Annotated in this window: 40 protein-coding genes and 2 pseudogenes (1 of these 42 running past the window's edge); 20 read left to right on the top strand and 22 right to left on the bottom strand. The window is 72.6% G+C overall.

The window, feature by feature from the left end; genetic code table 11:
- From ACPXCB_RS06985 to ACPXCB_RS07010, 6 genes are all read left to right on the top strand, one after another.
- A protein-coding gene (locus ACPXCB_RS06985) for an MFS transporter (RefSeq protein ID WP_425873245.1) crosses the window boundary here: on the top strand, positions 1-421 show its 3' end. 857 nt of this gene lie to the left of the window's left edge; the window shows 421 of its 1,278 coding nt (coding positions 858-1,278); its start codon lies beyond the left edge, outside the window; the stop codon is at positions 419-421.
- A 2-nt stretch (positions 422-423) separates the two neighbouring features.
- Positions 424-879, top strand: coding sequence for an aspartate 1-decarboxylase (gene panD, locus ACPXCB_RS06990; protein ID WP_132240573.1), 456 nt, complete (start codon positions 424-426; stop codon positions 877-879).
- Positions 866-1,882: a 2,3-diaminopropionate biosynthesis protein SbnA gene (sbnA, locus tag ACPXCB_RS06995; RefSeq protein ID WP_425873247.1), complete on the top strand. Its 1,017-nt coding sequence runs from the start codon at positions 866-868 to the stop codon at positions 1,880-1,882. The genes panD and sbnA overlap by 14 nt, the downstream gene beginning before the upstream one ends.
- Positions 1,876-2,877 carry a 2,3-diaminopropionate biosynthesis protein SbnB gene (gene sbnB, locus ACPXCB_RS07000; RefSeq protein ID WP_425873249.1) on the top strand — a complete coding sequence of 334 codons (1,002 nt, stop codon included), beginning with the start codon at positions 1,876-1,878 and terminating at the stop codon, positions 2,875-2,877. The genes sbnA and sbnB overlap by 7 nt, the downstream gene beginning before the upstream one ends.
- Positions 2,867-6,034 (top strand): amino acid adenylation domain-containing protein, encoded by a 3,168-nt coding sequence (locus tag ACPXCB_RS07005; protein WP_425873251.1) that lies wholly within the window; start codon positions 2,867-2,869, stop codon positions 6,032-6,034. Before sbnB ends, ACPXCB_RS07005 begins: the two co-directional genes overlap by 11 nt.
- 64 nt (positions 6,035-6,098) lie before the next feature.
- Positions 6,099-6,308, top strand: a complete 210-nt coding sequence (locus ACPXCB_RS07010) for a response regulator transcription factor (protein WP_121401277.1) — start codon at positions 6,099-6,101, stop codon at positions 6,306-6,308.
- Between the two features lie 17 nt (positions 6,309-6,325).
- Here the strand turns inward: ACPXCB_RS07010 and ACPXCB_RS07015 are convergent, their stop codons facing one another.
- The 4 genes from ACPXCB_RS07015 to ACPXCB_RS07030 all read right to left on the bottom strand — a co-directional run bounded on the left by ACPXCB_RS07015 (position 6,326) and on the right by ACPXCB_RS07030 (position 17,878).
- A complete protein-coding gene (locus ACPXCB_RS07015) occupies positions 6,326-6,922 on the bottom strand; it encodes a LuxR C-terminal-related transcriptional regulator (protein ID WP_425873253.1) in 597 nt (198 codons plus the stop codon).
- A 185-nt stretch (positions 6,923-7,107) separates the two neighbouring features.
- Entirely contained in the window at positions 7,108-8,772 is a 1,665-nt protein-coding gene (locus ACPXCB_RS07020; RefSeq protein WP_425873255.1) for an amino acid adenylation domain-containing protein, read from the bottom strand.
- Complete coding sequence (locus ACPXCB_RS07025) at positions 8,769-16,124, bottom strand: amino acid adenylation domain-containing protein (protein ID WP_425873257.1); 7,356 nt, start codon at positions 16,122-16,124, stop codon at positions 8,769-8,771. Before ACPXCB_RS07025 ends, ACPXCB_RS07020 begins: the two co-directional genes overlap by 4 nt.
- The gene (locus ACPXCB_RS07030; RefSeq protein ID WP_425873259.1) at positions 16,121-17,878 is read right to left on the bottom strand and encodes a condensation domain-containing protein; all 1,758 of its coding nucleotides are present in this window, start codon (positions 17,876-17,878) and stop codon (positions 16,121-16,123) included. Before ACPXCB_RS07030 ends, ACPXCB_RS07025 begins: the two co-directional genes overlap by 4 nt.
- A gap of 233 nt (positions 17,879-18,111) precedes the next feature.
- Between ACPXCB_RS07030 and ACPXCB_RS07035 the strand changes: the two genes are divergently transcribed.
- From ACPXCB_RS07035 to ACPXCB_RS07055, 5 genes are read left to right on the top strand one after another with little or no spacing between them, the layout of a single operon-like run.
- A complete protein-coding gene (locus ACPXCB_RS07035) occupies positions 18,112-19,122 on the top strand; it encodes a ketoacyl-ACP synthase III family protein (RefSeq protein ID WP_425873261.1) in 1,011 nt (336 codons plus the stop codon).
- A 13-nt stretch (positions 19,123-19,135) separates the two neighbouring features.
- Entirely contained in the window at positions 19,136-19,405 is a 270-nt protein-coding gene (locus ACPXCB_RS07040) for an acyl carrier protein (protein WP_151452852.1), read from the top strand.
- Complete coding sequence (locus ACPXCB_RS07045) at positions 19,402-20,565, top strand: acyl-CoA dehydrogenase family protein (protein ID WP_425873263.1); 1,164 nt, start codon at positions 19,402-19,404, stop codon at positions 20,563-20,565. Before ACPXCB_RS07040 ends, ACPXCB_RS07045 begins: the two co-directional genes overlap by 4 nt.
- A gap of 5 nt (positions 20,566-20,570) precedes the next feature.
- Positions 20,571-21,590 carry an HAD-IIIC family phosphatase gene (locus ACPXCB_RS07050; RefSeq protein WP_425873425.1) on the top strand — a complete coding sequence of 340 codons (1,020 nt, stop codon included), beginning with the start codon at positions 20,571-20,573 and terminating at the stop codon, positions 21,588-21,590.
- Between the two features lie 43 nt (positions 21,591-21,633).
- Positions 21,634-22,518, top strand: a complete 885-nt coding sequence (locus ACPXCB_RS07055) for a 3-hydroxyacyl-CoA dehydrogenase family protein (protein WP_425873265.1) — start codon at positions 21,634-21,636, stop codon at positions 22,516-22,518.
- 43 nt (positions 22,519-22,561) lie between these two features.
- Here the strand turns inward: ACPXCB_RS07055 and ACPXCB_RS07060 are convergent, their stop codons facing one another.
- The 12 genes from ACPXCB_RS07060 to araB form a co-directional block, all read right to left on the bottom strand.
- Positions 22,562-23,296 (bottom strand): VOC family protein, encoded by a 735-nt coding sequence (locus tag ACPXCB_RS07060; RefSeq protein ID WP_425873267.1) that lies wholly within the window; start codon positions 23,294-23,296, stop codon positions 22,562-22,564.
- 117 nt (positions 23,297-23,413) lie between these two features.
- Positions 23,414-24,559, bottom strand: a complete 1,146-nt coding sequence (locus ACPXCB_RS07065) for an RNA polymerase sigma factor (RefSeq protein ID WP_425873269.1) — start codon at positions 24,557-24,559, stop codon at positions 23,414-23,416.
- A 4-nt stretch (positions 24,560-24,563) separates the two neighbouring features.
- Positions 24,564-24,971 carry a YciI family protein gene (locus ACPXCB_RS07070; RefSeq protein WP_132236607.1) on the bottom strand — a complete coding sequence of 136 codons (408 nt, stop codon included), beginning with the start codon at positions 24,969-24,971 and terminating at the stop codon, positions 24,564-24,566.
- 337 nt (positions 24,972-25,308) lie between these two features.
- The gene (locus ACPXCB_RS07075; protein WP_425873272.1) at positions 25,309-26,301 is read right to left on the bottom strand and encodes a LacI family DNA-binding transcriptional regulator; all 993 of its coding nucleotides are present in this window, start codon (positions 26,299-26,301) and stop codon (positions 25,309-25,311) included.
- Between the two features lie 309 nt (positions 26,302-26,610).
- Positions 26,611-28,695, bottom strand: a complete 2,085-nt coding sequence (locus tag ACPXCB_RS07080; protein WP_425873274.1) for an RICIN domain-containing protein — start codon at positions 28,693-28,695, stop codon at positions 26,611-26,613.
- Positions 28,696-29,061: 366 nt separating this feature from the next.
- Positions 29,062-30,564 (bottom strand): L-arabinose isomerase, encoded by a 1,503-nt coding sequence (gene araA / locus ACPXCB_RS07085; RefSeq protein ID WP_425873276.1) that lies wholly within the window; start codon positions 30,562-30,564, stop codon positions 29,062-29,064.
- A gap of 26 nt (positions 30,565-30,590) precedes the next feature.
- Positions 30,591-31,583: a galactofuranose ABC transporter, permease protein YjfF gene (gene yjfF / locus ACPXCB_RS07090; RefSeq protein WP_425873278.1), complete on the bottom strand. Its 993-nt coding sequence runs from the start codon at positions 31,581-31,583 to the stop codon at positions 30,591-30,593.
- Complete coding sequence (locus ACPXCB_RS07095) at positions 31,580-32,650, bottom strand: ABC transporter permease (protein ID WP_425873280.1); 1,071 nt, start codon at positions 32,648-32,650, stop codon at positions 31,580-31,582. The genes yjfF and ACPXCB_RS07095 overlap by 4 nt, the downstream gene beginning before the upstream one ends.
- Entirely contained in the window at positions 32,647-34,188 is a 1,542-nt protein-coding gene (locus ACPXCB_RS07100; RefSeq protein ID WP_425873282.1) for a sugar ABC transporter ATP-binding protein, read from the bottom strand. The genes ACPXCB_RS07095 and ACPXCB_RS07100 overlap by 4 nt, the downstream gene beginning before the upstream one ends.
- Before the next feature lie 88 nt (positions 34,189-34,276).
- Positions 34,277-35,269: an ABC transporter substrate-binding protein gene (locus ACPXCB_RS07105; protein ID WP_425873284.1), complete on the bottom strand. Its 993-nt coding sequence runs from the start codon at positions 35,267-35,269 to the stop codon at positions 34,277-34,279.
- 89 nt (positions 35,270-35,358) lie between these two features.
- Positions 35,359-36,042, bottom strand: a complete 684-nt coding sequence (locus tag ACPXCB_RS07110; protein ID WP_425873286.1) for an L-ribulose-5-phosphate 4-epimerase — start codon at positions 36,040-36,042, stop codon at positions 35,359-35,361.
- Positions 36,039-37,724, bottom strand: coding sequence for a ribulokinase (araB, locus tag ACPXCB_RS07115; RefSeq protein ID WP_425873288.1), 1,686 nt, complete (start codon positions 37,722-37,724; stop codon positions 36,039-36,041). Before araB ends, ACPXCB_RS07110 begins: the two co-directional genes overlap by 4 nt.
- A gap of 842 nt (positions 37,725-38,566) precedes the next feature.
- On the opposite strand from araB, the gene ACPXCB_RS07120 reads away from it, so the two are divergent.
- On the top strand, positions 38,567-40,084 hold the full coding sequence (locus ACPXCB_RS07120) for a glycoside hydrolase family 27 protein (protein ID WP_425873427.1): 1,518 nt from the start codon (positions 38,567-38,569) through the stop codon (positions 40,082-40,084).
- A gap of 82 nt (positions 40,085-40,166) precedes the next feature.
- On the opposite strand, the pseudogene ACPXCB_RS07125 reads toward ACPXCB_RS07120, so the two are convergent.
- Positions 40,167-40,489: pseudogene (locus ACPXCB_RS07125) on the bottom strand (cellulose binding domain-containing protein); the annotation flags it as partial.
- A 394-nt stretch (positions 40,490-40,883) separates the two neighbouring features.
- Between ACPXCB_RS07125 and ACPXCB_RS07130 the strand changes: the two are divergent.
- From ACPXCB_RS07130 to ACPXCB_RS07150, 5 genes and pseudogenes are all read left to right on the top strand, one after another.
- Complete coding sequence (locus ACPXCB_RS07130; RefSeq protein WP_425873290.1) at positions 40,884-41,843, top strand: family 43 glycosylhydrolase; 960 nt, start codon at positions 40,884-40,886, stop codon at positions 41,841-41,843.
- Positions 41,792-42,691: a carbohydrate-binding protein gene (locus ACPXCB_RS07135; protein WP_425873292.1), complete on the top strand. Its 900-nt coding sequence runs from the start codon at positions 41,792-41,794 to the stop codon at positions 42,689-42,691. The genes ACPXCB_RS07130 and ACPXCB_RS07135 overlap by 52 nt, the downstream gene beginning before the upstream one ends.
- A 314-nt stretch (positions 42,692-43,005) precedes the next feature.
- On the top strand, positions 43,006-44,691 hold the full coding sequence (locus tag ACPXCB_RS07140) for a cellulose binding domain-containing protein (protein WP_425873294.1): 1,686 nt from the start codon (positions 43,006-43,008) through the stop codon (positions 44,689-44,691).
- Positions 44,692-44,947: 256 nt separating this feature from the next.
- A pseudogene (locus ACPXCB_RS07145) lies at positions 44,948-45,067 on the top strand (transposase); the annotation flags it as partial.
- 221 nt (positions 45,068-45,288) lie between these two features.
- The gene (locus ACPXCB_RS07150; RefSeq protein WP_425873296.1) at positions 45,289-46,266 is read left to right on the top strand and encodes a hypothetical protein; all 978 of its coding nucleotides are present in this window, start codon (positions 45,289-45,291) and stop codon (positions 46,264-46,266) included.
- Between the two features lie 264 nt (positions 46,267-46,530).
- Here the strand turns inward: ACPXCB_RS07150 and ACPXCB_RS07155 are convergent, their stop codons facing one another.
- Complete coding sequence (locus ACPXCB_RS07155) at positions 46,531-48,054, bottom strand: non-reducing end alpha-L-arabinofuranosidase family hydrolase (RefSeq protein ID WP_425873298.1); 1,524 nt, start codon at positions 48,052-48,054, stop codon at positions 46,531-46,533.
- A 337-nt stretch (positions 48,055-48,391) separates the two neighbouring features.
- On the opposite strand from ACPXCB_RS07155, the gene ACPXCB_RS07160 reads away from it, so the two are divergent.
- Positions 48,392-49,243 carry a DUF4328 domain-containing protein gene (locus ACPXCB_RS07160; RefSeq protein WP_425873300.1) on the top strand — a complete coding sequence of 284 codons (852 nt, stop codon included), beginning with the start codon at positions 48,392-48,394 and terminating at the stop codon, positions 49,241-49,243.
- A 105-nt stretch (positions 49,244-49,348) separates the two neighbouring features.
- Here the strand turns inward: ACPXCB_RS07160 and ACPXCB_RS07165 are convergent, their stop codons facing one another.
- On the bottom strand, positions 49,349-51,328 hold the full coding sequence (locus ACPXCB_RS07165) for an acyl-CoA dehydrogenase (RefSeq protein WP_425873302.1): 1,980 nt from the start codon (positions 51,326-51,328) through the stop codon (positions 49,349-49,351).
- Between the two features lie 271 nt (positions 51,329-51,599).
- On the opposite strand from ACPXCB_RS07165, the gene ACPXCB_RS07170 reads away from it, so the two are divergent.
- On the top strand, positions 51,600-52,427 hold the full coding sequence (locus ACPXCB_RS07170; RefSeq protein WP_425873304.1) for an SDR family oxidoreductase: 828 nt from the start codon (positions 51,600-51,602) through the stop codon (positions 52,425-52,427).
- Positions 52,428-52,588: 161 nt separating this feature from the next.
- Here the strand turns inward: ACPXCB_RS07170 and ACPXCB_RS07175 are convergent, their stop codons facing one another.
- Both ACPXCB_RS07175 and ACPXCB_RS07180 read right to left on the bottom strand, forming a co-directional pair.
- Complete coding sequence (locus ACPXCB_RS07175) at positions 52,589-53,539, bottom strand: hypothetical protein (protein WP_425873306.1); 951 nt, start codon at positions 53,537-53,539, stop codon at positions 52,589-52,591.
- A complete protein-coding gene (locus tag ACPXCB_RS07180) occupies positions 53,530-53,943 on the bottom strand; it encodes a peptidase inhibitor family I36 protein (protein ID WP_425873308.1) in 414 nt (137 codons plus the stop codon). The genes ACPXCB_RS07175 and ACPXCB_RS07180 overlap by 10 nt, the downstream gene beginning before the upstream one ends.
- Before the next feature lie 158 nt (positions 53,944-54,101).
- On the opposite strand from ACPXCB_RS07180, the gene ACPXCB_RS07185 reads away from it, so the two are divergent.
- Complete coding sequence (locus tag ACPXCB_RS07185; protein ID WP_425873310.1) at positions 54,102-56,972, top strand: BTAD domain-containing putative transcriptional regulator; 2,871 nt, start codon at positions 54,102-54,104, stop codon at positions 56,970-56,972.
- Positions 56,973-57,139: 167 nt separating this feature from the next.
- Here ACPXCB_RS07185 and ACPXCB_RS07190 read toward each other — a convergent pair whose 3' ends face one another.
- Entirely contained in the window at positions 57,140-57,643 is a 504-nt protein-coding gene (locus tag ACPXCB_RS07190) for a hypothetical protein (protein WP_425873312.1), read from the bottom strand.
- Between the last annotated feature and the right edge of the window lie 28 nt (positions 57,644-57,671).

The following is a 57,671-nucleotide window of genomic DNA, read 5'->3' on the forward strand; positions in this document are numbered from 1 at the left end:
GCTGGTGGCGACGTGGTGCGCCGGGCGGTTCCCGATGCGCGCGATCGTCATCGCCGCGAACTGGGTGTGGGCGCTGATGACCTGCGTCATCGCCCTCACCGACGACCGCTACCTGATCGGCGCCGCGTACGCCCTGATGTGGTTCGTGGGGCCGATCTGGAACGTGGCGGTCGCCGGGTACCAGATGGCCATCACCCCCGACCGCATCCAGGGCCGGGTGCTCAGCGCGGTCAGCCTGCTGGCCAACGGCGCGGTCGCGCTCGGTTCCCTGGTCGGCGGCTTCCTGCTGGAGTCGCTCGGGCCGGCACCCGCCGCGTGGTCGATGGCCGTCTGGATGGTCCTGCTCGCCGCCCTGGCGACGCTCAGCCGCTCGATACGTCGAGCGGGCTTTCTGCCGATCGAGCCCTCAAGGAGGAGCTGAAGGTGTTGCGCACCATACTAAAGTCGAAGATCCACCGCGCGGTGGTCACCCAGGCAGACCTGCACTACGTCGGCTCGCTGACCATCGACGAGGATCTGATGGACGCCGCCGACCTGCTCGCCGGCGAGCAGGTGCACGTGGTGGACATCAACAACGGCGCCCGCCTGGAGACGTACGTCATCGCCGGCAGGCGCGGCAGCGGGGTCATCGGGATCAACGGGGCCGCCGCCCGGCTGATCCACCCCGGCGACCTGGTCATCATCATCAGCTACGCGGCGATGGCCGACCCGGACGCCAAGGGGTACTCGCCCCGGGTGGTGATGGTGGACGAGGCCAACCGGATGCTCGGCACCACCGACGACCCGGCCGAGGCGATCCCCGGCACCGCGACCGTTCCCGGTAACACCCTGCGGGCCGCTACGGATCCCCGTAGCGGGAGTGAACATGCGGGCCGATGAGACCGACGTCGGTGGGGTGCTGACCACGATCGGCGGCTCCCCGCTGGTCCGGCTCGACAAGCTCATGCCGGACGCCGCGTTCACCCTCTGGGCGAAGCTGGAGGGGCACAACCCGGGCGGCAGCATCAAGGACCGCTCGGCGTTGGGCATGCTCATCGACCGGCTGCGGGCCGGGCAGCTGCAACCCGGCCGGTCGGTGGTGGTCGAGTCCAGTTCGGGCAACCTCGGCATCGGGCTGGCCCAGGTGTGCCGCTACTTCGGCATCCGGTTCATCTGCGTGGTGGACCCCCGCACGAACGCGCAGAACATCGCGGTCATGCGCGCGTTCGACGCCGAGGTGGAGGTGGTGACCCGCACCGACCCGGCCACGGGCGAGTACCTGCCGCAGCGCATCCGCCGCGTCCAGGAGCTGGTCGCGACCATCCCGAACGCCTGGTGGCCGGACCAGTACGGCAACCCGTTGAACCCCCGCGCCCACGAGACCACCATGCGGGAGATCGTCGAGGGGGTGCCCACCCCGCTGGACTTCCTGTTCTGCGCGACCAGTTCCTGCGGCACGTTGCGCGGCTGCGCCGACTACGCGCGCCGGCACGAGCTGGCGCTGACCATCGTCGCGGTGGACGCGGCGGGCAGCGCGATCTTCGGTGACCACCCCCCACGCAAGCGGCTCATCCCCGGCCACGGCGCGGGGGTCCGACCGAAGCTCTACCGGGACGGGCTGGCCGACAAGGTGATGCACGTCGACGACCTGGACTGTGTGGTCGGCTGCCGCCGGCTGGCCCGCCGGGAGGCCATCCTCGCCGGTGGTTCGTCCGGCGCGGTGGTGGCCGCCCTGGAGCAGTTGCGCGACCTGATCCCGGCCGGCGCGACCTGCGCGCTGATCTTTCCCGACCGGGGTGAGCGCTACCTGAACACGATCTACGACGACGACTGGGTGACCGGGCACTTCGGCGACGTCACCCACCTGTGGAGGGACCGGACCATGGACGTGCCGTCATGCTGATCGTGTCCGCCGGCGAGGTCCGGCAGATCCTGGCCGGCCGGGAGGACGCCGTCCTGGACGCGGTCCGCCGCGCCTACGTCCTGCACGCGCGGGGGCGTACCGTGCTGCCGCACTCGGTGTTCCTGCGGTTTCCGGAGGACGCCCGCAACCGGATCATCGGACTGCCCGCGTACCTGGGCGACGATTTCCCGGTCGCCGGCATGAAGTGGATCTCGTCGTTCCCCGGCAACGTCGACCGCGGGCTGGCCCGCGCCTCCGCCGCGATCGTCGTGAACTCGATGACCGACGGCCACCCGGTCGCGCTGATCGAGGGCTCCACCATCTCCGCCCGGCGGACGGCCGCCAGCGCCGCCCTGGCCGCCGGCGTCCTCGCCCCGCCGGCCGGCGGCGTCTCCCTGATCGGCTGCGGCGTGATCAACTTCGAGGTGCTGCGGTTCCTCCGCGCGGCGCTGCCCGGCCTGACGGAGGTGACCGTCTTCGACCTGGACGCCGGGCGGGCCGCCGCGTTCGCCCGGCGCTGCGCGCGGTGGGACCTGAAGGTGCGCGTCGCGGGGGGCGTCGAGGAGGCGCTCGGCGCCCACCCGCTGGTCTGCCTGGCCACGACGGCGGGCGTACCGCACCTGGGGCTGGCGCACTGCCGGCCGGGGGCACTCGTGCTGCACCTGTCGCTGCGGGACATCTTCCCCGCGGACGTCCGCACCGCGGTCAACGTCGTCGACGACGCCGACCACGTCTGCCGGGCGGCCACCTCGCTGCACCTGGCGGAGCAGGAGACCGGCAACCGCGACTTCATCACCGCCGGCATCGGCGAGATCCTCGACGGGGCCGGCTGGCGGCACGACCCGGAACGGGTCACCGTCTACTCGCCGTTCGGCCTGGGCGTGCTCGACCTCGCCGTGGCCGAGCTGGTGCGGCGGGCCGCGGAACGCGACGGCGTCGGCACCCGGCTGCCCGACTTCCTGACCACCGCGCCGGAGGACCCGGATGCCGACTGAGCCGGGCGTCGCACCGTGGAACGACACGGCCAGGAGCTACCCGGGACAGCCGGCCCTGCACGAGCTGGTGCACGGGCAGGCGGCGCGCACCCCGGACGCCGTCGCGGTGGTCACCGAACGGGACCAGCTCAGCTACGCCGAACTGGTGCGGCGGGCCGACCAGCTCGCCGACCTGCTGGTCGCGCGGGGCGTCGGCCCCGAGTCCCGGGTCGGGGTGTGCCTGCACCGGGGCGGCGACCTGGTGGTGGCCCTGCTCGGCGTCCTCACCGCCGGAGCCGCCTACGTGCCGCTGGACCCGGAGCACCCGGCCCGGCGGATCGCCCTCCTGGTGGCCGACGCGGGGCTGGACACCGTGGTGGCCGACCCGGGCCTGCCGGCCCTCGCCGAGGCGGGCCGGAGCGTCGCCACCGTGCCGGTGGGCCGGGAGCCCCCCGGCCGGCCCGCCCGGGCACCGCGGGTCACCGTCGACCCGGATCATCCGGCGTACGTCATCTACACCTCCGGGTCCACCGGCCGACCCAAGGGCGTGGTGATCCCGCACCGCGCCATCGTCAACCGGGTCCGCTGGGGGCTGGACGCGCATCCGCTGGGCCCCGACGACCGGGTGCTCCAGAAGACCCCGTACAGCTTCGACGTCTCGGTGCCGGAGTTCTTCGGCACCCTGGCCGCCGGCGCGCGGCTGGTGATGGCCCGCCCCGGCGGACACCGCGACCCGGCCTACCTGATCGACACGATCCGCCGGCACGGGATCACCGCCATCCACTTCGTACCGTCGATGCTGCGGGCGTTCCTCGCCGAGGTCCGCGACACCGGCGCCCGCCTGCCCACCCTGCGCCGGATCGTCTGCAGCGGCGAGGAGCTCACCGGTGACCTGGTCACCGAGGCCGACGAGCTGATCGGCTGCGAGCTGCTCAACCTCTACGGCCCGACAGAGGCGGCGGTGGAGGTGACCGGGTCGCGCTGCCGGGCGGGTGAGCCGGTCAGCATCGGCCACGCGGTGGCGAACACCCGCACCCACATCCTGGACGAGCGCGGCGAACCGGCGGACGTCGGCGAACTCTGCCTGGCCGGGGTCCAGCTCGCCCGGGGCTACCTCGGCCGGCCCGGGCTGACGGCCGAGAGGTTCGTCCCCGACCCGTTCGGCCCGCCCGGCTCCCGGCTGTACCGCACCGGGGACCTGGCCCGGCGGCTGCCCGACGGGGCCGTGGACTACCTGGGCCGGATCGACCACCAGGTCAAGATCCGGGGCCACCGGGTCGAACTGGGTGAGATCGACGCCGCGCTGCGTACCGTGCCGGGGGTGCGGGCCGCCGCCACCGCCGTGCACGCCGGGCAGCTCGTCGGGTACGTGGTGGCCAACGCCGTCCCCGGCGTCCGGGTGCTCCGGGCCCACCTCGCCGAGCGGCTGCCCGGGCACATGGTCCCGTCGGCGTTCGTGGCCGTGCCGGCGTTGCCTGTCGGGCCGAGCGGCAAACTGGACCGGGCGGCCCTGCCCGCGCCCGACGGGCACCGGCTCGCCGACGGCGAGCGGGTCGATCCGCGTACCGACGACGAGCGCCGGCTCGCCGGCATCTGGGCCGAGGTGCTCGGCGCCGGACCGGTCGGGGTGCACGACACCTTCGTGGAGCTGGGCGGCGACTCGCTGGCGGCCGCCCGGGTCTGCTCCCGCCTCCGCCACCTGTGGGGCCGGTCGCTCTCCCCCGCCGACGTGCTCACCGCCACCGTGGCCGACCTCGTCGCGTGGGGCACCAGGGGCGGCCCGGCGACCGGCGAGGACGGGGAGAGCCTGCCGCCGGGCGCACCGGACGTCGACGCCGACCGGCCGGCCGCCGGGCCGCTCAGCGCCGCCCAGCACCGGATCTGGTTCGCCGACCAACTCGATCCGGGATCGACCACGTACACGATCGCCGAGTCCTACCGGCTGCGCGGACCGGTCGACGTCGACGCGCTGCGCGCCGCCCTGGCGGACACGGTGCGCCGGCACCCGGCCCTGCGGACCACCTTCCGGTCCCGGCGCGGCGTGCCGTACGCGAACATCGGGCCGGACGCCCTGGTGCCGATCGAGGTGCGCACCGTCGCCGACCTCACCGAGGCGCGGGTGGCCGTCGAACAGCTCGCCGCCGTGCCGTTCGCGCTCGCCGAGGGGCCGCTGCTGCGCGTCACCCTGCTGCGGCTGGCCCCCGAGGAGCACGTCCTGGCCGCCACCGTCCACCACGTCGTCGCCGACGACTGGTCGATGGACGTGCTGTGGCGCGACCTCTGCCAGGCGTACGCGCGGCGCCGCCGGGGCGACACGGTGGCCGTCGACCCGCTGCCGCCGGCCCCGCTGCCGGCGACCGACCCGGCCGACCTCGACTACTGGCGTCGGCACCTCACCGGCGCGCCGCCCACCCTGGGCCTCCCGACCGACCTGCCCCGACCGGCGCGGCTGCGGCAGAGCGGGGCCACCGTCCGGTTCGGCCTGTCGGCGGAGACCACCGCCGCGGTGCGGACGCTGGCCCGGGCCACCGGCTCGACCCCGTTCATGGTGCTGCTCACCGCGTTCACCGTGCTGATCGGACAGCTCGCCGGCCGCGACGACCTGGTGGTCGGCACGTTCGCCGCGAACCGCGACACGGAGGCGGCCGAGAACGGGATCGGGATGTTCGCCAACACCCTCGCCCTGCGGGTGCCCTGCCCGCCCGAGGCGGCCTTCACCGACCTGCTGCTCCGGGTACGTGACGTGGCGCTGGCCGGGTACCGGCACCAGGGGTTCCCCTTCGACCGGCTGGTGACGGCGCTGCGTCCGAAGCGCGACCTGGGCCACAACCCGCTGGTCCAGGTCGCCTTCCAGACTCTCGGTGACCTGACCGGTCGGCTCCGGCTGCCCGGGGTGACCGCCGAGCCGTTCCGGCACGGTCAGGGCGGTTCCCCCTTCGACCTGCTGCTCACCGTACGGGGGGAAGGACCGCGGCTGATCGGGTGCCTGCAATACCACGACGACCTGTTCACCGCCGACCGGGCCGCTTCGTTCGCCGTCGGCTTCAGCGGGATCCTCGCCGCGGCGGTGCGTCGTCCCGAGGAGGCGGTCGGGCGGTTGGCCCGGCAGTGGGTCGTGGGCGCCGGTGCGGAGAATGCGGGGGCGGCGGCCGGCAATCTGGGTGCGGCGGCCCGATGAGCGAGCGACGAGCCGTTCCTAGCCTGGGTCGGTAGGTCACCACCACACCGCCCAGGAGACGATCATGAGGAACGCGTCGAAGCCCGTACTCACCGCCCAGCAGCTCCGGGTGCTCGAACTCGTCGCCGAGGGTTACGACAACGCGGGGATCGCGCGGGAACTGCGCTGCTCACCACACAGCGTGAAGAACATGATCTACGACCTCATGGCCCGGTTGCAGGTCTCCAACCGGGTCCACGCGACCGCGTACGCCATCCGGCACGGGCTGATCTGACTGTGAGGCTGGCCGACTCAGATGAGCCCCTCGCGCAGGGCGCACGCCACGGCGTGCGCCCTGTTGCGCACCTGCCACCGGTGGGTGATCGCGTGCACGATGCCGGTCACGGTCCGGACCGAGTAGGCCAGCGAGCGGGCGATCTCCTCGGTCTCGTGCCCGTCGGCGAGCATGAGCAGCACCGCCCGCTCCCGCGTGGTGAGCCGCCGGGTCGCCGGCCGCTCCGGCGCCCGCTCGTCGGCCCGGGTCAGCAGGTCCCCCAGCAGGTCCGAGGGCACGGTGAAGCTGCCGTCGGCCGTCGCCCGGATCGCCGGACGCAGCCGGTCCGGGCGGACCTCGCAACGGCGCAGCAGCCCGCCGGCACCCGCCGCCACGGCCTCGACCACGTCCGACTCCCGCAACCTGTCGGCCACCAGCAGCACCCGCCGGCCGGCGCGGGACAGCGAGCGCAACAGGACCAGCACCGCGTCGCCGACCTCGTCGGTCACCACCAGCACCACGTCCGGCCGGTCGACCACCACGGTCAACTCCGGGCACCCCTGCACCATCTCGTCGACACCGACCCGTACCGCCGGGTCGGCGGCGATGACCTGCACCCGTACCTGCTCGTCCATGCGCACCACTCCAGGAAACTCGTCGCTGACGGACGGCAACGAGAATGTCACCGCGCCTGCGGCGACCGGTACGGGGAACGGCCCCCATATTCCTCACCGGCCGGCGACCCGACCGACCCGAGATCCATCGAGCCGCGTCGACCGGACGGAACACCCACCCGGTAGCCCGCAGGCCGGCGCGCGACTCACGGCGGCACCCCGAGCACGTGCGTGCTGCCGGTGCGCGCCGGCCACGGCAGCGCCCCGCGGTCGAGCTTGCCGTTGGCGGTGGCGGGGAAGCCGTCCACGAACACCACCGCGGCCGGCACCATGTAGTCCGGCAGCGCGGCGGCCACGTGCCGGCGCAGCTCCCGTACGGTCGGGCGGCAGGCGGGGGCCGGCACGACGTAGACCACCAGGGCGCGCTCGCCGTCGCGGTCCGGCCGGGCCAGCGCCACCACGTCCTTCACGCCGGCGTGCCCGCGCAGCCGGTGCTCGACCTCGGCCAGCTCCACCCGGGCGCCCCGGATCTTGACCTGCCCGTCGACCCGGCCGAGGAAGGTCAGCACCCCGTCGGGGCCGAAGCTCGCCCGGTCGCCGGTGCGGTAGAGCCGGCCGCGCGGGTCGGGCCCGAGCGTGTCCGGGACGAACCGCTGCCGGGTCAGCTCCGGCTGACGGTGGTAGCCGAGGGCGAGGACGTCGCCGCCGATGAGCAGGTCGCCCGGCACCCCTACCGGGCACGGCCGCAGGTCCTCGTCGACCACCCAGTACTGCGCGTTGTCGATCGGCCGCCCGTACGGGATGCTCCGCCAGGCCGGGTCGATCGCGCCGACCTCGAACCAGTTCGACCAGACGGTCGCCTCGGTCGCGCCGCCGAGGCTGACGATCGTCGCCCCGGTGAAGACCGACCGCACCTCGTCCGGCAACGTCAACGGCGTGTAGTCGCCGCTGAGGTAGACCAGCCGCAGGTCGCCGGTCCCGGCGGCGCCCCGGTGCGCGCCGAGCAGCGGCGCGAGGTGGGCCAGCGTGGTCGGCGCCGAGTTCCAGTACGTCACCGGCTCCCGCAGCAGCACGTCGAGCAGCAGCTCCGGGTCGCACCGCTGCGCGTCGTCGGCGACGTAGACGCCCGCCCCGTACGCGGGCAGGCCGAGCAGGTCGAAGACGGACAGGTCGAAGCCGAGCGAGGTGACCGACAGGCCCAGGTCGTGCGGGCCGAAGCCGTGCGTGCGGCGGCACCAGGCGAAGAGGTTGTGCAGCGACCGGTGCGCCACGGCCACGCCGTTGGGCCGGCCGGTGCTGCCGGAGGTGAAGACCACGTAGGCGGTGGAGTCCGCGCCGGTGCCGGGCTCCGGGCTCCGCAGCTCGCGGCGGTCCGGGACCGGGGCGTCGGCGGGTACCGTGCGCACCCCCGGCGGCACCGGCCAGCCGTCCTCGCCCGCCGTGCCGACCAGCAGCCGCACACCGGCCTCGGTCAGTAGGGTGTGCGCGCGTTCGGCCGGGAGCGCCGGTTCGACCGGCACGTAGCAGCCGCCCGCCTTCAGCACCCCGTACACGGCGACCGGCAGCAGCGGGCCGCGCGGCACCCGGATGCCCACCGGCGTCTCGGGTCCCACTCCCTGGTCGCGCAGCGCCCACGCCAGCCGGTTGGCGAGCCGGTCCAGCTCGCCGAAGGTGAGCGCGCCGCCGGCCCAGCGCACCGCCACGGCGTGCGGGCGGAGCCGGGCCTGTGCCTCGAACAGCCGGTGCACCGGGCCGTCCGCGGCGTACGCGCGGGCGGTGGCGTTCCACGCCCGCTGCTGCGCGGCCGGGTCGGGCACGGCCGGCCCGGGTCCGGCCGGGTGGGCCGACGGGCGGGCCGGCGTGGTGGTCATCGGCTGCCGGCCAGCACGGCGCTGATCACGTCGGTCAGGTGCACCAGGAGCGGCGGCTTCATGATTCCGATGTGGTCCCCCGGCACCCGGTGCAGCTCGATCCCGCCGCCGATCAGCTCCTCCCAGCGTTCGAGGTAGTCGGCGAACGTCTGACCGGACGACACCACGTGCTGGCCGTTGGCGAGCGCGTCGCTGGCGATGAGGTGCAGGCTGCCGGCGTAGCGGGGGTTCGGGTACTCGATGAGCGCCTGCAACGACTCCCGCCAGACCCGGACCATCCGCGGCCAGGCGGCGCCGACGCCGCGCTCGGGCAGCGCCATGCCCTCCTTCTCGTCGATGTCGTTGGCCACCCGCTCGTAGAGGTCCATGATCTCGGCGCGCCGCTCGGGCGTGTCCGCCTCCGGCCCGCCCCGGTCGATCTCCAGCACCAGCTTCTCCAGCCGGCGCACGAAGCCCATCTGCTCGTAGAACTTCGGCCGGGTCTGCGCGTCCAGCACCGGGTCGAGGAGCATGAAGGTCACCTCCTCACCGGCGTCCAGCAGCAGGGTGGCGAGCTCTGCCGCGATCGTGCTGCCGCCGCACCAGCTGAACAGCCGGTACGGCCCGTGCGGCTGGGCGGCCCGCAGCTCGTCGAAGTGCCGGCGGGCCATCTCGGCGGCGGTGGGGATCGTGGCGTGGTCGCCGTGCGGCTTCGGCCACTCGAACGCGGCCAGCGGTAGCTGCGGGTCCAGGTACGGCAGGAAGCGCTGGAACCAGTGGGCGCTGCCGCCGCCGGGGTGGATGCAGAACAGCGGCGTGGCGCTGCCGCGCCGCAGCCACAGCAGCGCCCGGTTGCGGCTGCCGGGGGCGGCCGGCGCCTCGGGGCCGCCGACCGCGCCGTCGGTGATCGCGGCGGCCAGCCGCGCGACGGTCTGGTGCTCCAGGAAGGCCCGGAACGTCAGCTCCACGCCGTGCGACTCCCGCAGCAGCGAGATGACCCGCATCATCGCCATCGAGTGCCCGCCGAGGTCGAAGAAGTCGTCGTCGATGCCGACCCGGTCCAGCCGCAGCACCTGCGCCCAGGCGTCGGCGATGGTCTGCTCCAGCGGTGTCCGGGGCGCCACCGGCGCGATCTGCGCGGCGGCGGGCCCCGGCTCGGCCGCGACCAGCGCGGCGCGGTCGACCTTGCCCGAGGCGGTGACCGGGAACTCCCCGACGACGTGGCAACGGGTCGGCACCATGTGCGCCGGCAGCCGGCGGCGTACGTGCTCGCGCAGCTCGGCCGGGGACGGGGCGGCGCCGCAACTGCCGGCGGTGAGCCGGACGAACGCCACGAGCGTCGCCTCCTCGGTGCCCGCCGCGGCGACGGCGACGGCCGCAGCCGCGACGCTCGGGTGCGCCTCCAGCGCGTGCTCGACCTCGCCCAGCTCGATGCGGAAGCCGCGGACGCTGACCTGCTGGTCGCCGCGCCCGTGGAAGCGCAGCGAGCCGTCGGCGGCGCGGGAGACCACGTCGCCGGTGCGGTACATCCGGCTGCCAGGCGGTCCGAACGGGTCCGGAACGAAACGGTCGGCGGTCAGCGCCGGACGGCCGAGGTAGCCGCGGGCCAGGCCCGCGCCGGCGACGTGCAGCTCGCCGCGCACCCCGGCGGGCAGCGGTCGGCCGTCGACGTCCAGGACGTGGCACCGCACGTTCGCCAGCGGGGTGCCGATCGACGGCATCCGCTCCGGCGAGCCGGGGGCGACCGGCGCGTACGTGGCGGCGACGCACGCCTCGGTGGGGCCGTAGAGGTTGACGAACGCGGCGTGCCGCGCCCACCGGTCGGCCTGCCCGGCGGGGCACGCCTCGCCGCCGACCAGGGTGACCCGCAGCCGCGGGAAGTCCGCCGGGTCCAGTCGGCTCAGCATCGACGGCGGCAGGAAGAGGTGGGTCAGCGTGGCCGCCTCGCCGCGCAGGTCGCCCGGGTCACGGTCGGGCTCGGGCAGCACCAGCTCGGCGCCGGCGGTGAGCGCGGCGACCAGCTCGGACACCGACGCGTCGAAGCCCACCGAGAAGAACTGGAGCATCCGGTCGCCCGGCCGGACGTCGAAGACCTCCTGCTGGGCGTGCCGGAGGTTGAGCAGCGCCCGGTGCGGTACGCCGACCCCCTTGGGCCGCCCGGTCGAGCCGGACGTGTAGGTGACGTACGCCAGGTCGTCCGGCGCCACCGTCACCTCCGGCGCGGTGACTGGCATGTCGAGCTGGGCGGACTCGTCGGTCACGTCGACCGTCGGCACACCGGCCGGACCGGCCTGGACGAGGCCGGCCGGCAGCCGCCCGGCGGCGAGCAGCACCGCGGCGGCCGTGTCGTCGAGCATGAACCGCAGCCGTTCGACCGGGTACGCCGGATCCAGCGGCAGGAACGCGCCGCCCGCCTTCAGCACGGCCAGTACGCAGACGGCGAGGTCGGGCGTCCGCGGCAGGCAGATGCCGACGACCGTGCCCGGGCCGACGCCGTGCGTACGCAGCCGGTGCGCCAGCCGGTTCGCGCGTAGCTCCAGCTCGGCGTAGTAGACCTTGACGACGCCCTGCCGCAGCGCGACGGCGGTGGGCGCGGACCGGGCCTGCCGCTCGATGAGCCGGTGCACCGGCTCATCGGTGGGGAACGCCCGGTCGGTGCGGTTCGGGTCGACGAGCACCCGCTCGCGGTCGGCCGGCGCCAGCGTCACGGTCCGCGGCGACAGCGACGGCGACAGCGACGGCGACGCGGCCGGGGTGGTGTCGGGACCGGCGCCGGGGTCGCGGGCGACACCGGCCCCGGCCGCGCTGGCGGCCATCGACGCCAGCACCTGCCGGTAGGTCCGGCCGACCAGCTCCAGGTACGGCCGACCGATCCTGCTCGGCCGGCCCAGCAGGCGCAGGTGGCCGGGGAACGACACCGCGGAGAACGGCTGCTCGCTCGGGCTGAAGTCGGCCTCCAGGTCGATGCCGGAGCTCCAGTCGAGCATGTGGAAGTCCAGGTACGTGAAGCTGACGTCGACCAGCGCCGAGGCGTGCCGGCCGTCGCGCCGCATCGCGGCCATCGGGTAGCGCCGGTGCGGCCACGTCCGCGCCTCGCGGGCGAAGACCGCCCGCACCAGCTCCGGCCAGGTCGCGGCGGTCAGGTCGGCGGGGAACGGCACCGTGTTGAGGTACATGCCGATCACCTCGTCGCCGCGCAGCCGCTCCGGCCGGCCGTTGCCGACCAGGCCGGTGAAGAAGCGCTGCCGCCCGGTGACCACGCCCCAGGCCGCGAGGTGGGCGGCGTGCAGCACGCTCTTCAGCGACGCCCCCGCGTCGGCCGCGAGCTGGCGCAGCGCCGGCTCCAGGTCGGCGTACTCGACGACGACCTGCTCCGGCGCGTCGTCGGCGCCGTCCGGCCCCTCGGCCCCGTCCGCCTGGCCGCCCCACTCGGCCGGAATCTCCAGCTTGTCGGCGGCCGTGATCGTGGCCGTCCAGAAGTCCCGGTCGGCCGCCGAACGCAGCGACTCCTGCTCGGCGGCGACGAAGTCGGCGAACCGGACGGCGGGCAGCGGCGCCGGCCGGGGCACGCCGCCCCGGCGCAGCGTCCGGTAGTACCCGAGCAGCTCGGCGATCACCGACGTGTGGCTCCAGCCGTCGAGGATCGCATGACACTCGACGTGGGTGAGCCACCACTCGCGTTCGCCGGTCTGATGCACCGTGTAGCGCAGCAGCGGCGGCACGGCCAGGTCGAACGGCGCGGCACGCTGGGCGAGCAGGAAGTCGTCGAGGACCTGGCGCCGCGCGGCCGGCGGCAGGTCCCGCAGGTCGTCCAGGTCCACCGGCAGCTCGGCGGTGGGGTGCACCAGTTGCAGCGGCCGCGTGTAGCCGGCGAGCGCGAACGAGGTACGCAGGATCTCGTGCCGCCGCACCAGCAGTGCCGCGGCAGCGCGCAGGTCCGCCAGGTCGAACGGTGTCTCGTCCTCGATCCGGTAGCAGCTGACGTTCACGTAGACCGGCCGCTGCGCGGCCAGCATCTCGTACACCATTCCGGCCTGGATCTCGCCCATCGGGTACGCGTCGACCAGGCCCGGCGGCAGCAGCGCGCGGTCGGCCTCGGACAGCAGCGCGAACGGCGCCACGACCGGCTGCTCGGTCACCTCGGCCGGCTGCTCCGGCGCCCGGGCGCCGACCAGTTCGGCCAGCTCGGCCACCGTGGCGTGACTGAACAGGTCGTGCACCGACACCGGCAGGCCGGCCGCCCGCAGCGCCCCGACGGCGCGGATCGCCCGGATCGAGTCGCCGCCGTGCGCGAAGAACGCGTCGTGCCGGCCCACCGCGTCGACGCCGAGCGCGTCGGCCACGGCGCGCGCGATCGTCCGCTCCAGCGGGGTGCGTGGCGCTTCCGCCGCCGGCGGAGCGCCGCTGGGCGGTGCGGGCAGCGCGCGATGATCGACCTTGCCGGCGGCGGTCAGCGGCAGCGCGTCGAGCACCACCCACCGCGCGGGCACCAACTGTCGGGGCAGCCGGGCCCGGGCGTACGCGGCGACGCCGTCCCGGTCGACGGCCGGCCCGCCCTGCCCGGCGCCGGCCCCGGCGGCCGGGCCGACGAGGTACGCGACGAGCCGGTCGTCGTGCACGGTGACCACGGCGGCGACGACGTCCGGGTGCGCGGTGAGCACCGCCTCGACCTCGCCCGGCTCGATCCGGTGGCCGTGCAGCTTCACCTGCCGGTCCAGCCGGCCCCGGTACTCGATCGTCCCGTCGGCGCGGTGTCGGGCCAGGTCGCCGGTGCGGTAGAGCCGGCCCCCCGGCTGTTTGCCGAACGGGTCCGGCACGAACCGGTCGGCCGTGTGCGCGGGGCGGCCCAGGTAGCCGCGGGCGAGCTGGACGCCGGCCACCACCAGCTCGCCGGGCACGCCGACGGGCAGCAGCCGCAGGTCCGGGTCGACGACGTGGGCGCGGGTGTTGGCGACCGGCCGGCCGATCGTGACCGGCTCCCCGGGCAGGCACCGCGCCGCGGTCACGTCGATCGTCGCCTCGGTCGGGCCGTAGAGGTTGTGCAGCTCGCAGCCGATCCGCTCGGGCACGGCCGCCGCCAGCTCGGCCGGGAGCGGCTCGCCGCTGGCGAAGATCCGGCGTACCGAGGGCAGCTCGCCGACCGGCGTGTCGAGGAAGGCGCGCAGCATCGACGGCACGAAGTGCAGCGTGGTGACGCCGTGCTCGGCGATGGCCGCGGCCAGGTACGCCGGGTCCCGGTGCCCGCCGGGGCGGGCGACGACGAGTGTCGCGCCGGTGATCAGCGGCCAGAACAGCTCCCAGACCGAGACGTCGAAGCCGTACGGGGTCTTGTGCAGCACCCGGTCGGTGGCGTCGAGCGGGTACTCGCGCTGCATCCAGGCCAGCCGGTTCACGAGCGCGCGGTGGGTGATCACGACGCCCTTGGGCGGGCCGGTCGAGCCGGAGGTGTGCAGCACGTACGCCGGGTGGTCCGGGTCGGGGTCGCCGGGCAGCGTCCCGTGCGGGGCGGTGGCGTCCGCGTCCGGCCGGAGCACCGTGCGCGTGGCGGTGCCGACGGTGTCCCGGTCGGTCACCACGACCCGTACCGCGGCGTCGGTGAGCAGCTGCTCCAGCCGCTGCGGCGGGCTCTCGGTGTCCAGCGGCAGGTAGGCGCCGCCGGCGGTGAGCACGGCCAGCAGCGCGGTCACCAGGTCCGGGCCCCGCTCCAGGCACACCCCGACCACCGACTCGGGGCCGACGCCGGCCGCGCGCAGCCGCAGCGCCAGCGCGGTGACGCGGGCGTCGAGTTCGGCGTACGACAGGCTCCGCTGCGCCGTCCGCACGGCCACCGCGTCCCCGGTGGCGGCCACCTGGGCCCGGAACAGCGCGGGCAGCGTGGTGGCCGGCACGTCGGTCGCGGTGTCGTTCCAGCCGTCGAGCAGCTGCGCGCGCTCGGCCGGCGGGAGGATGTCGACGTCGGCCAGCGGGATGTCCGGGGTTGCCGCCACGCCGGCCAGCAGCCGACCGACGTGTGCGACGAAGCGCTCGATCGTGGCGCGGTCGAACAGGCTGGTGGCGTACACCGCGGCGCCGGCGAGCGAGCCGTCCGGGCCCGGGCCCACCGACAGGGTCAGGTCGAACTTGGCGTCGGCGAACGGGATCGGCACCGACAGGACGTCCAGTCCGGGCGCCTGGAAGCCGTCCGGTCCGGCCTCCTGCCAGACGAACATCGTCGAGAAGAGCGCCGTCCGCGCGGGGTCGCGGACCGGCGCCAGCTCCTCGACGAGCTGCTCGAACGGCAGCTCCTGGTGGGCGAAGGCGTCCAGCGACGTACGGCGGACCCGCTCGACCAGCTCGCCGAACGTCGGTTCGCCAGCCAGGTCGGCCCGCACCACGACGGTGTCCACGAAGAGCCCGATGAGGTCCTGCACGTCGTCGTGCCCACGGCCGGCGACCGGGGTGCCGACCGTGACGTCGGTCCGGCCGCTCCACCGCCCGAGCACGACGGCGTACGCGGCCAGCAGGACCATGAACGGCGTGGCCCGGTGGCGGCGGGCCAGCTCACCGAGGGCCGCCGCCACCTCGGCGGGCACGGTGAACGGCACGACGTCACCGGCGGAGTCCCGTACCGCCGGCCGTGGCCGGTCGGCCGGCAGGTCCACCGGCGTGGCGCCGGCGAGCTGGCGGCGCCAGTAGGGCAGCTGGGTCTCGCGCAGCTCAGCGGTCCGCTGCCGCTGCCAGGCGGCCACGTCGGCGTACTGCGCGGGCAGCGGGGGGAGGTCGGCCGGGTGACCGTCGAGCGCGGCGGTGTAGCGGTGGTGCAGCTCGTCGAGCAGCAGGCCCTCCGACCAGAGGTCCATGGCGATGTGGTGGGTCGTGAGCAGCAGCAGGTGCTGGTCGGGTTCCCGCCGGACGAGCAGCGCACGGAGGACCGGCCCGGCGGCCAGGTCGATCGGCTCGCGGTCGACGGAGACGAGCCGGTTCAGCAACTCGCACTGGGTGTCGCCGTCCAGGTGGGTGAGGTCGCGGATCGGCAGCGGGACCGGGGCGGGCGGATCGATCAGCTGCACCGGCTCGCCGTCGGGGCCGGCCGGGTAGCGGGTGCGCAGCACCTCGTGCCGGGCCACCAGCCCGTCCAGCGCGGCCCGCAGCGCGTCGAGGTCCAGCCGGCTGCCCGGCCGATCGGTCATGTGCAGCGCGATCTGCACCAGGTACTCGACGCCGCCGGGGCGCAGCCGGTCGAGGATCCACAGCCGGCGCTGAGCGTACGACAGCGGTGGCGGGTCCGCCCGCGACGCCCGGGGGATGCCCGGCTCGGGGAGTGGCTCGAGGCCGAGCAGCCGGCGCTCCAGCAGCTTCTCGTGCGGGGTGGGCGACTCCAGCATCTCGGTCATCGGGTTCCTTCCCGGGCGGCTCGGGACAGCAGGTCCTGCACCTGGCTGTCGGAGAGTCGGCTGACGTCGGCGCGGACCGCGGCGGTGACCACGGCCGCGAGTCCGGCCACCGAGGTGGCCTCGAACAGGACCTGCAGGGGGAGATCGACGGCGAACGTCTGCCGCAGCGCGGTACGCACCCGGGCGACCAGCAGCGAGTGGCCGCCGAGGTCGAAGAAGTCGTCGTCGGTGGCGATGTCGTCGACGCCGAGCAGCCGCGACCAGATCCCGGCGACGACCTGCTCGACCGGGCCGGCCGGCGCCGCCGGGGCGGGTGCCGGCGGAACTGCCGCAGTCGCCGGCACGGCCGCAGTAGCCGGCACGGCCGGCACGGCGGGCGCCGGAGCCAGCCGGACCGCCCGGGCCTCCGGTTCGCGGGTCGACCGCTCCAGCAGCGCCACGTAGTCCTCGGCGAGCCGGAGCATCGTCGTCCGGTCGAACAGGCCGCCGGCGTACTCGAGAACGCACCGCAGGTCGCCGGCCGCGGTGCGGCAGACCGTGAACACCAGGTCGAACTTGGCGTCGGTGGCGTTCATGGGCAGCGGCCACACGGTGGCGCCGCCGAGCGTGCCGGGCGTCTCCGCCGTGTGCAGGACCTGGAACATGATCTCGAACAGCGGGTTGCGGGCGGGGTCGCGGCGGGGCCGGACCGCCGCCACGACGTCCTCGAACGGCACGTCGTTGTGCACGAGCGCGGCCAGCACCGTCGTGCGCACCCGGTCCAGCACCTCGGTGAACGACGGTTCGCCCGCCAGGTCGGTCCGCAGCACCAGGGTGTTGACGAAGAAGCCGATCAGGTCCTCGGTCTCCGGCACGTCCCGCCCGGCGGCGGGCATCCCGACGGCGATGTCGGTGCGGCCGGTCCGGTGCGCCAGCAGCACCTGGAAGGCGGCCAGCAGCGTCATGAACGCGGTCGTGCCGTACCGCTCGCCCGCGGCGGCGACCAGCCGGGCGACGTGCCGCGGCACGTCCACGGCGAGCAGGTCGCCGCGGGGGTCGCGGCGGGTGCCGCGCGGACGGTCGGTGGGCAGCAGGACCGGTTCGAGCCCGGCGAGCTGGTCCCGCCAGTAGCCGATGCCGGCCGCGCCGGCGGCCTCGCGCCGGGCCTGCTGCCAGGCCGCGACGTCGGCGTACTGCACCGACGGCGGCGCCGGCACGGGCCGGCCGGCCGCCAACGCGCGGTACGCGTGGTCCAGGTCGCGCAGCAGCACGTCGCACGACCAGGCGTCGGCGGCGATGTGGTGCAGGGTGAGGCCGACCAGGTGCTCCGTCGGCGCGAGCCGTACCACCATGACCCGCAGCGGGTGCTCCCGGCGCAGGTCGAACGGCCGGCCCGCCGCCGTGTCGAGCAGCGCCGCCGCCCGGGTCCCGGCGTCCGGTCCCCCGGTCAGGTCCACGACCGTCACGTCGGCCGGGCCGGGCGGGTCGACGACCTGCACCGGCTCGCCGTCGCTGTCCCGGTACCGGGTGCGCAGCACCTCGTGCCGGCCGACGACCTCGGTCACGGCGCGGGCGAACACCGCGGGATCCCACGGTCCGCGCAGGCGCATCCGCAGCCAGACGAGGTATTCGGTGCCGTCGCCGTGCAGCCCGTCGAGGAACCACAGTCGCTCCTGCCCGGGCGACAGCCGCAGCGCGCCGGTGCGCGGCACCGGCCGGATCCGGGTGCCGCCCGGCGGCGGGGCGTTCGTCTGGTCGGGCATCCGGCTCGGCATCGGCGGTCTCCCCCTTCACCGGCGGTCGGCGTCGGATCGAGACTGGTGGACGCGAGCAGGCCGGAACCAGAGAAGGAGCGGCAGAGGCGTTGCCGGTCCTTCTCTGTCCCGGCACGAGCCGCGATCGGCAGAGTGGCATCGAGTCGGCGCACGGCACACCGGACGCAAGAGCGGGTCCGGACGCCCGGAACGGAACACCGACGACGGCCCCTGCTACCGAAAGGCGCGGCGACATGCCCGGAACGATCGCGGTACGGACGATGGCGTCGTTCCTGCCGCAACGGTCGGTCGCGGTGGCGGAGCTGCCGGAGCTGGCGTACCTGGGGCCGGCCGAGCGGGAACTCTGCGCCGGCCTCGGGATCGACCGGGTGCGTACCGACCCGGAGCTGGACGCGTTCGACCTGGCGGCGGGCGCCGCCACCCGGGCGCTGGGCGCCGCCGGGCTGGACCCGGCACGGATCGGGGCGCTGGTCGTGGTGGAGTCCCGCGCGCCGGCCACCCTGATGAGCTCCGCCGAGACCCGGCTCCAGGCGTACCTCGGCGCCGACCGGGCCCTGACCTTCGCCGTCGGCGGGCTGGGCTGCGTGTCGACCACGCCGGCGCTGCTGGTGGCGCGTGGCCTGCTGGCCGCCGACCCGGACCTGACCGACGTCCTCGTCGTGCACGGCAGTACGCCGGCCACGCCCCGGCGCTACCGGCACCCCGTCACCGTCAGCGGCGACGGGGGCATGGCCGTGGTCGTCTCGCGGGACGGGCCGCTGCGGGTGCGCGACGTGCTCCAGGAGACCGACGGCCGCTACTGGGACCTGTTCCGGGTGGACTACCGGGACCGCCCGTCGGCCCGCTGGACCGAGCAGTGCCGCGACCCCCGGGAGTACTCCTTCCAGCTGGCGCTGGAGAGCCGCAATCGGCTGCGCGCGATGTACCGGAGCCTGCTCGACCGCAACGGGCTGACCCCTGCGGACGTCGCCCGGCACGTCAGCCACAACCTGTCGGCGGGCGCGTTCCGGTTCGTCGAGGAGACGCTCGAGGTGGCGATCGCCCCGACCTGCCGCGACAACCTGCGCGACCTGGGCCACCTCGGCGCGAACGACGTCCTGCTCAACCTGGCGACCGAGATCGGCACCGGGCGGCTGCGGGGCGGCGAGCGGGCCGTACTGATCAGCTCCAGCCCCGTGGCCGCCTGGAGCATGGTGCTGGTCGAGTTCGACGGCGATCCCGCTGCGGCCGTCGCGGGAGACTGAGATGGGAGTGGGGATGGGAGCACCGGACCGGCCCGCGGTGGCGCGGGAGCTGCACGACTTCATCGCCCCTGCGGTGTCCGGACCGATCGGCCCGGACGAGGACTACTTCGCGCTCGGCCTGCTCAACTCGCTGTTCGCGATCGAGCTGGTGGTGTTCGTGGAACGTCGCTTCGACATCGAGGTCGAGGTGGCCGACCTCGACCTCGACCACTTCCGCACGATCTCCCGGCTGACCGACTTCGTGCTGGCCAAGACCGCCGGCCGGGCCGGGATCCCGGCGTGACCGCCGCGGTCGCGCCGCCGGCGCTCGACGATCTCGGCGACGACCTCGCCGCGTCGGCGCGCGACGAGGCGGCCCGCTGGGACCGGGACGGCGCGCTGCCCGCCGGGGTACGCCGCGCCGCGGCGACCGCCGGGCTGCTCACTGCTGACCTGCCGGTCGGGCACGGCGGCCTCGGCGCCACACCGGCGCAGGTCGGTGAGCTGTGCGCCCGGCTCGGCGGCGTGTGCGGCGCGCTGCGCGCGCTGGTCACCGTGCAGGCCATGGTCGCCGCGGCCGTCCTGCGCTGGGGCACCCCCGAGCAGCGGGCGCGCTGGCTGCCCGCGTTCGCCCGCGGTGAGCTGCTCGCCGGCTTCGCCGCCACCGAGGTCGGCGCGGGCAGCGACCTGACCGCCGTCGACACCCGCATCCGTGCCGTCGGCGGTGGCCGGCAGCCGACCCTGGAGCTGACCGGGGCCAAGCGGTGGGTGACCTTCGGCCAGGTCGCCGACGTGCTACTGGTGCTCGGGGTGCTGGACGGCCGGCACACCGCCGTGCTCGTCGAGACCGACCGGGCCGGCGTGGCGCGGCAGCCGGTCGAGGGCCAGCTCGGCCTGCGGGCCGCCCAGCTGGCCCACATCCAGCTCGACGGCGTACGGGTCCCGGCGGCGAACCGCGTCGCACCGCCCGGGTTCGGCCTGTCGCACGTCGCGGCCACCGCACTGGACCACGGCCGGTTCACGGTCGGCTGGGGCTGCGTGGGCATGGCCGAGGCGTGCCTGCGGGACATGACCGACCACGTGCTCACCCGTCGGCAGGGCGGCACCCTGCTCGCCGAGCACCAGACCGTACGGGGGCTGCTGGGCCGGGCCGCGGTGGACACCGCCGCCGCGCGGGAACTCGCCGCCCGGGCCGCCCGGTGGCGGGCCGCCGGTGCTCCGGACGCGATCGCCGGCACGGTCGCGGCGAAGTACGCGGCGGCGCGCACCGCCGCCCTGGTCGCCGGTACGGCCGTGCAGGTCCTCGGCGCGGCCGGCTGCGCCCCGGACAGCCGGGCCGGCCGGTTCTACCGGGACGCCAAGGTCATGGAGATCATCGAGGGCTCCGCCCAGGTGGCCGAACTGCACGTCGCCGACCACCTGCTGCGGCGTGCCCGCGCGGCGGGGCCGGGAGGGCGGCCGTGACCAGCATGGTGAAGTGCCTGGTCTGGGACCTCGACGACACGCTGTGGGACGGCGTCGTGCTGGAGGGCGACGAGCCGGTGCCGTTCCCCGCCGCCGTACGCACGCTGCACGCCCTGGACCGGCGCGGCGTCCTGCACGCCGTGGCCAGCCGGGGCGAGCATGCCGCCGCCACCGCCCACCTGGCCGCGCACGGCCTGCTCGACCTGTTCACCCGGGTCGAGGTGGGCTGGGGCGCCAAGTCCCTCGCGGTCACCCGGATCGCCGCCGACCTGGGCATCGGCCTGGACACCGTCGCGTTCGTCGACAACGACCCGGTGGAGCGCGCCGAGGTGGCCGCCGCGCTGCCGGTCGTGCGCTGCCACCCGGCCGACGCCGTCGCCGAACTGCCGGCGCTGCCCGAGTTCGCCCGCGAGTTCGTCACCGAGGAGTCCCGGCAGCGCCGCCAGCTCTACCGGACCGACGAGCGACGCCGGGCCGCCGAGGCCACGCATGCCGGGCCGCCCGCGGACTTCCTCGCCTCGCTCGGCCTGGTGCTGGAGGTGCGCCGGGCCGGCCCGGCCGACCTCGCCCGGGCGCATGAGCTGACCGTACGCACCCACCAGTTGAACACCACCGGCGTCACCTTCAGCCTGGCGGAGCTGCACGCGCTCTGCGCGTCGCCGCGGCACGAGGTGCTGGTGGCGCGGCTGCGGGACAGGTTCGGCTCCTACGGCACGGTCGGGCTGGCCGTCACCGAGTCGCAGCCGGCCGCGACCGTACTGCGGCTGCTGCTGATGTCGTGCCGGGTGCTGTCCCGCGGTGCCGGCGCGGCCCTGCTCGACCACCTCGTGCACACCGCGCTCGCCGCGGGCCGGCGGCCGGTGGCGGAGTTCGTGCCCACCGCGGTCAACCGGCAGATGCTGGTCACCCTGCGCTTCGCCGGCTTCGCCGTCGAGGACGACGCGGGCGACCGGTGGACGCTCGCGATCGACCCGGCCCGGCCGCCGGCCGCGCGGGCACACCCGGTGCGGGTGGTGACGGCGTGAGCGGACGCAGCGGACGGATCATCAGACGCGGCGAGGGGGGAGCATGAGCGGAACCGTCGGGGTGGTCGGCGCCGGCACGATGGGGCTCGGCATCGCCCAGTGCCTGGCCGAGGGCGGGTACGACGTGGTCGTGGTCGACCCGGCGCTCGGGTCGGCGACCGGGGTGGCGGCGGCGGTGGACCGGCTGCGTACCGGGCTGCGGCAGGCCCGGCTGCTGGCCCCGTACCGCGCGGGCGAGCCGGTGGCCCGGGTGGTCGAGCGGATCAACTGGACCGGCCGGACCGCCGGGCTCGACCGGGCCGGGTACGTGATCGAGTGCGCACCGGAACGCATCCCGCTCAAGGAAGGGATCTTCGGCGAGCTGGACGCCGTCTGTCCACCGGCGGCGGTGCTCGCGTCGGTCACCTCCGCCATCCCCATCGACCGGCTCGCCGCCAGCACCCGCCGGCCGGACCGGGTGGTCGGGACGCACTTCATGAATCCCGCGCCCCTCAGGGACAGCGTCGAGGTGGTGCGGGCGCCGCGGACCAGCGTGGACACCCTCCAGCGCACCCTCGACCTGCTCGCCGCGATCGGCAAGACCGGCATCGTGGTCGCCGACGGGCCGGGCTTCGTGATCAACCGCGTGTTGATGCTCACCGTGAACGAGGCCGCCGAGGTCGTCGGTCAGGGCACCGCCGACGCCGCGACCGTCGACCGGGTCTTCCAGGAGTGTCTCGGCCACGCGACGGGTCCGCTGCGTACCGCCGACCTGATCGGCCTGGACACCGTCGTCGACACGCTCCTGGTGCTGCTCGAGTGCACCGGCGACCCCCGCTTCCGGCCCGGGCGCACACTGCGGGAACTGGTGGACGCGGGCCGGTACGGGCGCAAGAGCGGCAGCGGTTTCCACCAGTACCCGCAGCCGGTCGCGACCGCCGCCACCTGACCACCGTCGAGCTCCGCGCCCAGCACCCGCACGGCTGGCCGGGTCAGCCTGGGGTGAGGACGCAGAACTCGTTGCCTTCCGGGTCGGCGAGGACCGTCCACGGGACCTCGCGGTCCAGCTCGACGGCGGTGGCGCCGAGAGTCCGCAGTCTGGCCGCCTCGGCCGCCAGGTCGTCACCCGGGTACGGGCGGACGTCGAGGTGGACGCGGTTCCACCCGGTCTTGACGTCGGGTGTGCGGAGGAACCGCAGGTAGGGGCCGACGCCCTTGGCGGAGCGCAGTACCGCCCTGTGGTCGGTCACCTCGTGCAGGGCCCAGTCCATGGCCTCGCCCCAGAAGCGCGCCATGGCTCGCGGATCCGCGCAGTCGACCACCACCGCGGCGATCGGCCCGGTGTCCCGGTGGAGCGGTCGGGGGTCCAGCACGCAGAACTCGTTGCCCTCCGGGTCGGCCATGACCGTCCACGGGACGTCGCCCTGGCCCACGTCGGCGGGTCTCGCGCCGAGCTCCTTCAGGCGCGCGACCGTCTCCGCCTGGTGGGCTGCCGAGGTGGTGGCGAGGTCGACGTGCACGCGGTTCTTCACCGTCTTGGGTTCCGGCGAGACGATGAGGTCGATGCAGACCGCGACGGGGTCGGGGTAGACGAAGCCCTCGGGTTCGAGGTTGGTCACGCCGGGCCCCTCGCTGGAGACTCCCCAGCCGAGCGCCTCCGCCCAGAAACCGCCAAGCGCGGAGTCGTCCCGGGCCTTCATGTTGATCTGCACGAGCCGCGTTGCCACGCCGGCAATGCTAGGGCCCGTCGAGCCGACGGTGGTGCCCGCAGTTCCTCCCGGTGCCGGTTGACGCACACCCCCTAGAGCGTCCTAGGACAATAGTTCCGTGCAGGCCTGGACCGCTCAGGGGCGCCGGCGGGCGTTGAGCCGGGCGGCCTGGCGCGTCAGGTGGTCTCGTTCGGCGAGGTTGGGCGCCTTCCGGGCCGCTTCGGAGTACAGCCGTGCCGCCGTCGCCAGGTCACCGTCGCGCTCGTGGAGGTACGCCGCCACCGCCGCGTGGCGGGGCAGCGAGTCGTCCAGCGCCACGAGCGCCGCCAGACCGGCGCGCGGCCCGTCCGCCTCGCCGACGGCCACCGCGCGGTTGAGCCGGACGACCGGGCTGTCGGTCAGGCGCACGAGCTCGTCGTACCACTCGACGATCTGCACCCAGTCGGTCTCCCCGGCGGTGGGCGCGTCGGCGTGCAGCGCCGCGACGGCTGCCTGGGCCTGGAACTCCCCCAGCCGGTCGCGGGCGAGGGCGGCCTGCAGGATCTCGACGCCCTCGGCGATCGACGTGGTGTCCCACCGGCCGCGGTCCTGCGCGGCGAGCGGCACCAGGCTGCCGTCGGGCGCGGTCCGGGCGGCGCGCCGGGCGTGGTGCAACAGCATGAGGGCGAGCAGCCCCGCCACCTCGGGGTGGTCGATCGCGGCCGCGAGCTGCCGGGTGAGCCGGATGGCCTCGGCGGCGAGGTCGACATCGCCGGAGTAGCCCTCGTTGAAGACCAGGTACAGCACGCGCAGTACGGTCGCGACGTCGCCGGGCTGGTTGAACCGCACGCCGGAGACAGTGCGCTTGGCCCGGCTGATGCGTTGCGCCATGGTCGCCTCGGGCACCAGGTACGCCCGGGCGATCTGGCGGGTGGTCAGCCCGCCGACGGCACGTAGCGTGAGCGCGACCGCGGACGCCGGCGTCAGCGACGGGTGGGCGCACAGGAAGTAGAGCTGGAGCGTGTCGTCCACCGCGGACGTGGGCCCGGGCGCGGGCTCCTCGTCGACGAGGTCCTCACGCCGACGGCGGGCGACGTCCGCCCGGGTCGCGTCGAGGAACCGACGCCAGGCCACGGTGACCAGCCAGGCCTTCGCGTCGCGCGGCGGGTCGGCCGGCCAGGTGCGCACCGCCTCGACCAGCGCATCCTGTACGGCATCCTCGGCCGCCGCGAAGTCGGCTCCGCGGCGGACGAGGATCCCGAGCACTCCGGGCGTGAGGCTCCGGAGCAGGGCCTCCTCCATCAGGTCACTCCGTGATGGTGGGCGGCGCGGTCAGGAACGGGCGCAGTTCGAGCCACTCGTGGATCGGCTTCCCGCCCGCCCCGGGGGCGGCCGACAGCTCCCCGGCCAGCTCGACGGCGCGCTCGTAGCTGTCGACGTCGATCACCATCCAGCCGGCGATCAGGTCCTTGGTCTCGGCGAACGGGCCGTCGGTGACCGGCGGGCGCCCCTCACCGTCGTACCGGACGAACGTCCCCTCGGGGGCGAGCGCCTGACCGTCGACGAACTCGCCGGTCCCCTCGAGCCGGGTCGCGAAGTCCTGCATGTACTGCATGTGCGCCGAGATCTCCTCCGGCGTCCACTGGTCCATGGGTACGTCGTTGACCCCGGCCGGAGCGCCCCGGTAGTGCTTGAGCAGCAGGTACTTGGCCATCGTGTTTCCCCTCTGGTGCGGGTGCGAACCCATTCTGATCGCGTCCACCACGGGGACGGCGCCGGTCCCGGGTTCTCGACATCGCCGTCCGGATATTTCTGGGTCGATCCCGCACCCGGGCCCGGGGCATGCGCGAGATCCGGTGTGCGTCGGCTCCTGCCCCGCGCGCTCCGGTGCCGTCCCGTTCCCCGCGGGCGACCCAACGGCGGCCGGGTCCTCGGGGTGAGCGGCGGCTCCGGCAGCCAGGGCGCGCAGATCGTCCTCGGCACCGACAGCGGGGCCGCTGACCAGCGTTGGCGGTTCGTCTGAACCGTGTCGCGAGGAGCTCCACCCGGCCCTAGCGGCGCGGTGGCGCTCCGACGCTGCGGCGGGCGACCAGGGAGGGCGCGATCGTCTGCCGAAGCGGGCCGGCGACGTCCGACGACTCGATCTGGGCGAGCAGCAGGTCCAGGCTCGCCCGGGCGACCGCGGCGAAGTCGGGCCGCACGGTGGTCAGCGGCGGGATGAAGTACGCCGCCTCGGGCACGTCGTCGAAGCCGACCACGCTGATGTCGTCCGGCACCCGCAGGCCGTGCTCGTGCAACGCCCGCAGCACGCCGAGCGCCAGGTGGTCGTTGGCGGTGAAGACCGCCGTGACCTCCGGTATCCGGGCGAGCATCTGCCCGCACCGGTAGCCGGCCGCCGCGGACCAGTCCGCCGGGATCAACGGCGGCGCCTCGGCGCCCGCCGACCGCAGGGCCTCCCGCCACCCCTCGATCCGGCCCGCGCTGTCGAACCAGTCCGGCGGGCCGGACACGTGCCAGACCGTCCGGTGCCCGGCGTCGAGGAGGTGCTGCGTGGCGGCGCGGGCCCCGGCGACCTGGTCGACCGTCACCAGCGGGATCGGCCGCCGCGGGTCGCCGTCGACGGTGACCAGGGGTACGTCCTTCGGAAGCCGTCCGAGCGCCTCCCCGGCCGACTCGACGGGCGCGATCACCACGATGCCGGCGACCCGGTGCGCGAGGTGCCGCTCCACCGCCGCGGAGATGGACTGGTGGTCGAGGTCGCTGACGCTGCCGACGCTGACCGCGAAGCCCGCCTCGGCGGCCGCCTGTTCCAGCGCGGTCAGCAGCGACGCCGGGCCGAAGAGGGTGGTGTTCTGCGCGACCACCCCGATCACCTGGGACCGGCCGGTGACCAGCGCCCGCGCGGCCCGGTTGGGCCGGTAGCCCAGCTCGGTGATGGCCGCCTGGACCCGCAGCCGGGTCTGCTCGCGCACATTGGGGTGCCCGTTGAGGACCCGGGACACCGTCTGGTGCGATACGCCGGCGAGGCGAGCCACGTCCGTCATCGCGGGACTGCGCACGGCCACCTCACCTCCCCCGCCTGCCCGTCGGCGATCACACACGTCGGCGTCGACGGGAGCGTCCATCATGTTGCTGCCTCCGCCACGGCGACGTGTGCCGGGTGACCGGTGGAAACGCCGACAGTCTACGCCAGTCGTCCGTCGGCCCGGGTGCGGCTGAGCCGGCACACCAGACGCGACTGCCGGCGGCGCGCGCCCGGGGCGGGAGCGGTCTCCGATGATTCCCGCACCCCGCCCCGGGCCATTCGCCGTACGAACCTCAGGCTCTCGCACACCTGGGAACGGCGACCGGTGTCATGGTGTCGCCAGGGTGAACCGGCGCACCGTCACCTGGCCGCCCAGCGACTGGGTGGCGTAGTTGAAGATGCCGAACCGGTATCCCATGAAGAACTGCCAGGCGTTGTTGAGGGTCAGGGCGTTGCCCAGCGGGACGAACGTGACCCCGTCGGTGCTGTACGAGAACCTCGCCTGGCGCCCCGAGCCGGGCCGGATGTCCGCGTTGGCGCGCAACCAGATCCGCCCGCCGGACACCGGTGCGCTGGCGATCTCGGTGCCGGTGCCGGTGGTGTTCCAGTTGTCGGTACCCATGGTCAGGCCGTTGGTCATGACCACCCGCGTGGCGCCGTTGTCCCGCTTGACGCCGATCCACGCCGAGGTGTCGCGCAGCATCGCCAGCCCGGTCCGGTCGCCGTCGCGCATCGCGGAGTAGTCGAGTTCGATGGTGCCCGTCGAGGTCGGACCCTGGATGCGGTGGGTCACCGTGTTGCGCGCGCGGTAGAGGTCGTTGGTCACCGTCGCGGTCTGCAGGCGCAGCCCGTTCTCCACCGACCACCGGCTGTTGTCCGGGTTGTGGTTCCACTCGTACTGGACGCCGAGGGTGGTGCCGGGGAAGGTGTCGGTCCCGGTGAGCGGCTTGACCGGACGCGACGGCAGCGGGTTGGGGTAGTTGACGCCCCAGGAGCCGTTGACCGTCTGCACCTGGGGCCAACCGTCGCTGGTCCAGGTGATGGGGGCCAGCGTCGGCATCCGACCACCGGGGTACGCGTCGGTGAACGCCATGTAGTACCAGCCGCCGTTCTGGGTCTGCACCAGCCCGCCCTGGTGCGGCACCCCACCGCCGGAGATCGGACCCGGCATGTTGAGCAGCACCTGTCGCTGCTCGTACGGGCCGAACGGGCCATTGGTCGACTTCAGCACGTACTGGCCGTTGGCCGGGCGGGTGAGCCAGATGTAGTACGCGCCGTTGCGCTTGTAGAAGCGCGCTCCCTCCAGCGTGCCGATGTTCGACGGCGTCTGGTACACCTGCTGGGCCCGCACCTGGGTGCGTCCGTCCGGCGACAGCTGGGCCACGCTGATCGTGCCGTTGCCGTACGCGACGTACATGGTGTCGTTGTCGTCGACGAGCATCCCGGCGTCGTAGTAGCAGTTGGGGATGGTGGTGTGGCGGCTCCACGTGCCGTCGACGGCGGACGCGGTGTAGATGTGCGTCTGGGCGAAGTCGATGCAGCCGGCCCAGTAGAAGGTGCGGTTGCTCGGCCGGTAGTTCAGTGTGGAGGCCCAGATGCCGTCGACGTACCCGTGGCTGCCGTTGGCCAGGTCGTACTTCGTGCCGAAGTCCAGCCGGGGCACCGAGTGCCCGGCGAACTCCCAGTTCACCAGGTCCCACGACCGCAGCACGGGGGCGCCGGGCGAGTAGTGCATGGTGGAGGCCGACATGTAGTAGACGTCGCCGACCCGGATGATGTCGACATCGGCGAAGTCCTGCCAGACCACCGGGTTGGTGAAGGTGCCGCCGGGGTTGCCGCCGTCGCCGACGCGGACCAGCTGCCACTGCTGATGGCCACCGTTGAAGTCGTCGTACTGCACGATGTTGCCGCCGTCAGCGGTGGAGGCGTTCTGCACCTCGACCACCTTGTTCGAGTTCCGGTTGATCAACCGCACGTACCCGTCGGCTGAGTCCGCCAGCCGGAACTGCTGGTTCGTCCCGTTGCCGTCGCTCCACTGCACGATGCTGGCGCCGTTGGCCGTGGAGAAGTTGTAGACGTCGAGCACCTTGCCCGAGTGGCGGGACTTCAACCGGTAGTACCCGCCGCCGGAGTCGACGAACTGCCACTGCTGCCCGTTGCCGTTGTTGCGCGACCACTGGGTGATCCGCGCCCCGTCGTTCGTGGCCCCGTTGTACAGGTCCAGCACCTTGCCACTGTTGCGGTTCACCAACACGTACCACGCGTTGGTGTCCACCGTCGCCGCCGAAGCCGGCCCCGGAGACACCGCGACGAGCCCGCTCCCCACGAGTACCGCGACCACCGCGGCCGAGACACGCGACAACCAACCACGCCGTCGGGGCACAGCCCGCGAGGGCCCACCAAAGGCAACCATGATCCTCCTTCGAGAGCGCTGACAGGAACGTCATCCGTCGGGGAGCGTCACCCGGGCGCCTGCGGCCACCACGGCGATCATTCGTCCCAGATGTGATCGCTCACAGCCGCGCCACCCTCATGACGCGCAGAGTTGCACGACCCCGGATAAGGGGGTCTTCGGCCGGCATGCCCGTGGAGGCCGATCGCCCCATCCATCGACTGTGAGCGATAACATGACGTTCGTCAAGACGTTGCGCATGAGGCGGGACAGCGACCGGAACGCCGACGGGGGCCCTCCCGGCACGGGAGGACCACCCGGGATCACCGACGGAATCGACAAGCGGGCCAGGTCGAGGGCGCGCTGGTGGTTGCCCTCCTGCGCGGGTCAGAACCCCCGGGCGAGGCGGTAGTAGGCCTGGTTCCACCGGATCTCGTTGGCGAAGCGGCGTGGCTCGGTGTGCTCGTCGATGACGACCAGCTCGGTGCGTACCATCTCGGCCAGGTCGTGCAGCTCCTCCACGCCCACCGCCTGGGACAGCACCGTGTGGTGCGGGGCGCCGGCGGTGATCCAGGCCTCCGCCGAGCCGGCCAGGTGCGGGCGGGGCCGCCACACGGCCCGCGCGACCGGCAGCCGGCGCAGCGGATGCGGCGGCGCGACCACGTCGACCTCGTTGGCCACCAGGCGGAAGCGCTCCCCCATGTCCGCGAGGCCGAGCACCACCGCCGGGCCGGGCGCGGCGTCGAACACCAGCCTGACCGGGTCCTCGCGGCCGCCGATGCTCAACGGGTGGACCTCGACCTTCGGGGTGTCACCGGCGATCGTCGGGCAGACCTCGAGCATGTGGGCGCCGAGCACCAGCTCGTTCCCGGGCGTCAGGTCGTAGGTGTAGTCCTCCATGAAGGACGTCCCACCCTCCACCCCGACCGCCATCGCCTTGAGCGAGTGCACCAGCACCGAGGTCTTCCAGTCGCCCTCACCGCCGAAGCCGTAGCCGTCGGCCATGAGTCGCTGTACGGCGATGCCGGGCAGTTGGCGCAGACCGCCGAGGTCCTCGAAGTTGGTGGTGAAGGCCCGGAAGCCGCCCTCGTCGAGGAACGCGCGCAGACCCAGTTCGAGGCGCGCGGCGTAGCGCAGCGAGTCGTGGCGCGCCCCGCCGGGCCGCAGTTGCGGGTCGACCCGGAGGGTGTCGTCGTACTCCTTGACCAGGTCGTCGATCTGCGCGTCGGCCACCTGGTCGACGACCGCGACGAGGTCGTTGACGCCGTACGTGTTGACCGAGACGCCGAAGCGCAGCTCCGCCTCGACCTTGTCGCCCTCGGTCACGGCGACGTCGCGCATGTTGTCGCCGAAGCGCGCCAGCCGCAGCGACCGCATCGCCGAGTAGCCGAGCGCGGCCCGGGCCCAGGCGCCGATCCGGGCCGTCACCCGGGGGTCGCTGACGTGCCCGGCGACGGTCTTGCGGGCGACGCCGAGCCGGGTCTGGATGAAGCCGAACTCGCGGTCGCCGTGCGCGGCCTGGTTGAGGTTCATGAAGTCCATGTCGATCTCGTCCCAGGGCAGCAGGACGTTGGCCTGGGTGTGCAGGTGCAGCAGCGGCGTCCGCAGGGCGTCCAGGCCGGCGATCCACATCTTGGCCGGCGAGAAGGTGTGCATCCAGGCGATCACCCCGACCACATCCTGCGCGGCGGCGTCCCGACAGGCCTTGAGGATGTCGGCGCTGGAGGTCAGGACCGGCTTCCAGACCACCCGGACGGGGATCCCCGGCGCGTCGTCGAGCTGCGCGGCGATCTGCCGGGACTGCTCGGCGACCTGCCGGAGGGTGTCCTCGCCGTACAGGCCCTGGCTTCCGGTGAGGAACCAGACCTCGGGTTGGGGGTGCGTTGCCATGCAGTTGCCTTCCGCGAGATGGGCGGTCACTTGAAGCGGATGCCGATGAGGCGCTGGAGGAGGATGAAGGCGAAGAGCAGGCCACCGATCACGATCCTCGTCCACCAGGAGTTGAGGCTCCCGTCGAAGGTGATCAGGGTCTGGATCACGCCCAGCACCAGCACGCCCAGCACGGTGCCGAAGACGTAGCCGGACCCACCGGTGAGCACGGTGCCGCCGATGACGACGGCCGCGATCACGTCCAGCTCCATGCCGATGGCGATCAGCGGTGCGCCGGAGAGCGTGTAGAACGACAGCAGGATGCCGCCGATGGCCGAGCAGAGCCCGCTGACCGTGTAGACGGCGATCCGGGTACGCCCCACCGGTAGGCCCATCAGCAGCGCCGACTGGGGGTTGCCGCCGATCGCGTACACGGTGCGGCCGAAGCGGGTGTACGCCAGCACGTACGCGGCGACGAGCACCACCGCGAACGCGATCAGCACGATGATCGACACGAAGTTCCCGCGCGGGTCGCCGATGCGCTCCTGCGAGACGGCCGTCCAGAAGCCGTCGGTGATGGGGATGGACGCGTCGCTGATGAACGTGCACATGCCCCGGGCGAAGAACATCCCGGCGAGGGTGACGATGAACGGCTGGATCTCGAAGAAGTGGATCGCGCAGCCCATCAGGAACCCGAGCGTCGGGCCGATCAGCAACGCGACGAACAGCACCAGGGCCGCGGGCAACCCGTCCTGGAGCAGCGACGCCGACACCATCGCGGTCATCGCGACGACGGAGCCGACCGACAGGTCGATGCCGCCGGTGAGGATCACGAAGGTCATGCCGACCGCGACGACCAGCAGGAACCCGTTGTCGATGAAGACGTTGAAGACGACCTGGACGTTGGAGAACGCCCGGTACTGGGACACGCCGACCGCGTACATGACCAGCAGCAGGGCGAGGGTGGCCAGGACCGGGACGTGCCGCCGGGGCACCCTGGGTCGCCACGCGCGGCCGGTGGTCAGTGACGTGCTGCTCATGCCGGCACCTGCTCCTTCTCCCGCCGCGGTGCCGTGGGCCCGGGCGTGGTGCCGCGACGGCGGCGGCCGAACCGGGCCCGGAACGCCGGGGCCTGGATGAGGCAGACGGCGATGACGACGACGGCCTTGAACAGCAGGGCCGTCTGCGGCGAGATGTTCATGGCGTACACCGAGGTGGTCAGGGTCTGGATGATCAGCGCGCCGAGGATGGTGCCGCCGAGGGAGAACCGGCCGCCGGCGAGTGAGGTGCCGCCGATGACCACCGCGAGGATCGCGTCGAGTTCCACCCAGAGGCCGGCGGCGTTGCCGTCGGCGCTGGACACGTTCGCCGTCATCATGAACCCGGCGATCGCGGCGCAGGCGGCGCTGACCACGTACACGAGGAAGACGACGCGGCTGGATCGGATGCCGGCCAGCCGGCTCGCCTCGGCGTTGCCGCCGACCGACTCGACGATCAGACCGAGCGCGGTACGCCGGGTGAACGCGGCGATGAGCAGGGCCGCCGCGAGGGCGATGAAGACGGCCAGCGGCAGGGTCAGGAAGTGCCCGAGCCCGATCGCCCGGTACGGCCCGGAGTTGATCGTGATGATCTGGCCCTCGGTGACCAGTTGCGCGAGCCCTCGGCCGGCCACCATGAGGATCAGCGTGGCGATGATGGGCTGGATGCCGATGACGGCGACCAGCACCCCGTTCCAGGCGCCGAGCGCGAGCGCGGCGCCGAAGGCCAGCGCGAGCGCCGTGAGCACGGTCGCCGGGCTGTTCTGGTCGGGCGCCTCGCTGATGTGGAGGCAGGCGATGGCGCCGCTGATGGCACAGAGCGATCCGACGGAGAGGTCGATGCCGCCGGTGGCGATGACGAGGGTCATGCCCAGCGCCACCAGCATCAGCGGTGCGCTCAGCCGGAGGATGTCGACCGGGGTGCCGTAGAGGTGCCCGTTCTTGACCTCGATGGAGAGGAAGCCGGGCCGGTAGATCGTGTTGGCCAGGATCATGACCACCAGCACGAGCACCGGCCAGAACAGGCGGTGGCCGGTCAGCAGGCGGAGGCGGTCGGCGACGGCGTTCATCGGATCACCTCCGCACCGGTGGTGCCGCTGGCGATGGTCCGCATGACGCGGTCGGCGTCGAGGGTGTCGTCGTTGTCGAGTTGGGCGACCATCGTCCGGTCCCGCATCACGGCGACGCGGTGGCTCAGCCGCAGCACCTCCTCCAGCTCGGCGGAGATGAACAGCACCGCCATGCCGTCGTCGGAGAGCTGGACCACCAGTTTCTGGATCTCGGCCTTCGCGCCGACGTCGATCCCCCGGGTGGGCTCGTCGAGGATCAGCAGGCGCGGCTCGGTGATGAGCCAGCGGGCCAGGAGCACCTTCTGCTGGTTGCCGCCGGAGAGGTTGCGCACCGGCAGATCCGGGTTCGCCGGCCGGATGCTGAGCGCCTGGATGTACTTCTCGACCAGCTCGTCCTGCCGGCGGCGGGGGATCGGCCGTAGCCAACCACGCGCCGCCTGCATCGCGAGGATCATGTTCTCCCGCACCGACAGCTCGGGGACGACGCCCTCCGCGCGGCGGTTCTCGGAGCAGAACCCGACGCCGCGGTCGATGGCCTGGACCGGGTTACGCACCTGCGTTCCGCCGCCGTCGACGACGACCGTGCCGTGGTCGGCGCGGTCGGCGCCGAACAGCAACCGCGCCACCTCGGTGCGGCCGGAGCCGAGCAGGCCGGCGAGCCCGACCACCTCACCGGCGTGGATCCGCAGGCTGAAGGGGGCGACCGCGCCCTTGCGGCCCAGCTCCGACGCGTCCACCAGCGGGGCCGCGTCGGACCGTACGGCGGCGGTCCGCTTCTGCTGCTCGTCGAGGCGCTCCAGGACGTCGAGCTCCTTGCCGATCATCTTCTCGACGAGGCTGAGCTGGGGCAGTTCCCCGGTCCGGTACTCCCCCACCAGGGCACCGTTGCGCAGCACCGTGATGCGGTCGGCGATGCCGTAGACCTGGTCGAGGAAGTGCGTCACGAAGAGGATGCCGATGCCCTCGTCGCGCAGCTGCCGCATGATCCGGAAGAGCTGCGCGACCTCACCGGCGTCCAGGCTGGAGGTCGGCTCGTCGAGGATCAGGACCCGGGCCCGTACGTCGATCGCCCGGGCGATGGCGACCATCTGCTGCACCGCCAGGGAGTACGTGCCGAGCTGCGCGGTGACGTCGATGTCGAGGTCCAGCCGGGCCAGGAGTGCCCGCGCCCGCCGGCGCATCTCGCCCCAGCGGATCGCCCCGAGACGACGGGGCTCCCGGCCGATGAAGATGTTCTCCGCCACGGACAGGTTGGTGCAGAGGTTGACCTCCTGGTAGACGGTGCTCACCCCGGAGGCCGACGCCTGCATCGGGCCGCTGAAGGCGACCTGCTCACCGTCGAGTACGACGGTGCCCTCGTCGATGGCGTGGACGCCGGTCAACACCTTGATCAGGGTCGACTTGCCGGCACCGTTCTCGCCCATCAGGGCGTGGACCTCGCCCGGGAACAGGCGGAAGTCGACGTCGTGGAGCGCGCGTACCCCGGGGAAGGTCTTGCTGATCCCGGTCATGGTCAGGACCGGACGGCTATCCGTCATCCCATCGGACCTCTTCTGGATGGTGTCGGTAGACAGGAGCGAGCGACGGGCCGGGGTCGCCGTCAGCGGACGGCGACCCCGGCGTCGGTCAGTACTTGCGGTTGGGCAGTGCCTCCTTGGCCTGCTCCTGCGTGAAGGTGGTCTCCTCGGTCTCGATCCGGGCCGGGACCTCCTCGCCGGCGTGGACCTTCTTCGCCAGGTCCATCAGCTGCGGACCGAGCAGCGGGCTGCACTCGGCGATGAAGTTGAACTTGCCGTCGGCGAGGGCCTGCATGCCGTCCTTGACCGCGTCGATGGTGATGATGGTGATGTCCTTGCCGGGCACCTTGCCGGCTGCGGTGATCGCCTCCAGTGCGCCCAGACCCATGTCGTCGTTGTGCGCGAAGAGCACGTCGATCTTCGGGTTGGCCTTGAGGAACTGCTCCATGACCTGCTTGCCGTCGGCCCGCTTGAAGTCGCCCGACTGGGAGGCGACGACCTTCAGGTTCGGGTTGGCGGCGATCGCCTTGGCGAAGCCCTCCTTGCGGTCGTTGGCCGGCGCCGAGCCGGTGGTGCCCTGCAACTCGACGACGTTCACCGGCCCGCTGGCGCTCTTGGTCTGCTCCACCAGCCACTCGCCGGCCAGCCGGCCCTCCTTGACGAAGTCCGAGCCGAGGAAGGTCTTGTAGAGCGACTTGTCGGCCGAGTCGACGGAGCGGTCGGTCAGGATCACCGGGATGCCGGCGTCCTTGGCCTCCTTCAGCACGGTGTCCCAGCCGGACTCCACCACCGGCGAGAAGGCGATGACGTCGACCTTCTGCTGGATGAAGTTCCGGATCGCCTTGATCTGGTTCTCCTGCTTCTGCTGCGCGTCGTCGAACTTCAGCTCGATCCCCGCCGCGGCGGCGGCCTCCTTGATCGAGGTGGTGTTCGCCGTCCGCCAGCCGCTCTCCGCGCCGACCTGCGAGAAGCCCAGCGTGACCTTGCCGTCGTCGGCGGAGCCGCCGCCGGTGTCGCTGTTGCCGCAGGCCGCCACGCTGCCCGTGAGCAGCACGGTGGCGACGACCGCGATCAGGGTGCGTGCCGTTCTCCTGGTTCTCATAGGTTCTCCTCGGTGGGGTGGTCCGGACACGTGGCGCGCGCGTGTCCCGGTGTGGTGGTGAGGTTGGTACGGGAAGGGGCCGTTCCCGGTCAGCCGGATGCCGGGCGCTGGCCGTAGACGTTCTGGTACCGGTCGTGCAGCGAGCTGATGTCGGCCTGCGTCATCGGCAGCGGCTGCCCGAGCGCCCGTGCCAGGTGCGCGGTGCGGGCGACGTCCTCGCACATCACCGCGGCCTTGACCGCCGCGCAGGCGTCCTTGCCGATCGTGAAGACCCCGTGGTTGCGCATCAGCACCGCCGGCGAGCGGTGCCCGGACAGGGTGCTGACGATCCCCTTGCCGATGTCGTCACCACCGATCAGGGCGAACGGCCCCACCGGGATCTCCCCGCCGAACTCGTCGGCCTGCGCGGTCAGCCAGCACGGGATGGATTCGCCCCGGGCCGCCCAGGCGGTGGCGTAGCTGCTGTGCGTGTGCACGACGCCACCGACCTCCGGCATCGCCCGGTAGACGTAGGCGTGCGCGGCAGTGTCGCTGGACGGCGCGCCGTTCCCGTCGACCACGGCCCCGTTCAGGTCGCACACGACCATGGTGTCCGCCGTCAGGGCGTCGTAGTCGACACCGCTGGGCTTGATCACCATGAGGTCCTGGCCCGGCACCCGCGCCGAGACGTTGCCGGCGGTCCAGGCCACCAGCGCGTACCGGGTCAACTCGCCGTGCAGGCGGGCCACCGTCTCCCGCAGGTCGCTCACCTGCCGCGCCGCGTCGGTGTTCATCCGATCGCCTCCAAAACCGTGTCGGTCCGCGCCGCGGCCGCGTCCAGGGCCGTGTTCCTGATCGCCCGCAGGCGGAGCATGACGTCGTCGCCGCCGCGGCCGAAGTGGTCGTGCAGCGCGCGGTACTCGGCGTAGAGGGCGTCGTACGCCCGCGCGTCGTCCGGGTCCGGCTGGTACACGCCCTCGTTCACCCGGCCCATCGCCGCCGAGGCCCGGTGGACGTCCGGGTACGCCCCGGCGGCGACGGCCGCGTGGATCGCCGAGCCGAGCGCCGGGCCCTGGGCGGAGCCGATGATGCTCAGCGGGCGGTTGGTGACGTCGGCGTAGATCTGCATGAGCAGCCGGTTCGAGGCGAGACCACCGGCGACGACCAGGTCGGTGACCGGTATCCCGGCCTCGACGAACGCCTCGATGATCATCCGGGTGCCGAACGCCGTGGACTCCAGCAGCGCCCGGTAGACGTCCTGCGGCCGGGTGGCCAGGGTCAGGCCGACGATCAGGCCGCTGAGGTCGTGGTTGACCAGCGGTGAGCGGTTGCCGTTCCACCAGTCCAGCGCGATGAGGCCGTGGGCTCCGACCGGTTGGCCGGCGGCCAGTTCGGTCAGCCGCTCGTGCGACGCGACTCCGTCCGGCGCGGCGTTCCTGACGAACCAGCCGAAGATGTCGCCGACTCCGCTCTGCCCGGCCTCGTAACCCCACGCGCCCGCGCTGATGCCGCCGTCGACGACACCGCACATGCCGGGCACCTCGGCGGGGTGGGTGCCGTTGAGGACGTGGCAGGTGGAGGTGCCCATGATGGCCACCAGTCGCCCGGGGTTCAGCGCCTGGGCGGAGGCGGCGGTGACGTGGGCGTCGACGTTGCCGACCGCGACCGCGATGCCCGCCGGCAGCCCGGTCCAGGCGGCGGCGCGGGAGCTGAGGGCGCCGGCCCGCTCGCCCAGCGGCAGCAGGGGACCATCCACCTTGGTCACGAAGTCGGCGAAGCCCGGGTTTAGGGCGCTCAGGTAGTCGGTCGACGGGTACCGGCCGTCCTGCCGGATGCCCTTGTATCCGGCGGTGCAGACGTTGCGGGTCTCCTCGTCGCACAACTGCCACACGATCCAGTCGGCGGCTTCGACGAAGCGCTCGGCACGGCGGTAGACCTCCGGATCCTCCTCGAGGATCTGAAGACCCTTGGCGAACTGCCACTCGGCGGAGATCTTGCCGCCGTAGCGGCCGATCCACGGCTCGTGCCGCTCGTGGGCCAACGCGTTGATGCGGTCGGCGTGCGACTGGGCGGCGTGGTGCTTCCACAGCTTCACCCAGGCGTGCGGCCGGTGGCGCAGCTCCGGGACCTCGCACAGCGGGGTGCCGTCGGCGAGCGTCGGCAGGACGGTGCAGGCGGTGAAGTCGGTGCCGATGCCGATGACCTGCGACGGGTCCACGCCGGCGTCGGCCATGGCGGCGGGGACGGCGTGCCGCAGGACGTCGCGGTAGTCCTCCGGGTCCTGCAGGGCCCAGTCGGGGGGCAGTGCCGGGCCGCCGCCGGGGAGCACGGCCTCGATCACGCCGTGGCGGTACTCGTGCACCGCGGTCCCGACCTCGGCACCATCGCGAACCCGGACCACCAGGGCCCGCCCGGAGAGGGTGCCGTAGTCGACTCCGACCACGTACCGCTCGCCCGCACCGTCCACACTGCTCATGTCCACCTCCGATCAATGACCGGCATAGTGTTAACGCTCACATACAGCGCCGTCAAGACGTCGGCCGACAACAGCTCAGTAACGGAAGGATAGGCGGAGCGTGTGGCCCGGACCAGAGGCGTCACGCGCGGTCACCATCCCCGCACTCTCGGCTGCCCGGACGGGGTGCCGGCGCCCGCTCGGCGGAGGCCCGGGGGCGGGAGCAACCAGCGCCGCAGCCCAGACGACGGATCGATGCATGTTAGCGAAAACATTCGGCCCTTCTCTACGCTCTCGCGATCGCACGGCACCAGCCGGGCACGGACCGATCCTCTGGGGACGCCGACTTCGCCGTGCGCGCTGAGCTGCGATGCCGACCGACAAACGCCGACCCGGACCGGCGCCGGCCAGCGCGCCGACGAGGCAGCATCGCCATCGGCGATTTACATCAATGGATGTCAGCGATAACATCCGTCTCATCGCGTCGTGTCCCCGGGCAGGCACCGGGCCGGAGCCGACCGGGGTACGCGACGACGGACGGCGAGCGACGGGATCCGGCACGAGGTCGGCCGAGGGCCGGACGATCCCGTCCCGAGGTATGCCGGCGATGCCCGCGGGCAGGGCCGGGCGACAGCTGACCGGCCACGCCCCGTGACGCCCTCGTTCGCCGCATCCCGGCGCCGGCGCCCGACCCGACGCCACCCACCGCTCCGACCGAGGAGGAACACGTGCGCACACCGAGACAATGGCTGGCCGCCGCCCTGGGCATCCTGGCGGTGGCCCTCGCGGCGACCGTCGCGGACGGGGCCGTCGCGCCCCGTCCGGCACAGGCGCTGGACAACGGCGTCGCCCGGACGCCGCCGATGGGTTGGAACACCTGGAACACGTTCGGCTGCAACATCAACGAGACACTCATCCGCCAGACGGCCGACGCGATCGTCGCCAACGGGCTGCGCGATCTCGGGTACCGGTACGTCGTCGTCGACGACTGCTGGTTCAACCCGGACCGGGACGCACAGGGCAACCTCCAGGCGCATCCGCAGCGCTTCCCGAGCGGGATGAAGGCGCTGGGCGACTACCTGCACTCGCGCGGCCTGCTGTTCGGCCTCTACCAGGCGCCGCTGGACCAGACCTGTGCGCAGTACTTCGACGCCTTCCCCGGCTCGACCGGCAGTCTCGGGCACGAGTACCAGGACGCCCGCCAGTTCGCCGCCTGGGGCGTGGACTACCTGAAGTACGACTGGTGCTCCCCCACCGGGACCATCAACGACCAGGTCGCCAGGTTCGGCATCATGCGGGACGCGCTGGCCGCCGCCGGCCGACCGATCGTCTACAGCATCAACCCGAACAGCATCCACGAGAAGACCGGACCGCAGCGCAACTGGAGCGACGTGGCGAACCTCTGGCGGACCACCGAGGACATCACCAACGCGTGGGACACCGGCCAGACCAACGGCTACCCGATGGGCATCCGGAACATCGTCGACGTCAACGTGCCGCTGGCCGGGTACGCCGCACCGGGCGGGTTCACCGACCCGGACATGCTGGAGGTCGGCAACGGCGGGATGAACGACACCGAGATGCGCAGCCACTTCGCGCTCTGGTCGATCATGGCGTCGCCGCTCATGATGGGCAACGACCTGCGCTCGGCCAGCGCGGCGACGCTGAGCATCCTGCGGAACCAGAACCTGGTCGCGATCAACCAGGACCCGCTCGGGCTCCAGGCGGTCCAGGTGTCGAACGACGGCACCCGGCGGGTGCTGGCGAAGCGGCTGGCCAACGGTGACGTCGCGGTCGCGCTGTTCAACCAGGGCAGCTCCGCCACGACGATCTCCACGACGGCGGCGGCGATCGGCAAGAGCGGCACCTCGTTCACCCTGCGCGACGCGTGGACCAACGGCACCTCCACCAGCACCGGAACGATCTCCGCGAGCGTCCCGGCGCACGGCACGGTGGTGTACCGGGTCAGCGGCGGCGGCACCACGAACCCGCCGCCCCCCACCACGTTCCGGCTACGCAGCGAATCGGCCGGACGATGCCTCGACGTCGACAACTCCCACACCGCCAACGGCACCGGGACGCTCATCTGGGACTGTCACGGCAACGCCAACCAGCAGATCAGTCAGAGCGGGCAGACGCTGCGCGTCCTCGGCAAGTGCCTGGACGTGCCGAGCACCGCCGCCAACGGCACCCGGGTGCAGCTCTGGGACTGCAACGGCGGTACGAACCAGCAGTGGACGTTCAACGGCAACGGCACGGTGAGCAACGTCCGCTTCCCGTCCCTGTGCCTGGACGTCAACAACGGTGGCACCGCCAACGGGACCACGGTCATCCTCTGGTCCTGCCACGGCAGCACCAACCAGCGGTGGAGCCGGGTGTGACCGACGGCCATCGACCGTAGTGCGGCCGGCCGGATGGACGCGCCTGCTCCCACCGGCCGGCCGGACCGTTCGCCTCCTACTGGAACTGCGTGCAGAACCGCCAGGTCTCCCCCGGCACCCAGGTCCGGGTGCCGCTGTCGCCGGCGCCCCGTCCTGGGGCGCCGCGATGTGTCCTTCGTCGAACGCGATCCACTCCACCGGGTAGCCGGCGGCGCAGCCCGAGTACGCGGTCCGGATGTGGGTCAGGCTGCCCGTCGCGGGCTCGCGCGGGCTCTGCGCGGCGCAGGCGTTGTGCTGCACGAACCGGTCGCGCAGCGACCGGCCGCTCGCGATGGGGAGCACCCCGTCCCGGGTGCCGTGCACCCCGAGGTACGCGACGCGGTCGGTGCCGCCGCTGCACCCGGTGGCGATGTCGGCTCCCGCGACCAGCCAGCCCAGGCCGCATGTTGGCGATAACAGAGCTAGGTGTCAATAAATGGGACAGGGCGCGAGTTCGGCGCGACGTCCGTCAGCCGCGCCGAGCTCGCGGCCCCCGGGCACAGCGCTCCGGCTCGTCGTTGACGCCCACCGCCGAGGCCAGTACGGTGCATCGCAAGTAATCGATGTCAACGACACGACGTTTCGCGTTGCCATCCCATCACGCGCGATTCTCCGCACGCGTACCGGACCCAGCCCGCACGACGTGAGACATCTTGATGTTGGATGTTAGCGATAACAGGGTTCTTGGTCTCTCGGGTGCGCTCGAGTGCAGCGCCTGCGGTGAGAAGCGCTGGACCGCCCGACACCCTGGGGGTGAGCCTTGAAGCTGACACGCGCACGCCGGATCGGGACGAGAGCTCGGCACGCCATCGCCGTACTCGCCGGACTGATCTGCACCGTCGCCCTACTGCCCGGCACCGCGCAGGCCGACAACCCGATCGTCCAGCACATCTACACCGCCGACCCGGCGCCGATGGTGCACAACGGACGCGTCTACGTCTACACCGGGCACGACGAGGACGGCTCGACGTACTTCACCATGCGCGAGTGGCGGGTGTTCTCCTCCGCCGACATGGTCAACTGGACCGACCACGGCGTACCGATGAGCCTCGGCACCTTCGCCTGGGCGGACGCGGACGCCTGGGCCGGCCACGTCGTCCCGCGCAACGGAAAGTTCTACTGGTACGTCCCGGTGCGGCAGCGCGGCGGCGGAATGGTGATCGGGGTCGGTGTCGCCGACAGCCCGACCGGGCCGTTCCGGGACGCGCTCGGCCGCCCGCTGGTCGGCAACGGTGAGATCGACCCGCACGTCCTCGTCGACGACGACGGGCAGGCGTACTTGTACTGGGGCAACCCGAACCTGTGGTACGTGCGGCTCAATCCCGACATGATCTCGTTCTCCGGCAGCCCGACCCGGATCCCGCTCACCACCGCCGGGTTCGGCACCCGAACCGGCAACGCGAGCCGCCCGACCCTCTACGAGGAAGGCCCCTGGGTCTTCAAGCGCAACGGGCTCTACTACAACGTGTTCGCGGCGGAGTGCTGCTCCGAGTTCATCGGCTACTCGACGGCGCCCGGCCCGACGGGGCCGTGGACGTACCGGGGCACGGTCATGCCCCGGCAGGGTGCCAGCTTCACCAACCATCCCGGCATCGTCGACTTCAACGGCGGGTCGTACTTCTTCTACCACAACGGGCGTTGCCCGGCGGCGGCGGATTCACCCGTTCCGTGGCGGTGGAGAAGTTCGCCTACAACTCCAACGGCACCATTCCCACGATGAACATGACCACCACCGGCGTCCCGCAGGTCGGCACGCTCAACCCGTACACCCGGCAGGAGGCCGAGACGATCGCCTGGGGTTCCGGCATCGAGACCGAGCCGTCCAGCGAAGGCGGCATGAACGTCGGCTACCTCGCCAACGGCGACTACATCAAGGTCAAGGGCGTCGCCTTCGGCGCCGGCGCGACCTCCTTCAGCGCCCGGGTGGCGTCCGGGGCAGCCGGCGGCCGGATCGAGGTACGACTGGACAGCGCCACCGGCCCGCTCGCCGGCACCTGTGCCGTCGGCGGCACCGGCGGCTGGCAGACGTGGACCACCTCCACCTGCGCGATCAGCGGGGCCACCGGGACCCGGGACCTGTATCTGCGATTCGCCGGGGGCACCGGAAACCTGTTCAACGTGAACTGGTGGCAGTTCGGCGGCGGGACGGCCGCCCCGTCGTACCGCGTCACCAACCGCAACAGCGGCCAGGTCGTCGACGTCCAACAGCCGAACCTCGACGACCTCGCCGTGATCGGCCAGTGGACGGGCGACGGACAGAGCTGGCAACAGTGGCGGTTCCTCGACGCCGGCGGGGGCAACGTACGCCTGCAGAGCGCCCACAGCGGCAAGTGCGTCGACGTGATGGACTTCTCCACGGCCGACGGGGCCCGGATCGTCCAGTACACCTGCCACGACGGCCTCAACCAGGTGTTCAGCTGGCGATCCACCGGCGATGGCTACCACCAGCTGGTCAACGCCAACAGCAACAAGTGTCTGAACGTGGTCGGCGGCTCCACCGCCACCGGTGCCGCGTTGGAACAGCGGACGTGCGGCTCCGCCGCCAGCATGCAGTGGTCCCGCGCCTGAGCCGACCCCGGGAGAGGGCTGTGCGGAGACGCTCGGCCGTCGCCGCACAGCCCTTCGAGGATCCCGGCGAAACTCGCTGCCTCCGGCAGGAGCGTCGGTCGCGCCCGGGTGGTCATGCCCGGTCCGCCCCGTGCTTGACCCGCCCTGCGCCGGAACCTAAAATCACGGTCTGTTAACGCTAACAGCGGCGTCAGTCGATGAGAGCCGACGGGTCATTGACGCCGGGGTCAAGGGCAGTCCCCAGGGCGGCGCTGACCGGTCCGGACCGGACCGGGGCACGCGCGTATCACCATCACCAGCCAGGAGGACGCAGAATGACGCACGATCAGAACGGGCCGGTCAGCGGCGAGCGGCGATTGCTGAGCCGGAGAGCCGTCCTGACGACGATGGGGGCCGTGCCGGTTGCGGCAGCGGCGACCACACTGCTGGGAGCCACGGGAGCCTCGGCCGCGCCGGCGACCGTCAACCTGTCGGCGCAGCGGCAGACGATCAAGGGCTATGGCGCCATGGCCCATGCCGCCTGGATCGGCGACCTGACGGCCGCCCAGCGGGAGACCGCGTTCGGCACCGGCGAGGGTCGGCTGGGCTTCTCCATCCTGCGGATTCCCGTCGGCGAGAGCTCGGCTGACTTCGGCCGTGACCTCGCGACGGCGAAGCGCGCGGCCGAGCTCGGGGTGACCGTCTTCGCCTCGCCGTGGAACCCGCCCGCCAGCATGATCGAGACCTTCACCCGCGGCAGCCAGACCAACGCGAAGCGGCTCCGCTACAGCTCGTACGCCGCCTATGCGCAGCACCTCAACGACTTCACCACGTACCTGCGTAACAACGGGGTGCCCCTGTACAGCATCTCGGTGCAGAACGAGCCCGACTACGCGCACGACTGGACGTGGTGGACCTCCGCCGAGATGGTCAGGTTCCTGCGGGACAACGCCGGCTCGATCAGCACCCGGGTCATGGCACCCGAGTCGTTCCAGTACATCAAGTCCGTGTCGGACCCGATTCTCAACGATCCCACGGCGCTGGCCAACGTGGACATCATCGGGGCCCACCTCTACGGGACGTCGTACTCGAACTTTGCGTACCCGCTCTTCAAGCAGAAGGGCGCGGGCAAAGAGCTCTGGATGACCGAGGTCTACTACCCCAACAGCAACACCAACTCGGGCGATGCCTGGCCCGAGGCGCTCGACGTGGGCGAGCACATCCACCGCGCCATGGTGGACGCCGAGTTCCAGGCGTACGTCTGGTGGTATCTGCGGCGCAGCTACGGCCCCATGCGGGAGGACGGCCAGGTCAGCAAGCGCGGTGCCATGATGGCGCACTTCGCCCGGTTCGTCCGGCCCGGCTACACCCGGATCGACGCGACGGCGAACCCGGCATCAAACGTCTACGTCTCGGCGTACCGGGGCGGCAACAGCGTCGTCATCGTCGCCGTCAACAAGAACACCTCGTCGGTGAGCCAGCAGTTCAGCCTGTCGGGCACCACCGCTTCCGGCAGCGTCTCGAACTGGCTGACCGACGCGAGCCGGACCGTCGCGCCCCAGAGCGCGCTCTCCATGTCGAACGGCTCCCTCACCGTCACGCTGCCCGCCCGAAGCATCATGACCTTCGTGACCAGTGTGAACGGCACCCCGCCGCCCAGCCCGACCCCCACGCCCACCGTCACCCCACCCCCGGGTGGGGGCACGGGACCCCGGGTCGCCTACACGATGAACTCCTGGGGCTCCGGCTTCACGGCCAGCATCGACATCACCAACACCGGCACCTCGGCGATCAACGGCTGGACGTTGGCCTTCAACCTGCCCTCGGGCCAGTCGATCACCTCGGGCTGGGGTGCCACCTACTCGCCGTCCAGCGGTCAGGTGAGCGCCCGTAACGTCGACTACAACGCCGCGATCGCCCCCGGGGCCACCATCAACATCGGCTTTCAGGCCAACACCAGCGGCAACACCGCCGAGCCGACTGCCTTCACCCTCAACGGCGTCGCCTGCACGGTGGTCTGACCGCTACGACGCAGGGCCCCCACCCTGGAGATTGACCAGAACCGCGTGCGGCCCCTCCGGCAAGGGAGGGGCCGCACCCTTCTCAGGGGGCGTGCCCGAGGACTGTCCGAGTAAGGGTGTAGCCGGTCTGGCCTGACACGCCGAGCCTGATGGGCTTGGCGGGAAGGACAGGCAATGACCGAGATCATCGAGTCTGTGCCGAAATCAATGGATACCCAGCAGCTCGCACTGCAGCTGGCGGAGCAGGCCCGTGCCGAGGGGTGTGGATCTGGTGGGCCGGGACGGGTTGTTGTCCGGGCTGACCAAGACGGTGCTGGAGACCGCCCTGGAGGCGGAGCTGACCGAGCACCTAGGCTACGACAAGCACGAGCCGGTGGGCCGCAACGGCGCCTTAACTGCACCGCCGGGCGGAGTGGAAGCGATGGGTGCCTGCGTACGAGCCGCCTTGACGCCGGTACGTCGGGTAGCGCGCGGATCACGGCAAATCCGGTTAGCGGGTCGGGTCTCCGCCAGTATGCAGGTCGCCGTCCTTGCATCGAAGCCTCCCTGCGGACATGATCAGAGCATGGTTGAAAGAACGGACACCGCTACCGCCTGATGAGCGGGCAAGGTGCACGGCTGCGCGTCTGGTGCGCCCTACCCGAGCGCTATGCGGACAGGAATGTGGCGGCCTCCACCGTCGATGCCACCGGACGTGTCATCGCGCTACTGGTCGCCCCAGATGCGGCCTGCACCGAGCGGGGAGCCGCGCTCCAGCCGTATGCCGCGACTGCGGTCGTCATCGACGGCGGCGACGTCACCGAGGTGACCATCCCAGAACTCGACCTGCGGTTCCCCAAAATCGACGTCCTCGATGACGGCTTCGTTCTAGCGGCAGCACGATGCCGGATGCCTACCGGGCCGGAGGCCACGACCGTCGCCGAGCTCGAGGCGCAGATCCCCCACAATGCGCGCATCGTCAACGCCGACGGCTCGATCCGGACCACCTTTCACGCCGGCGACGGCATCGAGCAACTGATGGTCGACCGGGCGGGCAATATCTGGATCAGCTACTTTGACGAGGCTTCCATCTGCGCACCGCATCCGGTCAGGCAGAACCGCACACAACCGCCCCACCGCACCAGCATGTCCATGCCCGGCCTCATCCGCTGGACCGCGGCTGGCGACGCAGCCTGGTATGCGACCCAAGATCGGAACGGCCCAGCGAGCTGGGTCGACTGCTACGCGCTCAACGTCGGCATCCACCGCACCTGGGCGTATCCCTACACGGGCTTCCCACTTGTGGAAATCGACCAGGACGGGGTGCGGCCCGTCCGCTCCGCGAGTGGCATCATCGTTGCCGGCCAGCGTGTGGCGTTCGTAGCCGGCCAGGGGCACGGCCCGCAAGCCGCCGGCCGCTACCTGGTCACGTTTTCCCGCATCACCGATGGCCCGGTCGAAGCCACCACGACAGCGCCACTTCTCCTGCCCACCGGCCACCGCCCAACCACCTGGGCGCGGCGAACAGTGTGCCGAGACAACCGAATGTGGATGCAGTTCGGCGACGAACGAACCTGGTATGTCCTCGCCATGTGAGCGAGTCGCCATCGAATCGGGTGGTTGTACCGGACCCCGCGGCACGCACCCTTCTCGGCTCGCGCGCTGCAGCACCCGTCTCAGCACCCAGTAGGTCAGCGGCCGTTGCCGGCCATCACGGGTCCGCCATAACGGCACTCGGGGGGACACCGGGTGGATCTCGGCCACATAGCGCAGCAACCAGCGCATCGCCTCTGGTGACACCGGCACCCCCGCCGGTGTCCCCCGGACGTCTACGACATCCGGGGGATCCGGTGCCCGTCGTCAGCGTTGCAGGGTCAGCAGACCCGGGCGGTACGGCAGGCGGCCGTAGTCGCCGCCGGAGTTGGGGGAACGTCCCTGGTAGAGCAACTGCAGGTTGCAGGGATCGACGGTCATGGTCTGGTCGGCGTTGCTGCGGATCAACTCGCCGTGGCTGATGTCGTTGGTCCAGGTGGCGCCGCTGTTGGCCTTGCCGGCGAACGGGTTGCTCTCGGTGGCGGCCTGCGGCGTCCACGTACCGCCCAGGCTGGTGGCCGTGAACGAGCGGAAGTAGCGACCCTGCGCGCCGATCGCCTCGACGAGCATGAGGTACCGGTTCTGGCCCTGGAGCTTGTAGACCTGGACCGCCTCGAACAGGTTGTTCGTCGTGTCGCTCATGATGGTCGTGTAGGTCGAGCCGAAGCTGCCCGGGAAGTTCCCGATGGGCATGCTGGCCCGGTAGATCTTCCCGTTGTCCCCGGCGAAGAACAGGTACATGTTGGTGTCGTCACCGATGATCGCCTGATCGATCGGCCCGGTGCCGGATCCGGAGATGCTGCCGGTGAAGAGCGTCTGCGGCGACGACCAGCTGTTCACGTTTGTGGGGTCGCTCGACGTCCGGTAGGAGAAGGCGGGTCCGCCCCACTGGTAGGCGAGCACCCAGATGTTCCTGGGGGCGAAGTAGAACAGTGAGGGCGCGACGGCGGCGAAGGGCATCTGGTTCTGGCTGGCCGAGGCCATCTCGGACCAGTTCGTGAAGAGGCCGAAGTTCATCGAGCCCCACGTCGTTCCCGTGTCGTGCGTGGTCGCGTAGACGAGTTGCCGGCCGTTGTAGGGGGCGTGGGTGAAGTCCTTCAGCGACACCCACCCCGCCCTCGGTTGCGCCAGCACGCCGGTCGACGACCAGCGGTACGTCGACGGCAGCGCACACGTGCCGGGCGGCGGCGTGGTGGGGTTGCCCCCGCCGTCGACGCGGACGAGCTGCCACTGCTGGTTGTTGCCGTTCCAGTCGTCGTACTGCACGACGTTCCCGCCGTCGGCGGTCGAGGCGCCCTGCACCTCCACCGCCTTGTTGCTGTTCCGGTTGATCAGGCGGACGTAGCCACCGGCGGAGTCGGCCAGCCGGAACTGCTGGTTGGACCCGTTGCCGTCGGCCCACTGCACGATGCTGGCACCGTTGGCGGTCGAGAAGTTGTAGACGTCGAGCACCTTGCCGGACAGCCGCGACTTCAACCGGTAGTAGCCACCGCCGGAGTCCACGAACTGCCACTGCTGCTGGTTGCCGTCGTTGCGCGCCCACTGCACGATCCGCGCGCCGTCGTTCGTGGCCAGGTTGTACACGTCCAGGGCCTTGCCGCTGTTGCGGTTGACCAACACGTACCACGCGCTCGTGTCGACCGTCGCCGCGGCGGCGGGTGCCGACGACACCACCGCCGCGGCGACGCCACCGACCAGCAGGGCCACCCCAGCGGCGACGACCCGCGGCAACCACCGGCGCCGCCGCGACGGCGGCGGCGCGAGAGATGGAGACCTATCGAAGACAGACATGATCCTCCTCGGCTGAGAATGCCAACGGGATGCCCGGAGATGGGCGCACCGCGACGCGTGGCCGGGCACGAGCGGGAAGCAGTTAGCGCTAACAAGACCTGCCTGCGCCCAGGCGCACGCCTGATTCAAGGTCGACAAGCAGGCTCGCCCGGAAAGCCACGCGACGTCGGCCTCAGCCATCGACTGTGAGCGATAACATGCCGTTCGTCAAGACGTAATGTTCCCTACTCGACTCGCATCGACGCGTCTGCCTGACCTGGTCGCGCGGGTCACCGCCTCCAGTCATGATCGTCTAGTCTGCGCGCGTCACCTCTCGCCGCCATCCTGGACGGTCACCTTGATCTGCAAGACCTGCGGGGACGCCACGTCCCCGGCCTTCAACGAGTGCCGGCGCTGCAACACTCCGCTGGGCCAACCGGCGGTCACTCCGGGAGTTCCCACGCATCCCCTGCGCCGCCTGGGCACGGCTGCCGCCATCGCCGTCGGTGCGGCCAGCCTGCTCTACCTGCCCAGCGGGCTGTTCCCCGTGTTCGGCGTCCAGCTGGCCCGCGCCGCCGCCGAACGCGGCGACCGCGATCTGCTACTCGGCGCGGTGGCCGCCGAGGTGCTGCTCACCCTGCTCCACCTGTCGGCGTTCCTGACCGCCGCGGTGCTACTGATCATCTGGACCTGGCGCGCGCGCAAGAACCTGGAGGCGTTCCCGGGGGCCCTGCCGACACTGAACTCCGGCTGGGCCATCGCCGGCTGGCTGGTCCCCCTCGCCAACTTCGTCGTGCCGGCCCGGGTGATCGCCAACGTCGCCCGCGACAGCCTCTGGCGACGTGCCACGCCAGCGCTGGTCGGGCTCTGGTGGGCCGCATGGCTGACGTTCAGCGTCGGAGACCGGATCCTGCTCCGCCTCGAGAACCAGCGGTACGACCGGCTGACCCCGTGGCCCCGCAGCGACACGGAGTTCGCGACGTACATCCGCTACTACCAGGACTCGCTCGGCCCCCGGCTGATCCCCACCGTCGCCTGCCTGGTCGCTGGCGCCTCGCTCATCGTGCTGATCCGCCGGATCACCGCCGCCCAGCAGGACCGCCTCGCGAAGACGACGCCGATCGGCGGGCTCGCGCCCGACGCACCCTACGCGGCACCTCGAAGCGCGCCCGGGCACCCGGCGGCCACGGCGGGCTCGATGCCGACGTAGCGACGACCGCAGCCGCACGACGACGCGCTGGGGCAGCCCGGTCACCATCGCGCTGGGCAGGCGCGGCAGCCCTTCTCGTCCGCGCGGTCATCGCGGCGGTTCTCGTCAGCGGCCTCGCCCGGCGGCGTCGTGGGCGGCCATGTCCTCCTGCCTGCGGGATTCCTCGCGCAGGACTGCGCAGTGCAGCCAGGTGTCCGGGATGCCGAACCCGTCCACGAGCGTCCGCATGTGCGGGCGCAGCTCCTTCAGCAGGCCGTTCACCACGCCGGTGATCGCCTTCGCGCGGGCCGGCGTGAGGCGGCCGTGCTCCAGGAACCATCCCTTGTGGGCCTCGATGACGCTGAGCGCGTACAGGTCGCAGACCCGGGAGAGCAGCGCCTGGACCTCTGGATCCGTCGCGTCCTCGATGCCGGCGACGAACGCCTCCAGGGTGACCCGGTCCACGTGCGCGGCGGCGACGGCGAGGACATGGTCCTGGACGTCGTTGAAGATGTCGAAGGGGCGGTCCTTCTTCGTCGCCGCGCCGTTGCGCAGGCGGCGGACCACGCCGTCGAGGAGGTGCCTCTCGCGGTCCTCGAAGACCTTGAGCTGCCAGCCGCGATCGGTGACGGCGACCTCCTCGTCGCGGCCGGGCACGGCGCTGATCAGCCGCTCGATGACCGACCGCGCGGCGGTGCGCTCGAGCACCATCTCGCGGACCTGTTCGGCGACGAAGGAGGCGCGCCCCCAGCCGTCCAACGAGCCGAACTCGTCCCGGTAGCCGGTGAGCAGCCCCTTGGCCACCAGCTGCAGCAGCACGGTGTTGTCGCCCTCGAACGTGGTGAAGACGTCGGTGTCGGCCTTGAGGGCGGGCAGCCGGTTCTCGGCCAGGTAGCCGGCGCCGCCGCACGCCTCGCGGCACATCTGGATGGTGCGGGTGGCGTGCCAGGTCTGTGCGGCCTTGAGACCGGCCGCCCGGGACTCCAGCTCCCGCTGCCGGTGCGCGTCGACCGGCCCGTCGCCGCCCTGCACCTCGTTCAGCGCGGCGACCAGCTCGGCCTGGGCGAAGTGCAGCGCGTACGTGGTGGCCAGGGCGGGCAGCAGCTTGCGCTGGTGGGCCAGGTAGTCGTTGAGCAGCACCTCCCGGTCCGCGTCGGGCGTGTCGAACTGGCGGCGGATGTCGCCGTAGCGCACCGCGATGGTCAGCGCCGACTTGGTCGCCGCCGACGCGGCGCCGCCCACGCTCACCCGGCCGCGGACCAGGGTGCCGAGCATGGTGAAGAAGCGCCGGGAGTCGTCCTCGATCGGGCTGGAGTACGTCCCGTCCTCCGCGACCTGACCGTACCGGTCCAGCAGCATGTCCCGCGGCACCCGCACGTGGTCGAAGCTGAGCCGCCCGTTGTCGACACCGAGCAGGCCGGCCTTGGGTCCGGCGTCGCCGATGGTCACGCCCGGCAGCGGGTTGCCCTGCGCGTCGCGGATCGGCACCAGCCACGCGTGCACACCGTGCCGCCGCCCCTCCGTGATCAGCTGCGCGAAAACCACGGCCATCCGCCCGTCCCGGGCCGCGTTGCCGATGTAGTCCTTGCGGGCCGCCTCGTGCGGGGTGTGCAGGTCGAAGGTCTGCGTCCGCGGGTCGTACGTGCAGGTGGTGCGCAGCTGCTGGACGTCCGAGCCGTGGCCGGTCTCGGTCATCGCGAAACAGCCGAGGATCTTGCCCGAGATGATGTCCCGCAGGTAGGCGTCGTGGTGCCGCCGGGTGCCGAGGGCGTCGACCGCGCCCCCGAACAGGCCCCACTGCACGCCCGCCTTGACCATCAGCGACAGGTCGACCTGCGCCAGCATCTCGCAGGCCACGATCGAACCGCCGACATCGGATCTGCCCCCGTACTCGGTGGGGAAGGCCGACGCGATGCCCAGCTTGACGGGGAGTTCGGCGATCAACCGGGTGATCCGCTCACGCGCCTGGTCACCGGTCTCGCCGTACACCGGGAGGAAGCGCGCGTCGAGCTGGTCCCGGTGCGCGTTGCGGACCTCGGCCCACGGCCCGTCGAGCAGTTCCCGCAGGGGGGTGACCTCGATGCGGCCGGACGCGTGATCGGACATGGTCACCCCTCGAAATAGCGGATATATGGTCACACTCCGTACCCGATCCAGGATACCGGCCGATCCCACCATCAAGATCTGGCAGGGACAGATCGCGGTGACCGCCCCGGAGAGCTGGGCCAACCGGCCGCCGCCCCTCGGCCAGCGGCCGGCGGTGCGCCGGGTACCCGACGAATCCGGTTGGCGACAGCCGAGGTCCCTTCACCCTCGCCGAGGGCTCTGACACTCTGCACCCGACAGGTAACCCTTCGGATTGGGCGGGTCGAGAGCGATGGCGAAGCGTTGGTTGGTCACGGGGTGTTCGAGCGGACTCGGTCAGGCCCTCGCGGCCCGGCTCGCCGCCGAGGGGGAGCAGGTGCTGGCGACGGCCCGGCGGCCGGAGACCCTCGGCGCGTTGGTGGCCCGGCATCCGGGCAACGTGGTGGCCGCCGCGCTGGACGTACGGGATCCGGCGCAGTGCGTGGCGGCGGTCGAGCGGGCGGTGGACGCCTTCGGCGGTGTCGACGTCCTGGTCAACAACGCCGCCTACGGCCAGTTCGGCACCTTCGAGGAGGTCTCCGACGCGGAACTCGCCGCGCAGTTCGACACCAACGTGTTCGGGCCGTGGCGGCTCACCCGGGCTGTGCTGCCGGTGTGGCGGGCGCAGCGCCACGGGCACGCGGTCTTCGTCAGCTCGGTCGCCGGCATGGTTCCCTTCCCCGGGCTGGCCGCGTACACGGCGAGCAAGTTCGCGGTGGAGGGAGCGGCCGAGTCGCTGGCCGCCGAGGCCGGGCACCTCGGGGTGAAGGTCACCATCCTCCAGCCGGGCGGCTTCGCCACCGGGTACAGCGGCAACCTGGTGATGCCGGAGCAACGGATCCCGGAGTACACGCCGGTCAGCGACGGCATGCTCGGCGCGCTGCGCAGCATGAACGCCAAGATCGAGGTGAACTCCCCCGGGCTCTTCGCGGACGTGGTCTGGCGGCTCAGTCAGCTGGAGTCGCCGCCGCTCCGGCTGCCGGTGGGCCCGGACTCGGAGACGTTCCTGGAGGCCGCCTACGACGCCCGACGCAGTGAGTACGACCAGGTCGTCAAGGCGGGTCATCACACCCTCGCGTGAGCCTCGCCCGGGCTCGGCCGGCACCAACGGCCGGCGGACGCGGCCGACCTCGACGACAGCTGACCCCCTCGCTGCGCCGCGGCGGGACACGTCGCACCGGGCCGGCACCACGGCGCCGGCCCGACACCACGCGACGTTCACCGACCCGCCGGTTCCGGGCGCTACCGGCCGCCCTCCGGGCTCGACAGGCACGGCTGGGCGTGCGCCAGGTCCCCGACCACAGGCTGCGCCCTCCGGTAGGCGGCGCAGTGCACCGCGCCCAGGTCGTTCAGCTCGCGCCGCCGGGCGGCGGGCAGGGACCGAGCCCCGTCCCGACGTAGCGCGAGCTCCGTCGCGGGCACGTGGGCCCGCAGCGCGCACTCGCCGTCGGCGGTGGCCACGGCGATCTCCCGGCGGCGCAGGGAGGCGGAGTCGCCGTCCTGCCGGTACGCACGCGACAGGTCCTCGGCCGCGCCCTCCGGGTCGGGGTACGGGTAGCCCGCTCCGGCCATGCACGAGAGCCACCGGGCGCGGGCCCGTGCCAGCTCCGGTGCCTTTCCGACCTGTTCCCTGAGGGCGTTGTCCAGGACCTGGGGGACGCCGTCGACGCGGGCCCACCGCCGGGCGTCGCCGTACAGGGCGGCCCGGCTCTCGGCCACGCACCCGACCGTCGGGTAGGACAGGACGCTGCCGTTGGGCAGCTCCAGCTTCTCGTACCGCCGGGTGTCGCCGAACAGGGCGAACTGGAACGCCGGCTGCCGGTCGTTCGGACCCGCCCTCGGGGGCCTCGACGCCTCCGCCAGCCCGAAACCCTTCGCGCGGCGCCGGGGCAGGTCGACCGCACGCTCCTCGTCCGACCCGTCGACCGGTGGCGGGGTGACCGGCCAGTAGACCTGCCCACGCGCGGCCATGCACCGCTCGACCAGCTTCTCCTCGGCCAGCTCCAGCACCCGCCTGCGGGCGGGATGGCCGCCGGAGCCGGTCAGCAGGTCCAGCGCGTCGACGCCGAGCGCGGACTCCTGGCGGCCGGTGGTGCCCGCCTGCGGGGTGCAGGCACTCCCGCAGACGAGCACCAGGAGACCGACGGCCACGGAGAGCGTCCGGGACGTCGAGCGTCGGATCGTCAGCACCACTTGTGCGAGCTGATCTTGTCGTTGGGGCTGGTCCCGTCGCTCCACCTGTCGTACGCCAGGTTGGCGAGGTAGCTGCCGCGCGGCAGCCGGTAGAAGAAGGCACCGGTGTAGTTGGTGCCGTCGTGGAAGGTGACGGCGCAGTTCTGCCCGTTGTTGAACACCGACGACACGCAGTTGCTCCAGGTGCCCGTCGGGCAGGTGCCGTGACCCCAGTTGCCGTAGTTGGCCTCGTTGTTCTGCCACTTCCCCGGGCCGTCGTTGAAGTCGGCGGCGGCCCACACGCAGACGGAACCCGACGGGCAGCCGGCGTACCTGTCCCCCGCGGACGCGGGCTCCACCAGGCACACCAGCGCCAGCACGAATCCCGCCGCCGCCGCCGCGCACCGCCGCAGCACGTTTTTCATGATCTTCCTCTTCTCTGCCCCTGATCGGTCGACCGGATGCGGTCGACATCTGTCGCATCAGCGTCGGCGGTGGCGTGGGGTCGACGGCTTGTGAAATTCTTGTGCATCGATGCGGGCGACCGGTGGGCGACGATCGTGATGCCGCTTTTGGGGGATTCGTGGCCGACTTTCGCGTACTGGGGCCGGTGGAGATCTGGGCGGACGACCGGCGACTGCCGGCCGGACAGCCGAGGCAGCGCGCCGTGCTGGCGGCGTTGCTCGTGGACGCCGGACGGTCGGTGACGCCGCAGACCCTGTTGGACCGGGTGTGGGGGGACAGCCCGCCACGGGGCGCACGTCAGTCGCTGCACGCACACGTCACCCGGATCCGGCAGGCCCTGCACCTCGTGGACGTCGGTGAGCCGCCCGCGCTGGTGTGGCGGCCGGGCGGATACGTGCTCGAGGTCGCCGCCGACCGGGTGGACGTACACCGGTTCCGCAGCCTGCTCGCCCAGGCCAAGGAGCCGGCGTGCCCGGACGCCCGGCGGGCGTCGTTGCTGCGGGAGGCGCTCGCACTGTGGCGGGGCGAACCGCTGGCGGGACTGTCGGGGTCCTGGGCCGCGCGGACCAGGGAGAGCTGGCGGCAGCACTACCCGGAAGCCGTCGTCACCTGGGCGTACGCCGAGTTGCGGGTGGCGAACCCGGAACCGGTGATCAGTCGGCTCACCGAACTGGTGGGTGACTATCCGCTCGTGGAGTCGGTGACCGCGGCGCTGATGCGCGCCCTCTACGCCGTGGGCCGGGGAGCCGACGCCCTCGTGCAGTACGCGGTCGTCCGTCGGCGGCTCGCCGAGGAACTCGGTGTCGATCCGGGGCCCGAACTCCGGACGCTGCACCAGGCGATCCTGCGCGACGACCTGGACGCGCCGCACGGCCGGCACCCGGCGTCGGTGACCGTTGCGCACCCGACGCCGGCCCAACTGCCTCCCGACACCCCGGGATTCGTGGGTCGGGCGGAGCACCTCGCCCGCCTCGACGCGCACCTGCCGGGGCAGCAGCCCGCCGCGGCGTCCACGATCGTCACCGTCTCGGGTACCGCGGGGGTCGGCAAGACCGCGCTGGTCGTGCACTGGGCGCACCGCGTCGCCGGGCGGTTCCCCGACGGAAACCTGTACGTGAACCTGCGCGGCTTCGAGCCCACCGGCGAGGCGACGGCTCCCGCGGAGGCCGTCCGCGATCTCCTCGACGCCCTCGGCGTGACCGCCGACCGGATGCCACCGCAGCCGGAGGCGCAGGCGGCGTTGTACCGCACGCTGCTGGCCGGCAGACGGATGCTCGTCCTGCTGGACAACGCCCGCAATGCCGAACAGGTCCGCCCGCTGCTGCCCGGGGCGGCCACGTGCCTGGTGGTGGTGACCAGCCGCGACGCGCTGGTCGGTCTGGTCGCCGCCGAGGGCGCCACGCCGCTGCGGCTGGACCTGTTGGACCGTGGTGAGGCGCGGAGCCTGCTGTCCGGCCGGCTCGGACGGCACCGGCTGTCGGCCGAGCCCGCGGCCGCCGACGAGATCGTCGACCTGTGCGCCCGGCTTCCCCTGGCGCTGTCCGTCGTGGCCGCCCACGCCGTGATGCGGCCCGACGTCGCCCTGTCGGTGCTGACCGGCGAGCTGCGTGAGGCACGCGGCGGCCTCGACGCCTTCGCCCCGAACGACCCGACCACCAACCTGCGGAGTATCTTCTCCTGCTCCTACCGGGCGCTCGGCGGCGAGGCCGCGCGGACCTTCCGGCTGATCGGGTCGCACCCCGGCACCGACATCACCGTGCCGAGCGCGGCAAGCATGAGCGGCGTGCCGGTGCGGCAGGCGCGGGCCCTGCTCACCGAACTGACCGACAACCACCTGCTCGCCGAGCACACCGCCGGCCGGTACGCCGCGCACGACCTGCTCCGCGCCTACGCCGCCGAACTGGCGGACAGCCTCGACGGCCGGTCGGAACGGGACGACGCGACGCACCGGGTCCTCGACCACTACCTGCACACCGCACACGCCGCCGCCCGGATGCTGGAGCCCCACCGGGAGCCGCTCACGCTCGCCGCGCCTCGTTCCGGCGTCACGCCCACGGCCTTCGCCACCGCCGCCGAGGCACTGGCCTGGTTCGTGGCCGAGCGTTCCGCCCTGGTCGCCAGCGTCCGGCTGGCCGCCGCCACCCGGCACACCGCCCACGCCTGGCGGCTGGCCTGGATCCTCAACACCTTCTTCAGCCGGCAGGGCTACTGGCACGACCAGGCGGCCGTCCAGCACACCGCGCTGAGCGCGGCGCGCGACGCCGGCGACAAGGACGGACAGGCACACCTGCACCGGGGCCTCGCCCGGGCCTACTTCCGGCTGGGTCGCCACGACGAGGCGCACACCCACCTGCGGGTGGCCCTCACCCTCTGCGAGGAACTCGGCGACCCGGTGGCGGAGGCGCGCGTCCACGGCGGCCTCGGCTTCATCCTCAACCAGCGCGGCCGTCACCGCGAGTCGCTACCGCACCTCCGGCGGGCGCTCGGGCTGTACGCCAGGGCCGGGCACCCGGACGGGTACGCGGAATCGCTCAACGCGCTCGGCTGGAGCCACGCGCTGCTCGGCAACCACCACCAGACCCTCGTCTACTGCCACCAGGCCCTGACGCTGATGGGCCGGCTCGGCGACTGCCACGGCCAAGCCAACGTCTGGGACAGCCTCGGCTACGCCCACCACCACCTCGGGCACCACGGCAGGGCCATCGAGTGCTACCGGCAGGCTCTCCAACTCTTCCAGCACACGGGCGAGCGGTACCTGCGGGCCGAGACCCTCGTCCGACTCGGCGACGCCCTGCTGGCCGCGGAGGAGCCGGGACGAGCCAACGCCGCCTGGGCCGACGCCCTGTGCGTCCTGTCCGACCTCGGTCACCCCGACATCGACCTCGTCCGCGCCCGACTCCGCTCGGTCCCCGAGTTCCCGCAGCCGCCGACGCCGGCCAGCAGGCACCTGTCCGGAACGTGGCCGGACGAGGGCGCAGCGGGACGGTGATCCCCGCCGGGTGCGCCACCCGGCAGGGGCGAGGCGACGTCCGCGCGGGCCCCGGCCGGCACGACACGTGCGCGGTCGGTCGCGGAGCTGGCCGCCGGGGCCGGGCTGCTGGCGCCCGAGAATCGGCTGACCGTAGCGGTGGACGGCGTCGTGGCGCCGCGCCGCGTTCAGAACTGCCGCACGGCCAGCAGGCCGAGGGCGGCCACGAGCACGACGCCCGCCGTGACGGTGATCGTCCGGATCCGTACCCGCAGGTCGGCGTCCCACCTGTCGCCGGTGCCGGCGGCGCGGCGGGCCAGCGGGGTCATCGCGCGTCCGACACCGAATCCGATCCCGGCGAGCATCGCGACGTGCAGCCGCTGGCCGCCGAGGAGCAGAGCGACCGCCAGCACGTACGGAGCGCTCGCCGAGACGTAGGTGCGCACCCCGGTGCCCATCTCGAAGCCGAACTGCAGCGCCCCACGCCGCAGGCTGCGCTGGAGCACGTCCTGCGGCACCTGCCGGGCGTTCTGCGGCAGGCGGATCGGCACCAGACCCACCTCGCGGAGCAGCCCCAGCACCGCCACCGCCACGATGCCCGCGTACCGCCACGGGACGGGCAAGGGAGCGGACAGGCCGGAGAGCAACCCCAACACCGATCCGCTGAGCAGGCCGCCGACGATCAACCCCACGACGAACAGGGTGAGGACGACGCCCTGC

Origin of the sequence: Micromonospora sp. DT62 (assembly GCF_049847285.1) — a bacterium.
GTDB lineage: Bacteria > Actinomycetota > Actinomycetes > Mycobacteriales > Micromonosporaceae > Micromonospora > Micromonospora reichwaldensis.

Bases quoted from the DNA above. Each gene is read 5' to 3' on its own strand.
- sbnA (WP_425873247.1), top strand. From the start codon at position 866: ATGCGGGCCGATGAGACCGACGTCGGTGGGGTGCTGACCACGATCGGC.
- sbnB (WP_425873249.1), top strand. From the start codon at position 1,876: ATGCTGATCGTGTCCGCCGGCGAGGTCCGGCAGATCCTGGCCGGCCGG.
- ACPXCB_RS07005 (WP_425873251.1), top strand. From the start codon at position 2,867: ATGCCGACTGAGCCGGGCGTCGCACCGTGGAACGACACGGCCAGGAGC.
- ACPXCB_RS07010 (WP_121401277.1), top strand. From the start codon at position 6,099: ATGAGGAACGCGTCGAAGCCCGTACTCACCGCCCAGCAGCTCCGGGTG.
- ACPXCB_RS07015 (WP_425873253.1), bottom strand. From the start codon at position 6,922: ATGGACGAGCAGGTACGGGTGCAGGTCATCGCCGCCGACCCGGCGGTA.
- ACPXCB_RS07020 (WP_425873255.1), bottom strand. From the start codon at position 8,772: ATGACCACCACGCCGGCCCGCCCGTCGGCCCACCCGGCCGGACCCGGG.
- ACPXCB_RS07025 (WP_425873257.1), bottom strand. From the start codon at position 16,124: ATGACCGAGATGCTGGAGTCGCCCACCCCGCACGAGAAGCTGCTGGAG.
- ACPXCB_RS07030 (WP_425873259.1), bottom strand. From the start codon at position 17,878: ATGCCGAGCCGGATGCCCGACCAGACGAACGCCCCGCCGCCGGGCGGC.
- ACPXCB_RS07035 (WP_425873261.1), top strand. From the start codon at position 18,112: ATGCCCGGAACGATCGCGGTACGGACGATGGCGTCGTTCCTGCCGCAA.
- ACPXCB_RS07040 (WP_151452852.1), top strand. From the start codon at position 19,136: ATGGGAGCACCGGACCGGCCCGCGGTGGCGCGGGAGCTGCACGACTTC.
- ACPXCB_RS07050 (WP_425873425.1), top strand. From the start codon at position 20,571: ATGGTGAAGTGCCTGGTCTGGGACCTCGACGACACGCTGTGGGACGGC.
- ACPXCB_RS07055 (WP_425873265.1), top strand. From the start codon at position 21,634: ATGAGCGGAACCGTCGGGGTGGTCGGCGCCGGCACGATGGGGCTCGGC.
- ACPXCB_RS07065 (WP_425873269.1), bottom strand. From the start codon at position 24,559: ATGGAGGAGGCCCTGCTCCGGAGCCTCACGCCCGGAGTGCTCGGGATC.
- ACPXCB_RS07070 (WP_132236607.1), bottom strand. From the start codon at position 24,971: ATGGCCAAGTACCTGCTGCTCAAGCACTACCGGGGCGCTCCGGCCGGG.
- ACPXCB_RS07075 (WP_425873272.1), bottom strand. From the start codon at position 26,301: ATGACGGACGTGGCTCGCCTCGCCGGCGTATCGCACCAGACGGTGTCC.
- ACPXCB_RS07080 (WP_425873274.1), bottom strand. From the start codon at position 28,695: ATGGTTGCCTTTGGTGGGCCCTCGCGGGCTGTGCCCCGACGGCGTGGT.
- araA (WP_425873276.1), bottom strand. From the start codon at position 30,564: ATGGCAACGCACCCCCAACCCGAGGTCTGGTTCCTCACCGGAAGCCAG.
- yjfF (WP_425873278.1), bottom strand. From the start codon at position 31,583: ATGAGCAGCACGTCACTGACCACCGGCCGCGCGTGGCGACCCAGGGTG.
- ACPXCB_RS07095 (WP_425873280.1), bottom strand. From the start codon at position 32,650: ATGAACGCCGTCGCCGACCGCCTCCGCCTGCTGACCGGCCACCGCCTG.
- ACPXCB_RS07100 (WP_425873282.1), bottom strand. From the start codon at position 34,188: ATGACGGATAGCCGTCCGGTCCTGACCATGACCGGGATCAGCAAGACC.
- ACPXCB_RS07105 (WP_425873284.1), bottom strand. From the start codon at position 35,269: ATGAGAACCAGGAGAACGGCACGCACCCTGATCGCGGTCGTCGCCACC.
- ACPXCB_RS07110 (WP_425873286.1), bottom strand. From the start codon at position 36,042: ATGAACACCGACGCGGCGCGGCAGGTGAGCGACCTGCGGGAGACGGTG.
- araB (WP_425873288.1), bottom strand. From the start codon at position 37,724: ATGAGCAGTGTGGACGGTGCGGGCGAGCGGTACGTGGTCGGAGTCGAC.
- ACPXCB_RS07120 (WP_425873427.1), top strand. From the start codon at position 38,567: ATGGGTTGGAACACCTGGAACACGTTCGGCTGCAACATCAACGAGACA.
- ACPXCB_RS07140 (WP_425873294.1), top strand. From the start codon at position 43,006: ATGACGCACGATCAGAACGGGCCGGTCAGCGGCGAGCGGCGATTGCTG.
- ACPXCB_RS07150 (WP_425873296.1), top strand. From the start codon at position 45,289: ATGAGCGGGCAAGGTGCACGGCTGCGCGTCTGGTGCGCCCTACCCGAG.
- ACPXCB_RS07155 (WP_425873298.1), bottom strand. From the start codon at position 48,054: ATGTCTGTCTTCGATAGGTCTCCATCTCTCGCGCCGCCGCCGTCGCGG.
- ACPXCB_RS07165 (WP_425873302.1), bottom strand. From the start codon at position 51,328: ATGTCCGATCACGCGTCCGGCCGCATCGAGGTCACCCCCCTGCGGGAA.
- ACPXCB_RS07170 (WP_425873304.1), top strand. From the start codon at position 51,600: ATGGCGAAGCGTTGGTTGGTCACGGGGTGTTCGAGCGGACTCGGTCAG.
- ACPXCB_RS07180 (WP_425873308.1), bottom strand. From the start codon at position 53,943: ATGAAAAACGTGCTGCGGCGGTGCGCGGCGGCGGCGGCGGGATTCGTG.